The organism is Streptomyces sp. NPDC001222, assembly GCF_042896945.1.
GTDB lineage: Bacteria > Actinomycetota > Actinomycetes > Streptomycetales > Streptomycetaceae > Streptomyces > Streptomyces gibsoniae.
The window spans coordinates 1-57,671 of the sequence record NZ_JBIAXT010000025.1; the positions used below are offsets into that span (position 1 = coordinate 1).

The 57,671-nt window shown below is 66.9% G+C and carries 49 protein-coding genes and 4 pseudogenes (1 of these 53 running past the window's edge); 28 read left to right on the forward strand and 25 right to left on the reverse strand.

From position 1 onward, the window contains the following. Positions 1 to 2,512 precede the first annotated feature (2,512 nt). Genes ACFY2Z_RS28415 through ACFY2Z_RS28425 form a run of 3 tightly spaced genes read left to right on the forward strand, consistent with a single transcriptional unit; the run spans position 2,513 to position 3,200 of the window. Positions 2,513 to 2,782 (forward strand): hypothetical protein, encoded by a 270-nt coding sequence (locus tag ACFY2Z_RS28415; protein ID WP_390746935.1) that lies wholly within the window; start codon positions 2,513 to 2,515, stop codon positions 2,780 to 2,782. Continuing rightward, entirely contained in the window at positions 2,779 to 2,928 is a 150-nt protein-coding gene (locus ACFY2Z_RS28420; RefSeq protein WP_390746936.1) for a hypothetical protein, read from the forward strand. The genes ACFY2Z_RS28415 and ACFY2Z_RS28420 overlap by 4 nt, the downstream gene beginning before the upstream one ends. Then, on the forward strand, positions 2,925 to 3,200 hold the full coding sequence (locus ACFY2Z_RS28425; RefSeq protein ID WP_390746937.1) for a hypothetical protein: 276 nt from the start codon (positions 2,925 to 2,927) through the stop codon (positions 3,198 to 3,200). Before ACFY2Z_RS28420 ends, ACFY2Z_RS28425 begins: the two co-directional genes overlap by 4 nt. 48 nt (positions 3,201 to 3,248) lie before the next feature. Here ACFY2Z_RS28425 and ACFY2Z_RS28430 read toward each other — a convergent pair whose 3' ends face one another. After that, positions 3,249 to 3,437 (reverse strand): hypothetical protein, encoded by a 189-nt coding sequence (locus tag ACFY2Z_RS28430; RefSeq protein ID WP_390746938.1) that lies wholly within the window; start codon positions 3,435 to 3,437, stop codon positions 3,249 to 3,251. 414 nt (positions 3,438 to 3,851) lie between these two features. Between ACFY2Z_RS28430 and ACFY2Z_RS28435 the strand changes: the two are divergent. The 4 genes and pseudogenes from ACFY2Z_RS28435 to ACFY2Z_RS28450 form a co-directional block, all read left to right on the forward strand. Next, positions 3,852 to 4,181 (forward strand): annotated as a pseudogene (locus tag ACFY2Z_RS28435) (GH25 family lysozyme); the annotation flags it as partial. Positions 4,182 to 4,468: 287 nt separating this feature from the next. Next, entirely contained in the window at positions 4,469 to 5,032 is a 564-nt protein-coding gene (locus ACFY2Z_RS28440; protein WP_390747022.1) for a hypothetical protein, read from the forward strand. A 222-nt stretch (positions 5,033 to 5,254) separates the two neighbouring features. Further along, positions 5,255 to 5,548 (forward strand): hypothetical protein, encoded by a 294-nt coding sequence (locus ACFY2Z_RS28445; protein WP_390746939.1) that lies wholly within the window; start codon positions 5,255 to 5,257, stop codon positions 5,546 to 5,548. 233 nt (positions 5,549 to 5,781) lie between these two features. After that, positions 5,782 to 6,795 carry a hypothetical protein gene (locus ACFY2Z_RS28450; RefSeq protein ID WP_390746940.1) on the forward strand — a complete coding sequence of 338 codons (1,014 nt, stop codon included), beginning with the start codon at positions 5,782 to 5,784 and terminating at the stop codon, positions 6,793 to 6,795. 828 nt (positions 6,796 to 7,623) lie between these two features. Here ACFY2Z_RS28450 and ACFY2Z_RS28455 read toward each other — a convergent pair. Beyond that, entirely contained in the window at positions 7,624 to 7,824 is a 201-nt protein-coding gene (locus tag ACFY2Z_RS28455; RefSeq protein WP_390747023.1) for a hypothetical protein, read from the reverse strand. Between ACFY2Z_RS28455 and ACFY2Z_RS28460 the strand changes: the two genes are divergently transcribed. The 4 genes from ACFY2Z_RS28460 to ACFY2Z_RS28475 all read left to right on the forward strand — a co-directional run bounded on the left by ACFY2Z_RS28460 (position 7,778) and on the right by ACFY2Z_RS28475 (position 11,829). Next, positions 7,778 to 8,857 (forward strand): AAA family ATPase, encoded by a 1,080-nt coding sequence (locus tag ACFY2Z_RS28460; protein WP_390747021.1) that lies wholly within the window; start codon positions 7,778 to 7,780, stop codon positions 8,855 to 8,857. The two genes, ACFY2Z_RS28455 and ACFY2Z_RS28460, sit on opposite strands and share 47 nt — an antisense overlap. An 86-nt stretch (positions 8,858 to 8,943) precedes the next feature. Beyond that, a complete protein-coding gene (locus ACFY2Z_RS28465) occupies positions 8,944 to 10,770 on the forward strand; it encodes a hypothetical protein (protein ID WP_390746941.1) in 1,827 nt (608 codons plus the stop codon). An 82-nt stretch (positions 10,771 to 10,852) separates the two neighbouring features. Beyond that, entirely contained in the window at positions 10,853 to 11,329 is a 477-nt protein-coding gene (locus ACFY2Z_RS28470; protein WP_390746942.1) for a hypothetical protein, read from the forward strand. Positions 11,330 to 11,367: 38 nt separating this feature from the next. Beyond that, positions 11,368 to 11,829 carry a hypothetical protein gene (locus ACFY2Z_RS28475; protein ID WP_390746943.1) on the forward strand — a complete coding sequence of 154 codons (462 nt, stop codon included), beginning with the start codon at positions 11,368 to 11,370 and terminating at the stop codon, positions 11,827 to 11,829. A 103-nt stretch (positions 11,830 to 11,932) separates the two neighbouring features. Here the strand turns inward: ACFY2Z_RS28475 and ACFY2Z_RS28480 are convergent, their stop codons facing one another. Then, on the reverse strand, positions 11,933 to 12,286 hold the full coding sequence (locus ACFY2Z_RS28480; protein WP_390746944.1) for a hypothetical protein: 354 nt from the start codon (positions 12,284 to 12,286) through the stop codon (positions 11,933 to 11,935). A gap of 523 nt (positions 12,287 to 12,809) precedes the next feature. Between ACFY2Z_RS28480 and ACFY2Z_RS28485 the strand changes: the two genes are divergently transcribed. After that, a complete protein-coding gene (locus ACFY2Z_RS28485) occupies positions 12,810 to 13,424 on the forward strand; it encodes a hypothetical protein (protein WP_390746945.1) in 615 nt (204 codons plus the stop codon). 431 nt (positions 13,425 to 13,855) lie between these two features. Continuing rightward, on the forward strand, positions 13,856 to 14,017 hold the full coding sequence (locus tag ACFY2Z_RS28490; RefSeq protein ID WP_390746946.1) for a hypothetical protein: 162 nt from the start codon (positions 13,856 to 13,858) through the stop codon (positions 14,015 to 14,017). Between the two features lie 157 nt (positions 14,018 to 14,174). Here the strand turns inward: ACFY2Z_RS28490 and ACFY2Z_RS28495 are convergent, their stop codons facing one another. From ACFY2Z_RS28495 to ACFY2Z_RS28540, 10 genes are all read right to left on the reverse strand, one after another. Then, on the reverse strand, positions 14,175 to 14,537 hold the full coding sequence (locus tag ACFY2Z_RS28495) for a hypothetical protein (RefSeq protein ID WP_390746947.1): 363 nt from the start codon (positions 14,535 to 14,537) through the stop codon (positions 14,175 to 14,177). Between the two features lie 718 nt (positions 14,538 to 15,255). Next, a complete protein-coding gene (locus tag ACFY2Z_RS28500) occupies positions 15,256 to 16,137 on the reverse strand; it encodes an extensin (RefSeq protein ID WP_390746948.1) in 882 nt (293 codons plus the stop codon). Beyond that, the gene (locus ACFY2Z_RS28505; protein WP_390746949.1) at positions 16,134 to 17,075 is read right to left on the reverse strand and encodes an NlpC/P60 family protein; all 942 of its coding nucleotides are present in this window, start codon (positions 17,073 to 17,075) and stop codon (positions 16,134 to 16,136) included. Before ACFY2Z_RS28505 ends, ACFY2Z_RS28500 begins: the two co-directional genes overlap by 4 nt. Next, positions 17,072 to 18,061 (reverse strand): replication-relaxation family protein, encoded by a 990-nt coding sequence (locus tag ACFY2Z_RS28510; RefSeq protein WP_390746950.1) that lies wholly within the window; start codon positions 18,059 to 18,061, stop codon positions 17,072 to 17,074. Before ACFY2Z_RS28510 ends, ACFY2Z_RS28505 begins: the two co-directional genes overlap by 4 nt. 41 nt (positions 18,062 to 18,102) lie before the next feature. Then, positions 18,103 to 20,280, reverse strand: a complete 2,178-nt coding sequence (locus ACFY2Z_RS28515; RefSeq protein WP_390746951.1) for a type IV secretory system conjugative DNA transfer family protein — start codon at positions 20,278 to 20,280, stop codon at positions 18,103 to 18,105. 224 nt (positions 20,281 to 20,504) lie between these two features. After that, entirely contained in the window at positions 20,505 to 22,364 is a 1,860-nt protein-coding gene (locus ACFY2Z_RS28520; RefSeq protein ID WP_390746952.1) for a VirB4 family type IV secretion system protein, read from the reverse strand. Continuing rightward, positions 22,361 to 23,311, reverse strand: coding sequence for a PrgI family protein (locus tag ACFY2Z_RS28525; protein ID WP_390746953.1), 951 nt, complete (start codon positions 23,309 to 23,311; stop codon positions 22,361 to 22,363). Before ACFY2Z_RS28525 ends, ACFY2Z_RS28520 begins: the two co-directional genes overlap by 4 nt. A gap of 6 nt (positions 23,312 to 23,317) precedes the next feature. Then, positions 23,318 to 24,904, reverse strand: a complete 1,587-nt coding sequence (locus ACFY2Z_RS28530; RefSeq protein WP_390746954.1) for a hypothetical protein — start codon at positions 24,902 to 24,904, stop codon at positions 23,318 to 23,320. Between the two features lie 356 nt (positions 24,905 to 25,260). Further along, positions 25,261 to 25,644 carry a hypothetical protein gene (locus ACFY2Z_RS28535; protein ID WP_390746955.1) on the reverse strand — a complete coding sequence of 128 codons (384 nt, stop codon included), beginning with the start codon at positions 25,642 to 25,644 and terminating at the stop codon, positions 25,261 to 25,263. A 342-nt stretch (positions 25,645 to 25,986) separates the two neighbouring features. Continuing rightward, on the reverse strand, positions 25,987 to 26,766 hold the full coding sequence (locus tag ACFY2Z_RS28540; protein ID WP_390746956.1) for a hypothetical protein: 780 nt from the start codon (positions 26,764 to 26,766) through the stop codon (positions 25,987 to 25,989). Between the two features lie 469 nt (positions 26,767 to 27,235). Between ACFY2Z_RS28540 and ACFY2Z_RS28545 the strand changes: the two genes are divergently transcribed. The 3 genes from ACFY2Z_RS28545 to ACFY2Z_RS28555 all read left to right on the forward strand — a co-directional run bounded on the left by ACFY2Z_RS28545 (position 27,236) and on the right by ACFY2Z_RS28555 (position 30,251). After that, entirely contained in the window at positions 27,236 to 27,892 is a 657-nt protein-coding gene (locus ACFY2Z_RS28545; RefSeq protein ID WP_390746957.1) for a hypothetical protein, read from the forward strand. A gap of 22 nt (positions 27,893 to 27,914) precedes the next feature. Then, the gene (locus ACFY2Z_RS28550; protein ID WP_390746958.1) at positions 27,915 to 28,856 is read left to right on the forward strand and encodes a TRM11 family SAM-dependent methyltransferase; all 942 of its coding nucleotides are present in this window, start codon (positions 27,915 to 27,917) and stop codon (positions 28,854 to 28,856) included. Between the two features lie 126 nt (positions 28,857 to 28,982). Continuing rightward, entirely contained in the window at positions 28,983 to 30,251 is a 1,269-nt protein-coding gene (locus ACFY2Z_RS28555) for an IS256 family transposase (protein ID WP_388982141.1), read from the forward strand. A gap of 407 nt (positions 30,252 to 30,658) precedes the next feature. Here ACFY2Z_RS28555 and ACFY2Z_RS28560 read toward each other — a convergent pair whose 3' ends face one another. The 3 genes from ACFY2Z_RS28560 to ACFY2Z_RS28570 all read right to left on the reverse strand — a co-directional run bounded on the left by ACFY2Z_RS28560 (position 30,659) and on the right by ACFY2Z_RS28570 (position 33,261). After that, positions 30,659 to 31,354 carry a hypothetical protein gene (locus ACFY2Z_RS28560; protein ID WP_390746959.1) on the reverse strand — a complete coding sequence of 232 codons (696 nt, stop codon included), beginning with the start codon at positions 31,352 to 31,354 and terminating at the stop codon, positions 30,659 to 30,661. A gap of 816 nt (positions 31,355 to 32,170) precedes the next feature. Then, entirely contained in the window at positions 32,171 to 32,692 is a 522-nt protein-coding gene (locus ACFY2Z_RS28565; protein WP_390746960.1) for a hypothetical protein, read from the reverse strand. Positions 32,693 to 32,781: 89 nt separating this feature from the next. Next, positions 32,782 to 33,261, reverse strand: a complete 480-nt coding sequence (locus tag ACFY2Z_RS28570; protein WP_390746961.1) for a NucA/NucB deoxyribonuclease domain-containing protein — start codon at positions 33,259 to 33,261, stop codon at positions 32,782 to 32,784. Between the two features lies 1 nt (position 33,262). Here ACFY2Z_RS28570 and ACFY2Z_RS28575 point away from each other — a divergent pair, with 1 nt between their 5' ends. The 3 genes and pseudogenes from ACFY2Z_RS28575 to ACFY2Z_RS28585 form a co-directional block, all read left to right on the forward strand. Further along, on the forward strand, positions 33,263 to 34,189 hold the full coding sequence (locus ACFY2Z_RS28575; RefSeq protein WP_390746962.1) for a hypothetical protein: 927 nt from the start codon (positions 33,263 to 33,265) through the stop codon (positions 34,187 to 34,189). A gap of 625 nt (positions 34,190 to 34,814) precedes the next feature. Next, positions 34,815 to 35,390 (forward strand): hypothetical protein, encoded by a 576-nt coding sequence (locus ACFY2Z_RS28580; protein ID WP_390746963.1) that lies wholly within the window; start codon positions 34,815 to 34,817, stop codon positions 35,388 to 35,390. A 385-nt stretch (positions 35,391 to 35,775) separates the two neighbouring features. Then, positions 35,776 to 35,952, forward strand: a pseudogene (locus tag ACFY2Z_RS28585) (ISAs1 family transposase); the annotation flags it as partial. A 305-nt stretch (positions 35,953 to 36,257) separates the two neighbouring features. Here ACFY2Z_RS28585 and ACFY2Z_RS28590 read toward each other — a convergent pair. The 5 genes from ACFY2Z_RS28590 to ACFY2Z_RS28610 all read right to left on the reverse strand — a co-directional run bounded on the left by ACFY2Z_RS28590 (position 36,258) and on the right by ACFY2Z_RS28610 (position 42,583). Continuing rightward, positions 36,258 to 37,526, reverse strand: a complete 1,269-nt coding sequence (locus ACFY2Z_RS28590; protein ID WP_390746964.1) for an ATP-grasp domain-containing protein — start codon at positions 37,524 to 37,526, stop codon at positions 36,258 to 36,260. Continuing rightward, a complete protein-coding gene (locus tag ACFY2Z_RS28595; RefSeq protein WP_390746965.1) occupies positions 37,523 to 38,815 on the reverse strand; it encodes an ATP-grasp domain-containing protein in 1,293 nt (430 codons plus the stop codon). Before ACFY2Z_RS28595 ends, ACFY2Z_RS28590 begins: the two co-directional genes overlap by 4 nt. A 33-nt stretch (positions 38,816 to 38,848) precedes the next feature. Next, positions 38,849 to 40,081, reverse strand: coding sequence for an MFS transporter (locus ACFY2Z_RS28600; protein ID WP_390746966.1), 1,233 nt, complete (start codon positions 40,079 to 40,081; stop codon positions 38,849 to 38,851). A gap of 124 nt (positions 40,082 to 40,205) precedes the next feature. Then, positions 40,206 to 40,928, reverse strand: a complete 723-nt coding sequence (locus ACFY2Z_RS28605; protein ID WP_390746967.1) for an O-methyltransferase — start codon at positions 40,926 to 40,928, stop codon at positions 40,206 to 40,208. A gap of 404 nt (positions 40,929 to 41,332) precedes the next feature. Further along, entirely contained in the window at positions 41,333 to 42,583 is a 1,251-nt protein-coding gene (locus ACFY2Z_RS28610; protein ID WP_390746968.1) for an acetyl-CoA carboxylase biotin carboxylase subunit family protein, read from the reverse strand. A gap of 964 nt (positions 42,584 to 43,547) precedes the next feature. Here ACFY2Z_RS28610 and ACFY2Z_RS28615 point away from each other — a divergent pair. From ACFY2Z_RS28615 to leuD, 9 genes are all read left to right on the forward strand, one after another. Next, the gene (locus tag ACFY2Z_RS28615; RefSeq protein WP_390746969.1) at positions 43,548 to 44,744 is read left to right on the forward strand and encodes a pyridoxal phosphate-dependent aminotransferase; all 1,197 of its coding nucleotides are present in this window, start codon (positions 43,548 to 43,550) and stop codon (positions 44,742 to 44,744) included. A 74-nt stretch (positions 44,745 to 44,818) separates the two neighbouring features. Then, positions 44,819 to 45,994 (forward strand): LeuA family protein, encoded by a 1,176-nt coding sequence (locus tag ACFY2Z_RS28620; RefSeq protein ID WP_390746970.1) that lies wholly within the window; start codon positions 44,819 to 44,821, stop codon positions 45,992 to 45,994. A gap of 13 nt (positions 45,995 to 46,007) precedes the next feature. Continuing rightward, the gene (pheA, locus tag ACFY2Z_RS28625) at positions 46,008 to 46,886 is read left to right on the forward strand and encodes a prephenate dehydratase (RefSeq protein WP_390746971.1); all 879 of its coding nucleotides are present in this window, start codon (positions 46,008 to 46,010) and stop codon (positions 46,884 to 46,886) included. A gap of 88 nt (positions 46,887 to 46,974) precedes the next feature. Continuing rightward, positions 46,975 to 48,915 (forward strand): FAD/NAD(P)-binding protein, encoded by a 1,941-nt coding sequence (locus tag ACFY2Z_RS28630; protein WP_390746972.1) that lies wholly within the window; start codon positions 46,975 to 46,977, stop codon positions 48,913 to 48,915. A 41-nt stretch (positions 48,916 to 48,956) separates the two neighbouring features. After that, entirely contained in the window at positions 48,957 to 50,171 is a 1,215-nt protein-coding gene (locus ACFY2Z_RS28635) for a cytochrome P450 (RefSeq protein WP_390746973.1), read from the forward strand. 57 nt (positions 50,172 to 50,228) lie between these two features. After that, on the forward strand, positions 50,229 to 51,290 hold the full coding sequence (locus tag ACFY2Z_RS28640) for an iron-containing alcohol dehydrogenase family protein (RefSeq protein WP_390746974.1): 1,062 nt from the start codon (positions 50,229 to 50,231) through the stop codon (positions 51,288 to 51,290). Positions 51,291 to 51,336: 46 nt separating this feature from the next. After that, positions 51,337 to 52,344, forward strand: coding sequence for a TauD/TfdA family dioxygenase (locus ACFY2Z_RS28645; protein ID WP_390746975.1), 1,008 nt, complete (start codon positions 51,337 to 51,339; stop codon positions 52,342 to 52,344). Between the two features lie 92 nt (positions 52,345 to 52,436). Beyond that, the gene (leuC, locus tag ACFY2Z_RS28650; protein ID WP_390746976.1) at positions 52,437 to 53,837 is read left to right on the forward strand and encodes a 3-isopropylmalate dehydratase large subunit; all 1,401 of its coding nucleotides are present in this window, start codon (positions 52,437 to 52,439) and stop codon (positions 53,835 to 53,837) included. 14 nt (positions 53,838 to 53,851) lie between these two features. After that, positions 53,852 to 54,454, forward strand: coding sequence for a 3-isopropylmalate dehydratase small subunit (leuD, locus tag ACFY2Z_RS28655; RefSeq protein ID WP_390746977.1), 603 nt, complete (start codon positions 53,852 to 53,854; stop codon positions 54,452 to 54,454). A 36-nt stretch (positions 54,455 to 54,490) separates the two neighbouring features. Here the strand turns inward: leuD and ACFY2Z_RS28660 are convergent. The 4 genes and pseudogenes from ACFY2Z_RS28660 to ACFY2Z_RS28675 all read right to left on the reverse strand — a co-directional run. Next, positions 54,491 to 55,755, reverse strand: a pseudogene (locus ACFY2Z_RS28660) (ISL3 family transposase). A 497-nt stretch (positions 55,756 to 56,252) separates the two neighbouring features. Continuing rightward, positions 56,253 to 56,624: pseudogene (locus ACFY2Z_RS28665) on the reverse strand (ISAzo13 family transposase); the annotation flags it as partial. A gap of 165 nt (positions 56,625 to 56,789) precedes the next feature. Beyond that, positions 56,790 to 57,326, reverse strand: coding sequence for a hypothetical protein (locus tag ACFY2Z_RS28670; protein ID WP_390746978.1), 537 nt, complete (start codon positions 57,324 to 57,326; stop codon positions 56,790 to 56,792). After that, positions 57,327 to 57,671: the 3' portion of a polymorphic toxin-type HINT domain-containing protein gene (locus tag ACFY2Z_RS28675; protein WP_390746979.1), read on the reverse strand. The gene runs 1,566 nt beyond the window's last position; 345 of the gene's 1,911 nt are visible here — the last part of the coding sequence; the start codon falls outside the window, past its right edge — the gene reads right to left on this strand; it ends in the stop codon at positions 57,327 to 57,329.

Consider the following 57,671-nt stretch of genomic DNA (forward strand, 5'->3'; position numbering starts at 1 on the left):
CTCAGAGCGGCCTTCCCGGCCTTGGTGTCACTCGTCACGTCAGTCATCAACTGTCGCTTCCAGCTCGGGAGTTACACCGCTCACCGTACAGACCCAACATGCGGATCGGTGAGCGTGGCTCCGTTCCGGCTCACGATCAGCCCGTCCCGTACGGGACCCTGCGGGGCGACAAGCGGCGCCGCCGAGACCAAGCGGTATGTCAGGCGACGCTTTGGATTGTTCGCGCGTAGTGTGGCCCAGGCGCTGACGGCCAGCCCAAGGGCGGCTATCGCGACACCCAAGGCCGTCCAGAACGTTCCACTCTCATACCACTGTCCCGCCATCGTCATGGCCGCCATTGAAGCGGATCAAGAGCCCACGAGCCCATGGAACCCGGACAATTGGTGTTGCCAGCACAATTTGCGAAGGCTCGTGTGCCGCTTCGGATCGACGCCCGTCGAGCACGGTGGTAGCCGAGGGAGCTCGCTGGGTCACGGTAGGCATAACCGTCTCAGCGTCTCAGCACCGCGACACGCTTGTCTCGCGGTAGGCTCTGTTCATCGTGAAGTTGGTCGACTAGTTGGCAATCTGTTGACCTTAACGCGAAGAGCGACCAGAGGCCCCGTCCTCCCGCCGGCTGGTACCCGGTGGGCCGAGAGAACGAGGCCCTGGTCGGTGGACACGTGGGCCTTGGCTGATCCTCAGTTGGGGCCTACGTGCTTCAGGCTCACGGACGGTGCTCGAAAAGCCACGCGAGCACGAGGAAGACCTCGCAGCTCGCGCTCACACGCTCCGGGGAGACGTGCGGCCGTACGCGTTCCTGCCACCGATCTTTCAGCCACTGAAGCGGCTTCAAGATCGGCTCCCCTTCCTGGTGCGGGGTAGCGCCCCGCGCCGCTGGGGTCGCAGTCCGCGCCCCAGCTGGTTGGTGCGGTCCGTGATCCCTGAAGGAGTAAGCAGGACAATACAGCGCTGCTGGGGGGTGCACGGGACCCCTCCACACAAAGTGTTCACGTAACGCCAATTCTCGCAGCTCAGCTGCTTTTTGATAGCGCTGATGCACCGAGGGAAGCGTGGCAGGGTGGACCGCCAGTGATGATGTCCAACCCGGCTGCGCCTGGTTCGTGGATGAGCCAACTACCGCATCGTCGACCTGTTTGCGGGCCCCGGCGGCGTCGGGCGGGGATGCGGCCAGCCGCAACGTGCTCGCGCCGCCGCTAACCATCACCGTTACCACCGCGACAGCGGTCGCCTGGTGCACCGAAAAGGCATCGCATGGACCATCCCAACCGGCGCCAGCGACGTGCCGTCTCGCGTGACGAGGCCCGCCGCACCGCACACCCCAACCCCACGCCGGGCAAGAACCGCGCACAGCGCCGAGCGCTCCGGTACCGCCCGAGCGCCGAGATCACCTACCACCGCAGCCAGGCGCGCGCCGCCCGCCGGAGGGCCCTGGACAAGGCCCTGCGGCAGGAGTGGGCCAAGGCCGGCCACGCCGGGCAGTACCCCTCCGGCCAGAGGCGCATCAACCACAAGCGCAGCGTCCGCGAGCGGGAGTTTTGGAACTGGGCTACACCTTGGGGACTTTGCGGACCTGAAGTCGTGAAGCGCCTAAGAATGCGGCGCCCCCGAACTATTAGTCCGAGGGCTTCGCATCGTCAGGAAAACTCGCGCCAGCGCTTTTCCTGCTGTTCCATCAACATGCGCGAGTAGCTTGGGTTCTTGCCCAGAGCGCGGTTGAGCTGGGCTGCCGTCGTGGGTGTTCCCTCTAGAATTGCCACGCACAGGCCAGGTAGCGTGGGATCTTCGGCGCGGCTTGTGGTGGTCGGCGGATAGAGGATGCACAGACGGTCGGGGCAGAAGACGCTCCCCGATGCCCTTCGGCTGCTCGTTATGTAGTACAGGAGGCTCCCGCATACCGAGCAACGCCGCTCATACCGCTCCATACGCCTGCGACAAGTGATCTTGAAGGGCGCCAATCAGCGCCCTGATGACACGGGGGTCATCAGGAAACGGACAGCCGAGGTGGTACTTCATCTGCTTGCTCCAGTTGGACAGCTCCAGCATGGGAGCGACTCCCGGCAGTGCCCGTGAGCGAAGCTTGAGTTGGAGATCGGTGTTGATCCCGATAGACCCCAGCTCTACGTCTGTTGACCTGACCTCCGACATGCATATGAGTGTCGATGCAATGACACATGTAGGTCAACTCTGCTCGCGGAGTTCGGTGACCATGGCCATCAGGGGGACGAGGCCTCGCTCCATCTCCGCCAGGGCCTGCGGGGCACACGCACGTACGTAAGCGGAACAGAGCGGCTGATGGCAATCAGCCTGGTGATCGACTCCGGGGACACGATAGGGCACGGCTCTGACAGTCTTCCCGGCTTCGGAATCCCAACTCGGCAGGGACGCTTCGGTAATGGCGGTGAAGCCATGAGCAAGGGCTGTTCAGCGTCGGTGTGGACGGGGAGGGTCGATGTCGCACTGCCCCCCCACGAGGGCGTGGAGATTTTGGACGAGGACTGGTGGTACTGCCGTGACTGTGGCGACGCCGGGCCCTACCTATTCCCTATCCGCCGCGCCGAGCGTCTGCCGGTGCGCGGCCGAGAGCCACGGCGAGGACTACGGCGAGGTCCTGACCAGGCGCGACAAGAGGCGGTACTACTGCCCCGACTGCGGCAACGTCCTCACCGTCTACACCAAGCGCGCACCCGAGCTGGTCCCCGTCCACTACCGCTGGGGCGGCACCGCGGCCGTGAAGTGCGGGGCCTCTCAACGCTCCGAGGAGCTGGAGCCGGCACCGTGAAGCTCGTCTGCGCCAAGCACCCGAACACCGAGGTGACCCTCAAGCCGACCGCCGATGGCCGCTGGGACATCTCCGGCCTGGCCTGCCCGTGCATCGCAGAGCGGGTCGCCAAGCACATCCGCCAGGCCACCAAGGACCCGCCATGAGCAAACGCCACACCCGCACGGTTGGGCGCTTCGACGACGAGCACTTCTGCCGCTGCGGCGACTCCTGCTGCGTGGATGAGTTCACCGGCCTGTGCCTGTGCCGGCGCTGCGCCTGCCACCGAAACCGCAAGGTCGGCTCCGCCGTGCCCAACAGCACGACCTACAAGGGGACCTACAGCCGCTCCTACGAGGTAGGCGTCGACCCGCTGGGCATGAGCCTGCCGCCCAGGACGGTCGAGGACATGCCAGCTCGCGGCGAGTTCGTCGACTGAGGCGCGAGGGAGGCCCCGGCGCGAGACGCTACGCCGGGGCCTTCACTGTCACGCCGAGTCGAGCGCCGACAGGATGCCCAGCCCGAGCGTCATCGAGGCGGCGAAAGCCGCTCCTGCGTAGAGGATGGCGGCGGCCAGGGGCTTCGCCTGCATGCGCGTGAGGATGCCTGCCGTGACCGCGACGAGCACGGACACCAGGCCGCATATGACGACCAGCAGAACCTTGACGATGCTCATCGACTATGCGACTCCGGCCAGGTGGAGAGTCGGACGGTCCTCGTTCATAATGTGGGTACTCCAATCTTCTGCGATTGGACGTGAGGCCACCCGCTGTGTTTGAAGGCGCACGGGTGGCCTTGTCCGTTGATGCCGTCTTGCGTCGAGCTGATTGTGACCTAGCTGTCAGTCCATCAGCAAACCGGAACAGGGCCTTCCACCAAGGATTGTTGGAGTACGGGCCCAAAAAATTTTGGATCCATAGGCTCACTGCGCGCAGAGCCCGCTAAAACCTTCAGTTCGAAGGTTCGCGGCGCCTCGGGGTCGACTCCGTTCACAGAATCACTGTGTGCTGAGCCCGCTCAAGCCTTCAGTTCGAAGGTTCGCCGCGCCTCCCGCCGACTCCGTCCGTGCCCATCTGTCCCCCGGAGGTGTGTGCTTCGCGGCATCGACGTCAGCTCCTACCAGTCGGCCACGCCGGACCTGTCGGCGCTCTCCTTCCTCTTCATCAAGATCCCCAAGGGCCAGAGCTATGTGAACCCCAAGTGGTCCTCCCAGTACGCCGCCGGGAAGCTGGGCGGCCTGGTGCTGGGCAAGTACCACTACCCGACGATCACAGCCGACCCGGTGGCGGATGCCGACTACTTCCTGGCCCACGCCAACGTCCAGCCCCACGACGTCCTGATCCTCGACTGGGTGTGGTACGGGCAGTCCGGGTGGACCAACGCCATGGCCAAAACCTACAAGGCCCGCTGGCTCGCTCACGTGAAGGCCGCCCACCCAGACAACGGGGTCATTCTCTGGGGCGAGCCGGCCCAGCCCATGGTCTACTGCCGGTTCGCCATCACCGACCGGGCGGGTGCACCCGAGGCCATCGACGCCGCCGCAATCCTTGCCCAGCTGCGCAACGGCGAGCGCCGGCCGCGGACCGCCTTCACCGGCGAGACCACGCTGTGCGTCTCCTGGAACGACTGGCAGGTGGCCAAGGCCGAGGGCGGCGGCACCGCAGGGCTCGCCGAGCGCCCGAGATCGACGGCGATAGGCGCGCCCAGGTGCGCAATGCCGTCACCTTCGTCCTGGATGGCCTCGACCGCCTCGCCCCGCTCTTCCGGGACGTCACCGTGCTGGTGGTCGGCGGCAACCACGGCGAGAATCGCATCGGGGGCAGCCACACCACCCGCTCGGACAACGACGACTGCGCCGTCTTTGAGCACGCCGCGCGCGCCGCCGAGCGCGACCGGCGCCTGGCGCACGTCCGCTTCTCCATCGCCGACGCCGAGCCGGCCAAGACGCTCGACGTCCACGGCTGGATCCTCGGCACCACCCACGGGCACGTCTTCGCCCGTGGCTCCGGCTCGACCGGGCAGAAGGCATACCGCTGGTACTCCGGCCAGGCGACCGACCACCTCCCGGCAGGCGACTGCGACCTGGTGCTCACCCACCACTACCACCACTTCGCCGCCCGCGACTGGGACGGCTGCTTCTGGGTGCAGACCCCCGCAATGGACGGCGGGTCGCCGCACTTCACCGACGAGACCGGCCAAGGCGCAGACCCCGGGATGCTCTCGTGGGTCATGAGCCCGGAGATGCGGGCCGTGGACGTTCAGATCGTGTGATCAGTGATCACGGGATCGATCTGATCTGCACGGCTTTACAGACGGTCACATGATCTGCACACTTCGGGCATGACAAGTGGTAGACGGGCGTTCCTCGGGGCCCCGTTCCTCATCATCGGCCTGCTCACCGGGTGCAGCGAGAAGACGGGTAAGGAGCACTCGCTGCCCAACGCTCAGCCTTCACCACACGCATCAGCGACGGCGAGCAGCCCAGCAAGACTCATGCTGACAGAGAGCTCAACCTGCGCCGATTACCTGCGCGTCAGCCAGGACGATCGAGCACGCTTCATCGAGCACGAGATGCAGGTTCATCAGCCGCAGACGAACGCTCCCGTTACATTGTCCTCGGAGTTCGCTCCGGGTGGTACGCCAACAGTCGTGAGCGGCAACGCGATGATGAACGAAATGGGCGCCGCGTATCTCGGACCGATTCTTGACAGCGAGTGCCCTCACAAGCTCTCAACGAAGATAGTTGTTGTCCTGGCTCCGGCCTGGACGGCAAGCCCGAGTTCTTGAGGTCGGTGGAGACCATGAACCATGGAAGACGGTCCCACCTTTTGCTCGCGGCCATCGCAGTCCTGGCGCTGGGCGGGTGCAGCAGCTCTCCACGCATATTGGGAGAGCGGTCCTCCAGCTCGAAGGCCCCCGTAAACGTTCCGGGGACGGTCGGATACCTGTACAGCAGCTCCAGCGGGATCAACTTCTTTCAGTGGCAGACCAACGCGTCGGGCACGATCCAGGGAACCCAGATGTCCGCGAGCCTCTCCGGGGATGTGCCCAGTGAGCAGATCTCGACCAACCGGTCCGACATCAGCGGGCAGATCAATGGCTCGTTCGTCACGCTCAACATTGGCTTCCACACCGACCAGGGGGTCCTCAGCGCGGGGACGCTAACTCTCAACGTGGTCCAGCAGGACGGCAGCATCCAGCCCATCGTCTACCGCCGGGCATCCGACGCGGACTACAACGCGGCCCTGGCCAAGCTCAACTCCGCTGTGCAGCAGACGAATAACCAGCAGAGCCAGGCCGACAACCGGGCTGCCGCCGAGCAGCAGGTCGCCAAGGACTATCAGGCCATCGGCAGCGATGAGACGAACGTGAAGAGCGACCTATCGAGTCTCAAGGACACGGTCTCCAGCACAGCGACAGACGTAGGTACCGTCCACAGTGACGAGCGGAACGTGCTGAGCGAATCCGGGAACGGCACAGACAACGGCACTGTTTGCGGTGACGCTGCCTCCGTGAGTGGTGACGCGGCCTCGGTGAGTGGTGACGCATCCTCGCTCAGCGGTGACCTCTCCTCCTTCACCAGCGACCTCACCTCGCTGGACAGGGACGCGCGCTCACTGAGCACCGATCTCGCCGCTCTATTGAACATCGAGCCGGGCTATACGGGAGGAGCGAACGAGCCGTCGCCAAGTACGGCGCGCGAGGCGGTGTCGGGAGCGGGCTTGGCTGCGTCTGCCGACATCCAGAGCGCAAACGGTGACATTGATAAGGAGAACTCCTACGTGTCCACCGCCTACGGGTACGCCGCGGACGCGCAGAAAGCCGGCAGCTGTGGTGAGCCGCCCAGCCCCCCGTCACCCATCTCTCACGTCCCTGCATCCGGGACCAGCAATCCTGACCCGCAATCTGGCTTCCTCCAGCCGGTGAGCAAGAAACCGCCCGGGCGTCGGGGGAAACGCTCGGGCAGGCCGCTACGGGACCTGAGTGCACCGACCGACCCCCTCCGGGGGCCGGTTCACACAAGCTTCTCCTGACGGCTCCGCGAAGCCAGTAGGTACGGTGCCGCGCGGCGTCGTCCAGACAACGGCTATCACACTCAGGAACCAAACCCGGGCAGCGCGGTAATCCCACAGCTCACAGGGTCTCTGGAGACTCATTTCGGGCGAGCGTGGCTCGATGGCGTCCGCCCCGTCGCATCCGGTGTCGTATCCGCCGTCGCTTCCGTGTACGCCCTTGGATACGACACCCGGACCAGGCCCCTCCCCACAGGTCGGGCGGCCTGCTAGCCAGCAGCGGGCGAGGGCGACTGTATATCGGTGCAGCAACGCATCCCGATCTACCACCAGCCGGGCCAGCCCCGCACACCCCGGCGTGTATCCCGGCGCCCGCCACTCTCCATCCTGCTGCATGTTCCCGCTCAGTGATTCCTTTTTCTCCCAACAGCCCAGGCATGCGAGCCGGCGCGGCGTTCACCGTGCAAGGCGGCGGCACCCAGGCGCAGCCGATGGTGCCGCCGCGCCGAGGGTCGCGCCATCGCGCGCGTACTGGATTCCCTGAAATTTCCGCGCGGTAGACAGCTTGCAATCGGTCGTGTGGGCCGACCGCCACGACGCCTAGCGTCGCGCCTCCGAGAATTCACCTGAAAACGAATCGTGAATTCACGAGAATTCCAGCATTTCCAAGCCGGAATACGACTTCAAGTGGTGTGTGAGTCGAGCTATATTTGAATTGTTCCCGGGAGGGGTCGGGAATGGGAAACCCCTGACGGACTCCGTTTGAAAACGGATGACGGGTGGAGTGCGCCCAAAAGAGGCCTGGGGTTTTCTCAATTCGGAATATGGCTATGCCTGCAGAGAAGGGCTTCACGAGATGACCGCTACCGCCGCACCGACGCCCCCGCCGTCCGGGACCACCACGCAGGCACCCGTATCCGGTACGCCGAACACCTCGGCGGCGCCTGTGAGTTCACCGCCCGGCCCCGGTGGGAAGGCGCGCCCGGGCGAGTTGCGGGCGATGATCGCGCAGGTGTTGGCGGCGAATGCGGCGGCGATGTTCACCGTCACGGAGCTGGCGAGGATGCTGGGGCATTCCGGCGGGGCCGTAGGGAATGCCTGCGAGACCCTGGCACGGCGGGGCGAGGCGGAACGTGTCGGTTCCAAACCACGTATGTACCGGGCGACACCGGCCACAACGACCGCAGCCCAGCGTGCCTCTGCAGGCCCGCCCGCCCCGAGTCCCAGGCCGACGGTGCCGCACCAGTCCGCCGGGCCAGCGGCTTCGGCTGCCCCGCCGGGCGGGCGGCCGGAGCCGATCTCCCGCCCGAACGGGCAGCGCTACCACCCCAGGGCGTTGGCGCAGTTGCCGGATGTGGAGGCGCTGCGGCGGCTACGCCAGGCGCAGGTTCCGGTGTTGCTGTACGGGCCGCCGGGGACAGGGAAGACCTCACTGATCGAGGCTGCCTTCCCGGACCTGATCACGGTGGCCGGGGACGGCGACACCACGGTCGGCGACCTGATCGGCGAGTACACCCAGGACGCGAACGGCGGATATGAGTTCGTCTACGGGCCGCTGGTGACCGCCATGCAGGAAGGCCGCGCCCTGCTCCTGGACGACGCCACCCTGATCTCGCCGAAGGTGCTGGCGGCCCTGTATCCGGCGATGGACGGGCGCAGGCAGATCCAGGTCAAGGCACACAAGGGCGAGACGATCATTGCCGCCGACGGCTTCTACGTGATCGCCGGACACAACCCGGGCGTGCACGGCGCGGTCCTCACCGAGGCCCTCGCCTCACGGTTCAGCGTGCAGATCCAGGTCGGCTCCGATTACGACCTGGCCGCCTCGCTGCAGATCAACCGCACGGCGGTGCGCATCGCCCGCAATCTCGCCACCCTTCAGCAGGCAGGCGACGTCGGATGGGCTCCGCAACTAAGGGAGTTGATCGCCTTTCAGAAGATCGCCGACGTGCTCGGCACCGAGGCCGCTTTCGCCAACCTGGTCGGCATCGCCCCCCTGGAAGACCGCGACACGGTCGCCGAGATCGTCACCAAGGCCATCGGCCGCCCGGTCACCGCACTCGCCCTAGGCCGCCAACTCTGACCCCGCTCCGGCCCGGCCAACCACCGGGCCGGGCCCCGGCCCGCCACCCGCACCCACCGACCCTTCTGGAAGGGACCGCATCTGCCATGCCCGCTCCCACCCACGTGTTGCCCACCCCGCCCGCCCAGACCGAGACCGAACAGGCTCTGGCCCGCTGGGAGGACGACGGCGGCCCCCTCTACGAGCCCCGGCCCGGCCTGCAGGCCGGGCACTGGCTGCGGATCGCCGCCGCCCTGACCGAACGCCTCCCTGAACTCGCGGGACGCGAGGATGTGATCGTCACCTGCGATGAGCAGACCCGCTCCGGGGCCCCGGCCGCCTTCTTCCCCACCCAGGCCGCCCTGGAAATCGACCGGGCACTCTTCGCCCCGCTCCATCCGGCCATCATCGACCCCACCCGAACCGGAGACGAGCACAACTACCCCGTCGCCTGGGGCGCGTTCACCCACGAAGCTGCGCACGCCGCCCACAGCCGGTGGACCACCCCGCCCCCGCTACGCGGAACCGCTCTGGATGCGGCGGCCCAGATGCTGGAGGAATCTCGGGCCGAACACGCCCACCTCGCCCGCCGCCCCGACGACCGCACGTTCCTGCGGTCCGCCGTCCACACCCTGGTCCTCGCGGACTTCACCACCCACACGCCGGGCGATGCGTGGCGGGCCGGGCTGGCCGCCGCCTTGATCCTCGCCCGCCGCGACGCCGGAATCCTCGACCCAGACGAAGCCCAGCCTGTAGAACACGCCGTCACCAGCATCCTCGGCCCCGACCTGCTGAACACTCTCGCGGCGATCTGGACGGCCGCGCACACCACCGCCGACGAGGACACCCAGGCGATGCTGGCCCACGCCGAGGCATGGTGCCAGGCCCTCGGCGCAGCCCCCCACCAGCCGGAACCGACCCCGGACGCGCGCTGCGGGCACAACGGGGAACTGGCCGAGGCGGTCGGCAAGGTCGCTGCCCAGGTGACCGTGAACGAGGCCACCCAGCGCGCGGCCCAGGCCCGCATCACAGCGACCCGCGCCGCCCGGGCCCGGGCGAAGGCCGCCCAGGCCGCCCAGGGACGCAAGGCGGCCGAGATCGCCGAGAAGGTCTTCGTCCCCGGGGCACGCCCCTTCACCCCTGACAGCCAGCGCGAGCGGGCCCGGGGCCGCCGCGCCCCCTCCCCGGTGACCGGGACCAGGCCTCCCACCCCCTCGGAGAAGGCGGCGGCCGGACAGCTCGCACGGGCCCTGCGTGCCGCCGCCTACCGCGAACGCACGGTCACCGTCACCGCCTCGGCGGTCCCGCCCGGACGCCTGAGCATGCGCGGTGCACTGGCGCGGGACGCGCAGAAGGCGGCGGGGGCGATGCCCACGGCGCAGCCCTGGATCCGCACCCAGCGCCGCCAAGGCCCCACCCCGCCGCTGCGGGTCGGCATCGCGGTGGACGTCTCCGGCTCCATGCGCGCCGCCGCCCACCCGATCGCCTCGGCCGCCTGGATCCTCGCCAAGGCCGCCGCCCTGACCGACCCGGACTCGCGTACCGCAACCATCGCCTACCGCCGCTCCATCACCGCGATCACCGCCCCCGGGCGGGCCCCGACGCGGGTGACCGAGTTCGACGCGGACGGCGGCGGCCACAGCCTCGCCGAGGCCACCGACGCCCTCACCGCCGGACTCGACCTCACCGCACCCGGTGCGGGCCGCCTGCTGGTGATCGCCTCCGACGGCTACTACCTCCCCCAGGAAGCCGCCTCCGCTACTGAGCGCATCACAGCCCTACGGGCGGCGGGGTGCGCGGTGCTGTGGCTCGCCTTCGACCCCGACCCACACCCCCTGCCCGGCACCACCCTCCTCCAGCTCACCGACCCGGCCCAGGCCGCCGCCGCGATCGGCAAGGCCGCCACCGCCGCCCTCGCGGCCACCAACCCCTGACACCCCGCTGCCGCCCCGGCACCGCCCGGGGCGGCACCCCCAACCGACCGCTGACCCACCTGCCGTAAGGAGTCCGCTCGCCATGACGTCTCTCGCCGAACGTGCCCACGCCGCCGCCGCATTCATCCGCCACAACAACGTCGTCAGCCTGCACGGCCCCTACCGGGGCGAGGAACACGCCCGCACCGCCGTACGGCTCGCCGCCGCCCTCGGCCTCAGCCTGGACCAGATCACCACCGCCTCCGACTGGCTGCGCCGCCGCACCACCCCCGGCGAGCCCATCCTGGCCACCGCCACTTGTCCCGACACCGGCGAGACCTACACCTTCCTCGCCCGATCCCCGATCTACGACGACGACCCGTTCGAACTCCTCGGCCCCTGCCCCGAATGCGGCGCAACCGTGCCCCTCGCCGAGATCAGGCACCTGGCCGACCTCGGCACCCACCTCGCCCATCCGCCGCTCAAGCCCGAGGAGCTCATGCACACCGACAGGCTGCCGGAGACCTTCACCCGCGACGAAGGCCACACCTGCATCTGCTCCTACGGCGAAAACCTCTGACCCCCACCCCCCACCACCCGGGAAGGAACCCTGCCGCCATGACCCACCGCATCAGCCGCCGCCTCGGCACCCCCGCCCGAGCCAACACTCCCGCCGCTGCGCCCGGTGTCGACCGCCCGGCCCGGCGCCTGCCGGGGGACGAGGCCCTCCGCGTGACCTTCGGCGAGGACGGCCCCCAGCTCCTTGACCGACAGAGCCGGGAACGGGGAACCGCGCTGGGAGAGCTGGCCGACCTGGTCCTCAAGACCGCCCGCGAAGCCGACCGGCTGCACGGCAAACTCCACCGCCACGCCGCCCACGTGCGCGCCCGCCTCGACGACGCGCTCGACCCCCACCTGGATCCGGTCTTCGTCCCGGTCACTGGCTTGCTCACCAGCACCGGCCACACCACCGACCTGCACGCGGCCCGCTTCGCCCAGCAGATGAGCCAGCTCGCCCTCGTCTTGGAGAGCTACCAGGCCGCCGTACGACGTATCAGGCGCGTAACCAGCCGTAGTTGACCCATACGGGCGTCCACGACCGGGCCCCAGAACTCTGCCCCTCTACCCCACACGCGGCGGGCCGGACACATGGAACCGGCTCGCCCCTCTCCGGAAGGACGTTTCACCCATGGCCGTGCCCGCAGCCGCACCGCACCATCAGCTCGTGCACAAGGTGCTCCAGCACGCGCATGCTCTCCTCGTAGTCGCCGGCCAGGACGAAGAAGCCCTGCCGCCTGCTGCACTTTTGGCCCGTGCGGCAGAGCGGGTGCCGGTCGAGGAGCGTGCCGAACCGGATCAACCTGCGCTCGCCTGGGTCGTAGCCGAGGCCGCCGTACAGATCCTGGCCTGCGCCCGCGCCCCCATCCGGGCACAGGACCCGCACCTGGCGAACTGCCTCCAGGCCCTCGATCAGCTGCCCCGTACGGCTCGAGCCGGCCTGCTCGCGCGGGCCGTGAGGCGCACCGTCCCCGACCACGATGGCACTACGTTGCCCACGCTCAGCGTCCCCGCCCTCGATGGGAGCCCGGCCTCCCGGCACCGTGCGGCAGGGCGTTGTCCGTGCCCGTGCAACACCCGCGGCTTCTGCGGCGGTTGCGGGCACGCAGGTTGCGGAGGACGGCGATGAACCGGCCCACCGGGCAGGGCGACGCCGAAGTAGCGATGCAGCATGCCGTCGACGATGACGGGGTCGAGGCCGAGAACAGCGAACCATACGACGAGGTCGCCAACCCCCGTACGAGCACCGTCCGGCTCTGCGCCAGGCTCCGCGCCACGTGCATCTTCCACAGACCCGCTTTCGCGCGAGCACGAAACCCTGCGGCTCCTGGCATGACCGCGTCAGCCAATATGGGTCCGGCCTGGGCTCACGACCGACACTCCGTCACACTCAGGGAAGTTTGCGACCCGTGGGGCACCTGGTGCCGGGCCGGCGCCCGGGAGTGATGGCTCAGGCGGGTCGCCGATACTCGAGCAGCTGATCGAACGAGAGGGGGCCGGGGATGAAGGAGCTGCAGGACGGAATAACCCATCTACTGCCTGAGGTGGTCAAGGCGGAGATCGAACCAGAAAGCTGCCCGACTTGGTTGCGGCGGCCGGGACGGATCGAATGCGCCGGTATGTGGCAGACGGTTTCGGCGATCTACGGCGCGCTCACTGGGCTGGTGCTGCCTGAGCAGGCTCCTTCTCGTGAGCGGCGGAGTCTAGATGTCCTGCTGACTTACGAGGACGGGCGGCGGCAGATCTTGGAGGTAGACGAGAGGCAGCACTTCACCGCGGCCCGTGCGCTCACCCTGGAGTCCTACCCGGCCGACGTGGAGCTCGGCTTTGATGCTGGTCAATGGTTGGCCCGTTCTCGGGCCTTGGCCGGGCGCGAACCTGGTGGCGGCTTCGGTAAGCCGAAGCCGCCGTTGTTCCCCGGACAGGGCGGCCGCCATCGCCAGCGCGCCTTTAGAGACGCGCTGGCGGACCTGCTGCCACCCGTGCACGGCTGGCTCCCGACCATCCGGATCAGCGATACGGAAGTCATCACCATCACCTGCGCACCGGATCCCGTCTCGTCCCTCTGGGTACTACTCGGTGAACGCGGCGTACCAGCCTCTCATTTCCGTCTTTGAGGGTTATGCCGAGGGCCGTGCCTGCTCGAAGTCGACCGGACGTCCGTTGCCTGATAGGGCACCCGGTTAGGCACGCGCCGACCAGCACGGCATCCAACGTCGGGTGCTTAGCCTGAGGCGTTGTCGCTGACCCGGCGCGGGCAGTACCGTCATGGAACGCGGATAGCCACGCGTTCATCCGACCTTGGTGCCGCGAGTAGCCGTGGAGGTGGCGGTGCCTGCTTCTGTGACAGAGACGAGAGGTCCCCCCAGAGCCTCACGTTCCTCCTCGTCCCGCGGCACTCGGCTAGCCGCAGGAGAACGGTGCGTGGCAGCCTCCTGGGCGAGCAACCCCAAAGAGAGCCAGTGGAAGGCCGAGTGGCCCGCCGGTGCATCCCCCGTCGCCGGCGAGCCACCAATCAACCACTGACCCTCATCCTGGAAGGCTCGACATGGAAGCTGCCGGGTGGGTGACGGCCACCTTGGCCGGCATCGCGGGAGGCATCTCCGTCCTCGGATACCTCTTCGATCAGGTGCCACCGCTGTCGCAGAAGGCGATCAGGGCCGTCCGCTCTCTCCGCGCCCTTCGCGAGGAAGTAAAGCGAAGCAAGTGACGAACCGGCGTCGTACCGGCCTCGTGCCGGTGCGGCGCCGGTCGTACGAAGGGGAATGCTTGCTGGACAACGTGGTCCTCCACGCCGTCTGCGGCTTACCTCAACTGATGCAGGGCACAAGCGCACCACGGTAGGCGTGGTCGACCGCTACGCGAGGTCAGCGATGGATCTCCGCGCACGGTGTGTCGTCCGCCTGGTTGAACTGAATGCACAACCACGTTCCGTTCTGGAAGCGTCGTCCCTTCAGGTTCCAGTTCACGCTGGAGAACTCCGTCATTCCCGCGGTGATGGGAGTCGCGTCCTTCCAGCCGGTGATGTCGGTCCTCTCGCCTCTGTAAACCGTGTAGAGCAGGGCCCGGACACCGGTGCCGTGACCGTCCATCCAGCCGCCCGCCTGCTTCACCGACAAGCCCTTCCCTGTGACGCTCAGCCCTACTTTGCCCTTCTGGATGGTCGCGTCTGCGTGCGCGGGGGCAGCCGTGCAGGCCAAAGAGAGAAACACTACGGCGAGGGTCGTCATGGGTTTCATGGTTCGTCCAAGTGAAGGCGTCATGTGGGCAGTTAGGGAGTCCGGCATCGGCCCCAGGGAGGACCTATTGGACATCCGGGGTAACGAGTAGGATGCGCGTGAAGCCTCCCATTGTCACTCGAATCAGTGGAAGGTCATCTTAGGATGGGCAAAACAGTGCGAGAGGTGCCAGGCTCGCGGCCTTCGTCAGCCTCGGAGCTGAACCAGCAGGAAGTGAGCGCCTGTTGCCTCGCCGCCGCGTTTCACTGTTTGCCTTGGTACTGCTAGCCGCACCGCCGCTGGCGCGGTCGGCTCCCGCAGGGGGCGCCGTGCCGTTACGGGCCGCCAGGGCGCCGGTGGCTGCCAAGGAGGAGTTCTGCCGGATCATCGGCTCATCGGCGACGGTGCGTGCCGTCTCGATGCCAAACCAAGGGCGGGAGCAACGCCGCTCGACACCACCTATAAGGGAGACACTTGCATCGCGCACGGCTGGGCCGAGGGCGATGGAACGTAGGCCAAAGTCACGATCAAGCGCACCGGCGTCACTGGCTATGTGCAATCGTCGCGGGTTGCCTGGGGCAAGGAGAGCTTAGTGCGTACCAGCAGGTGACCGGCCCACCAAAGCTGCCCCCTCGTGCACCATGATCCGCCCGTGCCAGCCGTCACCGATCGAGCTGTGGGAGCTCGATCGGATCTGCGCAGTCTGCATCCAGCGGCAGGTCGGGGCGGTTCATTCGAGTGAGAGCGGCGGATCAGCCTGGCGGGCGAGGAGCTGATCGTGGATCTGGCGCGCGCGTCGGGGACCGATCCGCAGATCGGTACGAAGCTTCCAGACGCTCACCGGTTTCCCGGTCGAGGCACGTGCCGCTTCGTCCAGGGCGAGTGCGCGTGGCCACACGTCGGCGTCTGTCGCTCCGCTGCTGCCCGGTGGAGATCCAGGGGTGGGGGAAGGGCCGTGGAGCCTCCGGCCGCCCGTACGGGGTCCGGCGTGGTGGGTGCTGCCGGTCCTGGGGACGCCGGCCGCTGCGGGCTGATGGCCGGATCGGCTCTCGACCGCCCCGACACTGCGCGGGTCCAGGATGGTGGCGTTCGAGCCGGGCCGCTCTTCGGCCGATCCTATGGCCATGGTGGAGCGCCGACTTGATGGCTTCGGGTTGGGGGAGCGGGTTCGGTCCATCAGGTCGGTGATGCAGCGTCGGTAGGCGGCGATCGTTTCTGTCAGGCCGATCAGGAGCAGGGCAGGGGTCAGGTGCAGCAGCACCGCGGCCGGATCGGCGCTGCGAGGCCAACCGATCTGTCCGTCGGGCCACAAGCTCTCCCAGGAGTTCATGAGAGCGGCGGTGCAGCCGGCGCCCCAGCGCAGTGCGGCAGACCAGACCGGCGGGCTGATGCCCCAGGAGGCCAGGCGCGCGTCCACATACAAGACGCCGGCGAGTGCGATGCCGATCATGGGGTCGAGGAGGATCGCGATCGGCAGAGGGACGCTGCGGCTGGTGGCGAAGCGGGTGACGTTGACCGTGGTGAACACCAGAGCGAGAGCCCCGACCGTGCACAGGACCCAGGTCATGGACTTGAGCAGGCTGATGGCCTCCCGTGTGTCGATGTGCTTCACCGCGCACCACCACCTTCTGGAGCCGAGGGCCGTGTCGCGCCCTGAAACGACGAGGCGGTGGTGTTCGCAGGGCCTTCGCGCACGACGGCTCCGGGACGCGGGGCCTCGATGGCCTGGCCATCTCCGGTGTAGAGGGAGACGTGGGTGATGGCGTGGGGGCTGGTGCCGAAGAACAGTAGGTCGCCCGGCGCGAGTTGCATTCCTTTGGCGAGGTGCGGGCCGTGGTCGTATTGGGCTTGGGCGACGCGGGGGATGGTGACCCCGGCGGTGCGGTAGGCGGCATGGGTCAGGCCTGAGCAGTCGAAGCCACCGTCGGCGGGTCCGTTGCCGCCCCACACGTATGGGGTGCCGAGTTGGGCTCGAGCGAAGGCGACCGCTCCGGCTGCCGCGGCTGTTGGGGCACGGGCGGCGCCCGCGTATGTGTCGGCGATGCGGAGGACTTGGTTCACGTAGGCGTCGGAGTGGTTGTAGTGCCAGATGGCGCCCCGCAGGTTCTTCCCATGGCGGGCGCCGTTGGCGCAGAGCAGCCGGGCGGCGGCGTAGACGGCGTCGATCGGGTCCCAGGGGGTGGGCGGTGTCTTCCCGCCGGGCGGTACGGGATACGCGTACGACTGGAAGGTGGACGGCAGGAATTGCATCGGTCCCACTGCGCCGGCCGAGGAGGTCATGGTGGAGTGGCGGGCATGGTCGGTCTCGACCTTCCCGATCGCAGCGAGGATCGTCCAGGACAAGCCCGGGCACTCCGGTGCGGCCCTCTGGTAGAGCACGAGCATGGAGGCGGGGATGTCCGCCAATGCGTGTGTGCTCGGAGCGGCCGCCATGCTGCCACCTGACGACAGGCCGCCCAGCAGCGCCGCCAGGATGAGGGCGCCCAGCGGCGGCAGGGCGAGGACCGTGCACCCGATGCCACCGGCAGCCTTGGTGAACAGGGAGCTCACACGTCCGCCTCGGGCACCGGTGGGAGCGGGGGCACCGGGAGAGTGACGGCGGTGTCGGCGTCCGTCGGCTCGAGATCAGAGGGCGGACTGAGCTCGGTCCAGCGGTCGGCGAGCCGGATGAGGGTGGTGCGGCGGGTGTCCCCGCCATCGAGCGGGCTCCACCAAGGTCCCCAGGGGCTGGAGGTGGTGAAGTCCGCGGACGAGGTCGCGATGTACAGGCCTAGGTCGCGTGCGGGTGCGGCGAGGCGGCGGCGGATGGCTTGGTCGCGGGAGGCGGTGCGGGTGTGGATGAGCAGGGCCGGCTGGGCGTTCGCTGAGGTGGCGAAGGCGGCGTAGCCGGCGAGTTTGGCCTCGACACGCGCGAGGGGCTGGCTGCCGGTGTCGTATTCGAGGAAGAACGGCAGTAGCTGGTCGCCGTCGTGCCAGTGGGCGTAGGCGTCGGGGCGGATGATGTCGCCCCAGCGGCGGGCGCAGGAGCGCTCGGACAGCCACAGCGACAGGCCGGTTCCTGGGGTGGTGCGGCTGTGGGCGGCGAGGTGGGTGAGGAGTTCGTTGACGCCGAGGTCGTGGCCCAGGGAGGGGGAGTAGGCGATGCGGCCGGTGTGGGTGGGGCGCCAGCCGAGGTCGGCAAGGTCGCATCCGGCATGGGCCGCGAGGACGGCGGCTCCGGCGGGGCCGAGGGTGTAGTGCTCGGGGGCGGATCCGGTCTGGGTCAGGGGGCGGAAGGAGTCGAGGACGGCGTGCTGGTGCAGGGTGCGCAGGCGGCGCTGGGCGGAACGCGGCGAGGTGAAGGCGAGGCTGGCGATCTGGCGGGTGGTCAGGACGCGGTGTTCGTGGAGCATCCGTGCCAGCCACAGATCACGGGCGGTGAGGATGCGGGAGAGTGCGGCGACGTCGGTGTGCCGGGCGGGGCGCGGGCGGGTGGTGGCGGCGCGGGCGGTGTAGCGCGAGCCGGGGCCGACGGCGGGGCGAGGGAGTGCGGGCATGACAGGTCACCACCGGAAGGAGGATGAACACGGGGGGTGGTTCAGGGGTGGGTGGCCGGGCGGGGGCCGGTGCGGCCGCCGGCCGCCGCGCGCAGGTCTTTGGCCCGGCCGGGGACTGCAGGTGGGAGGGGCCGGGTGGTGAGGGTGAAGGCGGCGGATTCCGCGCCGCCGGTCAGCAGGTGCGCTGCGGCCTGGTAGGGGCCGAGGTGGGCGAGGTCGTGCGCGGCCAGGGTGGGGAGCGTGTGCCGTTCCAGGGCGCCCGCGTCTTCGGGGGAGGCGTTGAAGAAGATCTTGTTGCGGGCGTTGGCGGAGATGCCTTCGCGCAGGTCGCGGGGGAGCTGCGCGAGGTGCTGGTGGGCCAGCAGCATGGACAGGCGGTAGCCGCGGGCCTCGGCGAGCATGTCCTCCAGCGGATACGGCAGGGTCAGGAAATTGTGGGCCTCGTCGATGCTCAGGGTGGCGTCGATCCGGGCGTGCTCGGGTGTGCGGGCGCGGGCGGCTGCGGCCTGCCAGGTTCCGGCGACGATGAACGAGCCGAGCAGGCGGGCGGTCTCCTCGCCGAGGGCTCCTTTGGGGAGGCGGGCGAGCAGGATGCCGCCATCCAGCACGCTGGCGAGGTCGAAGGTGGAGGGGCCCGCGGCGATCGCGCGGCGGGCGAAGTCGCGCAGCAGGAAAGCCCGCAGCTTGTTCATCACGGGGCCGACGACGGCGGCGCGGGAGGGCTCGGACATCGACTCGTACCAGGCCCAGAAGCCCCGGAGCACCGGGTCCTTGAGGGCGGGGATGAGGCGCAGCCGGTAGGCGCTCTCGCCGAGCAGGCGGGGAACGTCGGCGAGGGTGACCAGCTGGTGGGTGCGGTCGCGATGTTTGAGGAGGGTCAGGCAGGCGGCGCGCATGACGTCGTCGGTGCGCGGGCCCCAGAAGGCGGTGAAGATGCGGCGGAAGATGCCGGTGATGTTGTCGACGACGACGTCGATGTCCGCACCGTCGAGCACGTTCAGGCAGGGCGGGGTATGCGGGTCGTCGGGGTCGATGAGGACGAGGCGGTCGGCGCAGGTGTCCGGGAGGCGGTCGAGTAGGTCGGTGACCAGGTCGCCTTTGGGGTCGATGACGATGACGCCGCGGTGGTTGCGGACGTCGTCCAGGACAAGGTTCGCGATCAGGGTGGACTTGCCGGAGCCGGTCGCGCCCATGACATGGAGGTGGTGGCGGGCGTCGGCGACTGCGAGCCCGACACCGCGGCGGGCGCCGGTGTCCGAGCGGCCCAGCGGCTTGACCCCGTTCCCGGGCGCGGGCTCGGGGACGGACGGTGGCGGAAGGATGGAGCGGGCTCCGGCTCGCTGGAGGCCCGGTGCGTCCGCATCGATGGGGAGGTTGGCGAGAGCGGCGAGTTCCGGCACCGACAGCAGCACCGGCCGACTCGGCGGGAACTGCCGGGCGTTCAGGTGCGGTTCAGGGCGGCGTGCCCGTATACGGGTGAGGTAGTTGCGGTCGGCGTACAGGCCGAACGCCGAGGCAAGTGCGTGAGCCCGGCCGCGCGCCACATCCTCGGCACGCTCCGCCTTCGCAGAGCAGGTGGCGGCGTAGGTAAGCATGCACTGCCACTGAGGTCCGGAAAGCTTGGTCGCCGACTGCCGTACCGCTGCGCCGTGTTCGGGATCCTGCTTTCCTGTGGCGGTCGGCTGTGCGCGATGCAGAAGGAAGGCGGCCAGGGCGGGGAGCCGAGCGGGTGTCCGGCCTGCTTTGAGGCGGCGTGCCTGGCGGCGGGCTCGGCGCAGCGCCCGGCCGGTGGCCGGGCGGGCGAGGATCTGGACACAGGCGGATTCGTCCTCGCTCATGCCGGTGGCGGCCTGCAGCAGTGCCCGGAGCGGGTCGCTGGTGTGGTCAGTGCGCAGCGGCAGGACGTCGGGGCGGGCCGTGCGCAGCCGCCCCGCGGTCACCACCTGCCCCATCGACAGCAGAGGGCTGGGTTCGGTGACGCGGGTCTGGGTGCCGGGCCAGGCGGCCTCCACCGCACGCCGCACCAGACCGGCTGGCACCGTGCCCGGCACCCAGATGCGGATGGCCAGTCCAGTGGGCGACCAGGTGTATTCGAAGGCCAGATGGGGCTGACCGGCGGTGATCCGCCGCCACCACGGGCGCAGCAGCCCGGACAGCTGAGCCCACAGTACTTCCCCGCCCTTGGCAGCGACCTGGGGTGGAGCCAGGAGCTCCACCACGCGGGCACCGTCGGCGAAGCGCTGCTGCCGTGAGCGCAGCAGGCGACGCCAGGCAGCATGCCCACACGCCGTGCAGACGAGGACCGCAGGGACCAAGACGGGGGCGGACGCGGCACACCATTCCACGGCCGCCGAAAGCGAGGTGATACCGAGTGATTCCGGGTGTCGGAGGAAGTTCACCAGCCATCCATGCGGCTGGACCGCGGCGAGATGGCGCTCCGCCGTCACAGCTCCCACCCCTCGTCTCGCACAGGTTCATGGATGCCAGGGCCATCGGAGTCGAGGTCGGCGTCCGGGTGCAGGGCGGCCGCGATCTCGCCGGGATCCGTGGTGACTACTTCGTGTTCGCCGGGGGCTGCGATGCTGATCAGCGCGACCTTGTGGCGGCGGTCGCCGGTCAGCAGCAGCGCCTCGCCGCGTGTAGCGGACACAAGGAACTCCCGCTCGCCGTGGCAGAGGTGGAAGTTTGCGCTGATGGTGTCGATCGCCTGCGGGGCCTGGCGCAGCAGGATCTGCGTGGCCGCGTTGGACACGATGGCCCGGCCCAGCGGGGAGGACAGGACATCGTCGGCGTCCTGGGTGATCACAGCCAGGCCGGTCCAGTACTTGCGGGCCGCCTTGGCCATACGGAACAGGAACCGGGCGCCGGCACCGTCGCGCATCAGCAGCCACGCCTCGTCGACCACCACCAGATGGCGGCCGGAGCCTTGGCGGGCGGTGACCTGCCTCCAGATCGCATCCAAGGCCAGCAGCATCGCCGGCGCTTTGACCTCCTCCGGCAACTGGCGTAGCGCGAAAACCACCAGGTGCCCGTCGGTGGCAACGGTGCTGTGGCTGTTGAACAGCCGGGCATGGGAGCCGGCCGTGTAGGGGACCAGCCGGTCGGCGAGCTGCGTTGCCGTCTCGCGTCCGTCCCCGGCCAGGACGGACGCCAGGTCGGCCAGTGTGGGCGGCGTGCGCTGCCAGGTACGCGCGTCACCGGTGATCCCGGCCTGCGCGTACGCGGCGAGGATGGCCCGGTCAAATACCGCCTTCTCGCCTGCGGTCAGTTCAGAGCCCAGCAGGACGGCCAGGAACGTGTGCAGGAACAGCACCCGTCGCGTCAGGACGTCCTCACCCCCGGGTGTCGCGGCTGGGAGGTCGAAGGGGTTGAGGCGCACGCCGTCGGCGCCGAGGGCGATGACGTGGCCGCCGACGGTTTCCGCGAGACGGACGTATTCGTCCTCGGGGTCGATCACGGAGGCGGTCACGCCGGTGAACAGCAGCCGGAGCAATTCGAGTTTGGCGAGGTAGGACTTGCCGGCACCGGAGCGGGCCAGGGTGATGGAGTTGTAGTTGTCCTGCGCGAAGCGGTCCCACAGCACCGGGGCGCCGGAGACCGCGTTCACCCCGTACAGCACCCCCGTCGCCGCGCCGCCCTCCCCGGCGGCGATGGGCAGGTCGGGGCTGGTGAAAGGGAAGCAGGCGGCGAGCGCGGCGGTGTCGAACGTGCGGCGGATCTTGAGCGTGTCGATGCCGACGGGGAGGGTGGCCAGCCAGCCCGGCAGAGCCCGGTAGGTGGTCGGGGTGACCGTCATCAGCAGCGACTCAGCGACCGCCCGGACGGCGGCGGCCTGCTCTGCCAGGCTCTCCTCATCCGGCGCATGCACGGTCAGGTAGAGAGCGACATGGAAGAGCTTTCCCTCCCCGCGGGCGATGCGGTACGCAAGCTCGGCGGCATCCGCCGCCGCGGCCTCGACCTCCGGGTCGTCCAGATGCCCCTTCTCAAAGCCGGTCCGACGCCCCGACTCAAGACGGGCGCGCTGCTTCTTCAGCCCCGCAGCGGCCACCGGGTTCGGTACGGGCTCGATGTGCAGGGCAACATCGAGGTGGCCGGGGAAGTTCAGCAGCGGGGCCAGCCAGCCGGGGGTGACCTCGGCCGGGTAGCCGGTGACGACCAGCGTGGTGGCCAGGTGGGCGCCGATGGCGAGGGTGCGGGCGTGCACCTCGATGGCCTCGGGGCCGGTCACGTGGAGCAGTTCGGCGGCGTCGATGCCCGCGGTCGGGGACGCGGGGCGGCGAGGACCGAAGCGGAGTCGGATCATGCGGGGTTGCCTTCTGGCTCTGTGGAGGACGGGGTGGGGGTGCCGGGGTTGCAGGCTGTACTGACCAGTTCGGCGCTCCGCTCGGCATCCAGGGGCGTGACGGTGACCTCGGCGGCGGCCAGGGCTCGGACGGCCTCGTCGAGGCGCTGCAGGGCCCGTCCCTCGCCCGTTCTCCGCCGTAGCATGTGCGGTGCGGCTTCCTCGCGGGCGACCAGCACGATCTGCCGGCCCAGCAGGTTGCCGCCGGTGGCGAGGTCGGTGAGGAAGTCGGCGTGCGCACGGGCGGCCCTCTCCAGCACCGGGTGCGGGAGCGCGGCTGCCTCCAGCTGGAGGGTGTCGGCGAGCGGAGCGAGATCGAGTCGGTGGCAGCGCACCAGCAGCTGGGTGGGGCCGGTCAGGGAGTTGAGCCAGCGTGCGAACGCCGTGGTCAGGGCCTGCTGTTCGGCTGCCGAGCGCAGTTCGAAGTTGACTGTGGAGCACGTCGCCAAGGCAGCTTGGCCGTCGCTTCCTAGGTCGAGTACGCCGCCTGCGGTGATGCCGTCGTACGGCATGTCCATCGCAGCAGGAGCGGGTCCAGCCGCTTTTGCCCAGTGGCCGGGGACGGCGGCGGGCAGCGGCGGGATGCCTTCGGGGGCATGCACGCGTCGCTTCGGAGCGCGTGCGTGCAGGAGGGCGGCGGCCAGGAACCGGTCCAGGCCGATGCCCTCCCTCTGTCCCAGCGCGAGCGCTGCCACTGCTCCGGCGATGGGGATCACCAGGGCCACGTAGGCGAGCGGCGCCATGAAGGAGCGGGTGGCCCACCAGCCGCCGTACAGCACCACTGCGGCGAGGGCGAGGATGGCGGTCTGTCGGGCGGTGAACGGGCCCAGGAGCCGGTCAGGGCGGGAGATGTCGGCAGGGATACGCGTGGCATAGGAGGAGTCCGACGACTCGTCGGTGGGGCTCATGCGGTGTTACCTCCGGGGCGGTTCCAGGGGGAGCCGTAGCTGCATGGGGCGCGGCGGCCGGGCACGGACGCGTGGCGCGGGCACGGGCAGGGCCAGCTGGCGCGCACGCAGGCCAGGGGCAGTGGGCGCCGGCGGGGTGGTCAGGGCGCGGGCGACCGGCGGCGGGCCGGGGGCGGCGCGTTCAGCACGGATCGGCAGCCACATCTGGGTGGGCTGAGGTGGGCGTGCCGGGGTGCGCTGGGCGGTGATGGGGAGAGTCAGTTGCCGGATGCGGCGGGCCCGGGCGGGATGGACCACAGCGTGAGGGCCTCTCGGCGTACGGACGGGGGAAGCAGCGATCGGGCTGCGACGCCGCACAGCGGGTCTGGCGGGTGGAGTGCCCGGGGTCTGAGGAGCACCGGCCGTACCCGGGGCGGTGTTCGCGCTGCTGAGGGTGCCTGCGCGGCGTCGACGGCGTGTGGCCGGACCGATAGGAGCGGGCTGCGCCGCGGATCCCGCCTGACTGGGAGAGTTCACGCCAGCACGACTGCGCGCCAGCCAGCCACTGCCCTGGCCGCGAAGCCCCCCACCACGGCCAGAGCCGGGCCCCGGCTGCCGGCCCCCGCCCCCTCGGCCGCCCCCAGGCCGGCCACCTCCGCCTCCCGGCCCACCACGCCTTGGTCCGAGTCCCCCTGCGCCACCTCCCCGGCCCGGGCGGCGCAGCAGGCCCACGCCGGGCAGGTAGTGGTCCATGAGTCGGTACAGGGCCAGGTGCTTGAGCATCCGCACCCCCGCTGGCGCGTGAGGATGGTGGACGGGGGTGCCGCGCAAGACGACCTGCAAAGTCCAGCCAGGAATCTTGAACAGCACCCAGAACAGGGCCACTCCGGCCAGCACCGTGCCCAGCTGATCAGACTTGGGAATGCCGAGCGTCGTGGCGCCGGGTGCAAAGAACAGCTTCAGGGCAAGGACGAACGTCATCGACTGGGCGACCTGGATGACCAGACACCCGGCAAGGGCCCGCCACCACAGGCGGGCGACCGGATCGGTCAGCGGATGCGCGTGACACGCCAGCATCAGGGGTGCGGCCACGGCCAGCAGCGCCATCACCGCGACGCGCACCAGGAAGCCGATCAGCACCGCGACCACCAGCGCGATCATCACCATCGCCAGCAGCAGCACGTACAGCTTCAGCCCGGCGGCGCCGAACAGGGCAAAGGGCAGAACGCGTTCGACCATGCCCTGCCCGGCGTCGGACAAATCGGTGGCCATGATCGCGTGCGTCAGGGCGTTGGACAGGCTGATCGCCTTGCCCATCACTGTCAGAGAGGTGGCTGCCGCGATCATGCCCAGCAGCAGGCGCGGAGTGATCTGCTTGAGGGCGTAGCGGGTCTGGACGGTCTCGTATCCCATGACCGTGATGCCGCCCGCGGTCACGAACAGCACGTAGACCCCGCCCGTGATCCCCAGCATGGCGGTCCACAGCCGCTTGATGTCCGCGTGCTGGGTGACGTCGGGGGTGGCCAGCAGGGTATCGGCGAGGAACTCGCGGACCGGCTTCATGATCTGCTCGATCAGCATGCCGAGGAACGAGGTGATCGCATTCACGATCATGCCGGGGATGTCGAGGAAGCCCCAGCCACTGGCCTTGTCGCATCCAACACCTGTGGCCTCACACGCCGAAGGACTGGGCCCCGGCGCCGGCTCAGGGGAGACCGGCCGTTCCGGTTCTGGTGTGGGGCCCGGAGCGGGCGTGGGGCCTGGCAGAGGTTGAGGCCTTGGCCCAGGCTCCGGTTCCCGGGAGGGGGCTGTGGGGCCGGGCGCGGGCTGCGGTTCCGGCTGAGGAGGATCCGGGGCCGTCGGGGCCAAGGCAGCCAGGGCGTGTGCGGAGGCCGGCTGGGCAAGCGGACCCAGCACGAGCGCGGCCAGGAACAGCAGCGGCAGGGCGCGATCCAGGCGCCGGGCGCGCGTCACTGCCCGCCCCCACCGTTGCCCGCACCGACGATGCCCTGCAGCACCGTCACGATCACCGGGGCCAGGATCGCCAGCCCGTAGCCGATGGCCGCGGCTTTCAATGCCCGCTTGGCGGCCTCTACTTCGCCGGGGTCGCTGCTGGCCATGAGGTAGCGCAGTCCGCCGAAAGTAAGGAAGAGGGTGGCGAGCGCGGCGAGGAGGCCGACGATCCAATTTCGCAGGTTCGTGATGACGGTGGGGATGTCCGCAACCGCCCACACGCACGGCGGGTCGGTCAGCAGGACCGAAGTGGTGAAGGCCGCGATGAATCCCAGCCGGGAGAACCAGCGGCCAAGCGGCCGCATCTTCGGCCGGTACGGGCGACGGAGTCTCGCGGGCATGGCAGCACACCTCCATCGGGCACACGAAGAGCAGGACAGGAAAGGGGCAGAAGCGGGATCACCTCAGAGGGCGCACGAGAAGCCTGCGTGGGGTGAGCAGAACCCTGGACCCGGGGCCGACCTCCTTGCGGGGGTGTGGTGGGTAGGGTTTCTCGGGTGTCAGCACGAGACGGTCGTGCTCACCCCACACTGTGCGGCTCCCCGGCCCGGGGGCATCGGCCGCTGCCCCGGACCAGAACTGCCAGCCCGGTACGAATCCGGGCTGGGCCGCTGTCACCGTGAATAGAGATGCCTGGGGCAGGAATTGTCATTCCGCCACCGAAGATCCCCCAGTCGGGCGCCTTACAGGTCCTCCAGCCGATGCCGCAGATGGGCGGCCAAGTGCTGTTCGGCGGCGCTGCGGTGCCGGTAGAGCTGACGCACACTCACCCCGCGCTCGGCCGCGAGGCGGCTCATGGGCTCGCCCTCCAGGCGTGTACGGGCGATCAGCCGTGCTTCGGCCACGTCGACCACACGGGCTTGCACGGCGCGAGCGAGCACCGTCAGCTCGTCCTCCGGCTCACCGTGCTCCACCCGCGGGGTGGAGCACAGGTGGTCCAGATGCGCTTCCGCCTGGCCGGTTTCCCGGCTGGCGCGGCGGTGTGCGGCGTACACCAGCCGGTGTACGGCCCGGTCGGCCGCGCTGAACAGCTCCCTGTCCAGCCGCTCGGCCCCCAACTCCACCGTGCGCAGGGCCGTGGCGACGGCGGCCAGGGCCTCCTGTTCGACCTCGGCGCGCTCCAGGTGGGCGGGTCGGGCCAGCCGGGCGAGCATCCGGCGCAGCACCGGCACGGTCATGGCCACGGCGACCACGTCCCACGGCTCGCCCAGGTCGCGGGCGCGTCGGATCACCTCACGCCAGGTCTGCTCGCGCAGTTCGGCGCGGGTGGAGGGGTGGGCGAGGTGCGTGCGGATCCGGTCGACCGGCCAGGCCGCACGGTCGGGTTCGTCGCACACCAGGTGCGCGGGGAAGGTGAGCGGCTCCACGCCCTGGGTCAGGGCGAGGAACGCCTGTTCCAGCTCCGCGAGCGGAGAACGAAGGCTGCTTTGCGGACGGGCGGCGGGGCGGTGGGCAATGTGCATGGCGCATCTCCCGTGACGGCGTTGACAACTTCCGCCGCCACCCCTCCCAGGCCTCCGGGTCACCGTCGGCCCAGCCGCACGCCAGTGCCGTGTCACCGCCGGTCGAATGGTCCGGCATGTGCGATGGCGCGGCCCTGGTCCTGTCTTGATGGCCTGGAGTGACGCCTCAGAGCGAGCACATTAAATCGAACACAGAAAATTTTTCGGCTTCGGTCCGAGCGCCCGTTGTGCGGCCGGTCCTACTGGTTCGGCAGTGGATCGCAGGTGGCACGCTGCTGGCTCGCATAGAGGACGACCTGCGCAAACGCGATACGCGGTAAGGAAGACCGCTGGCGCAGCAGCGTGCGCGAAGGGACCGCCCGGGAGATCGAACACGCACGAGGTGATGGCAAAGATCAGCCAGCCTGTCCCTATTACTCACGTCAGCACGAGCACGGCCCGACCCTCGCTCCCGGGCGCCGCTCAGCCCATGCCAAACTCCACTGCTCCCCGCCCCCGTACGACCCACTCACTGCCGACGACCATCTGGCTCCCCGACCCGGACGAGCCCAACGCCGCTCCCATCCCCGGCGCAGTACTGCCCGCCTGGGCCATCGACAAGATCCGCACCGAATTCGTCGGACGCCCCACCCACCGGCCCGCCCCGCTGCTCAAGATCGCGATCCGGGACACGGCCCCGGGCATGGACGCCCGGATCCCCACCACCCCCTTCACCGACCCGGCGGACGACGAGGACGGCACCAAGAGGCCGTCCATCCTTCTGGCCGAACTCCACCCCGCCACCCTCCCCACCCCCGCCGACGACCTGCCGTCCGACGAGAGCGGGATGCCCCGCGCGGCGGAGGACGGCTGGCCCGGCTTCTTCCACCGAGCCCACCGGCTCCTCCCCGCCGAAGGCCTTCTGCTGCTGGCCACCCGCCAGCGCCGGAAGGCAAAAGGCCTCACCGACCCGCTCGGGACCCTGATCGCTTCCGCCCGTACCGCAGGCTTCCGCTACCTCCAACACATCGTGGTCGTCTACGGCCACCCCGTCGGCGACCGCCTCGTACCCGCCCTTCCCCCAGACGCCTGCCGCGGCGTCGCGCACTGCGACCTGATCGCCCTGTCCGCGATCCGCCACGCATAAGCCAAGGCAGAGGAGAACGCCCGTGCCTTCCCCCCTCTCGGTGTGGAACACCGCCCCCACGTCCGCCCCCGCCCAGCGCAAGGGCCGCTACGTGCCTGGCTCCGCCGCCCATCCTGCCAAGATGCTCCCGCGCATCGCCGCCCACGCGATCGCCACCTACACCCGCCCCGGCGACCTCGTCCTCGACCCGATGTGCGGCATCGGCACCACCCTGGTCGAAGCCATCCACCTCGGCCGCAACGCCCTCGGCGTCGAATACGAACCCAAGTGGGCCGACCTCGCCCGCCTCAACACCGCCTCCGCCACCCACGAAGGCGGCACCGGTACCGGTGCCGTGCACTGCGGCGACGCCCGCAAACTCACCCAGCTCATCCCCACCGCGCTCCATGGCGAGGTGGATCTCGTGGTCACCTCACCGCCGTACGGGAACTCTGTACATGGACAGGTTCGCTCCACCCGTGAGACCGGCGAACGCGGCGTGGTCAAGAAGGACTACCGCTACAGCCATGACCCCTCCAACCTCGCCCACGTCTCCACCGACCGGCTCCTGGAAGCCTTCACCGAGATCCTCGCCCAGTGCCGACGCGTCCTGCGCCCCGGCGGCACCGTGGTCGTCACCACCCGCCCCTGGCGCGAACGCGGCGAACTCATCGACCTGCCCTCCGCCGTCCTCGCCGCCGGCCAAGCCGCCGGACTCACCCCCGCCGAGCGCTGCGTCGCCCTCCTCGCCGGCATCCGCGACAGCCGCCTCATCACCCGCCCGTCGTTCTTCCAGATGAAGAACGTCCGCGACGCACGCCACCAAGGCATCCCACTCGCGGTGATCCAGCACGAAGACGTGCTGATCTTCACCAGGCCCGCAACCCCCATGTGCCCCGCTGACCACGCGCGGCTGCCGAGCACACCACGGCGCGGGGCTCGGGGCGCCCCCACACGGGCCATCGGAAAGGCGGGAGTGTCATGAATTGGGTGGGAACTTCACCAGAAGGGACACCTGATGACGATCCAGAGGACTCACTCTCTCGAGACGGTGGGCGGCGTGTCGCTTGCGTCCGGTGAGGCGGCTGCAGACGGTGCAGGCGTGAAGAGGATGCCGGAGAGTGTGGACGGGCTGAGCCTGGACCTGCTGGACGCGCTGACGCTGCTGGCGCAGGACCAGGTCCGCGCTGGCGGGCTGAAGCTGGTGGGTGAGGGCGGGCTGCTGCCCGCGATCACGCAGCACCTGATGCAGGCCGCGCTGGAGACCGAGTTGGAGGAGCATCTGGCGGCCGAGGCGGAGCGGGTCGGCGGGCGGGGCTCGCGGTCGGGCGGCAACGGCCGTAACGGCTACCGGCAGAAGAAGGTGATGAGCGAGGTCGGGCCGATCGTGCTGCAGGTTCCGCGTGATCGGCGGGGCACCTTCCGGCCGAAGGTCCTGCCCAGGCATGCGCGGCGGACCGGCGCGCTGGACGAGATGGTCCTGTCGCTGACCGCGCGGGGCATGACCTCCGGCGAGATCGTCGCGCACCTGGACGAGGTCTATGGGATGAGCGCGTCCAAGGAGCTGATCTCCACGATCACCGACAAGGCCCTGGACTCGATGAACGAGTGGCGCACCCGTCCCCTCGACGCGGTCTACCCGGTGATCTTCATCGACGCGATCCACGTGAAGATCCGTGACGGGCAGGTCGCCAACAGACCGATCTACGTGGCCATCGCGGTCACCGCCGACGGCTACCGCGAGATCCTCGGCCTGTGGGCCGGCGACGGCGGCGAGGGCGCCAAATTCTGGCAGCAAGTCCTCACCGACCTGCGTAATCGCGGCGTGAAGGACGTCCTCATGCTGGTCTGTGACGGGCTGAGTGCGCTGCCTGACGCGGTGGGCAACGTGTGGCCGCAGACCGTCGTGCAGCGATGCGTCGTTCACCTGATCCGTCAGAGCCTGCGCTACTGCTCGCGGCGGAACTGGCCCGAGGTTGCCGCCGACCTCAAGCCCGTCTACACCGCTGTCAACGAGGCCCAGGCCCGCGAGCGGCTCGAGGAGTTCGACGCCAAGTGGGGCCACAAGTACGGCAGCATCGCCGCCGTCTGGGAGCGGGCCTGGAGCGAGTTCGTGCCCTTCCTCGCCTTCCCCGACGCGATCCGCGAGGTCGTCTACACGACCAACAGCATCGAGTCCCTCAACGCCCGCTACCGTCGCGCGGCCACCGCCTGCGGACATTTCCCCAACGAACAGGCAGCGCTCAAGAGGATCTACCTCGCCACCCTCGCCCTCGACCCCTCCGGCCGCGGCCGCAAGCGCTGGAACAACAAGTGGAAAGCCGCTCTCAACGAGTTCGACCAGCTCTTCGACGGCCGCCTTACCGCCGGACGGGTATAGGCCGACCGGACCAACCAAATACCACTAGGCTAAACGGCCTAAAAACACCTAAATCATGATAGACCCGGAAAGGCTGGCCGTTCTCGCACCTGCACGCGAGAAGGCGATCGGGGCATTCACTGATCACGTCCGTCGACTTCGACCTCAACCCCGGTCGCCCGCCCGCTGGCAAGTGGCGCGGTGGTGGCTCGCGGGTGGCTCGTACACCAGGTGGCCTGCACAAACGCCAATCGAATCGTCCCGGGACCGAGCGGTGCCGGGTTCTTTCGACCACAGCTCGTGGTGCGTGCACGGGGGGCGCCCGACCCTGGGCATGGTTTCGCGAAGATGGCCGATGGCGACGATGTTGGCAGCCGGGCCGGTTCCTCCCCTTGGCAGGAACGGGCCCGGCTCGCCTCGCTGGTGAACTATGCGGTTTGTTCCGGGATCGCCGCGCGGTAGGTGCGCGGGCGGTCGGTGACCTGCTCGGCGAGGCCCTGCTCGGCGAGGGTGGCGAGGGCGTTGGCGATGGCGCCGGAGGAGCGGTCGATCATGCGGCTGATGCGGGTGGCGGTGAAGGCTTCTCCGGGGCGGGCGTTGAGGTGCTCGATGACGAGTTGGCGGAGGCCTCCAGGGGCGAGGCGCTTGTTTCCGGCGGGCAGGGAGGTACTGGGGGCAGGGCTGGTCGGTTCGGTGGGTCCGGTGTGCTGGGCGGGAACGGGCTTGGACGCGGTAGGGGCAGCCTGTTCGGGCTGCGGGGCTTCAGAGTTGTTGTTGGGCTTGTCGTTGGCGGGCGCGTCCGGCTCTGTCTCGGGGTCGGTGGCAGGCTCGACCGGTTCCTCTGCCGCGGGGGCCTGGTAGGACGTCGCGATGGGGTCGGTGAGGGTGGCGCGCCAGAGGTCGGGGCGGCGGTTGGGGCCGTTCTGGATGCCGCGGTCGCGGTGGGCAAGGCCACGCTTCTCGAGGGCGACGAGGGCCTTGAAGGTGCTGGAGCGGGCAGCCGCGGCGGCTTGGGCGATGTCGTCGACGGTGGCCGGTTCGGTGAAAGCGATGAGTTGGGTGTAGACGTTGATGATGGCGGGGGGCAGGCCGGTCAGTTGATCGGCGATCATGGTTTCGGACATGAAGGGGCCTCGCTTCCCGAAGGTGTGTAAGGAGTGAGGTCCCCGGCCGGGGCGCGGTCCTGTGCAGGTCGCTGTTGTCGCCGGGCGCGTGCGCATCGCGTTGTTCCGGGCGGACAGGGCCGAACGACGTGCGGGAACGAGGGGGTCCGTGATCCCGCTCGGCGGATTCGGCCACGACCATGGACGCTCGGACGCGGCGTCCAGTCAAGCGCCGGTCAGCCGATCCGCGTCGGGCCGCGTCAGATCGGATCGTGGAGTCGCGCACGGTCAGTGTCGCACCGTCGGCGAGCGGCAGGGGTCGCCGTCCAGGGCGACCGGGCGCCAGCACGTCGCCCCCGAACCCGAGTTGGGCCGGTCGGTCGCCTGATCGGATCGAGAGGAGCAGCGGACCGAACGGCATGTAGAGGGTGGCGAGGTCAGCGGCCTCGCGAAGGCTCTGGTTCTCGGAGGCGCTCCGCTCGGTGGACCAGGCGAGTCCGTCTCCGTACTCGCCCTCGATGCCGTTGCTCTCGCGGTGGAGGGCAGCGAGGTCCATAGGCAGTGGATGGCCGAGGATCGCGGTGCAGCGGATCAGTGTCGACTCCGATGCAGGGGGCTGGAAGACAGTCGTGCCAGGCAGGGCCGCAACGACTTGGGTCCACACAGTGGATGCGACCTCCATGAGCCTGGTCTGGAAGGACTCGGCGTACAGACCCGTCGGCGCAGGCCGCGGGGTCCGCGCCTCGACCAGCGTGACTGATCAACGAGCGAACAGTACGGCCCCGGCCAAGCCAGCCACCTACCGCCCCCGGCAATGCGGGACAGCCCTTAGGCGCACTACTGCGGCTTGCGGAAGCCCCGAGCATCCTTCTTCAGCCAGCGCAGCCCGCCCTCCGGTGCCGGCCACATGTCGATGCGGTGCTGCTCTGTCAGCTCGTGTCCGTCCTCCGCGTACGCTACCGACAGAGAGTCGTCGGCGCCTTTCACCGACAGCCTTACTCGCCAGTTGCTCTCATCGCCGTAACCCGGCCACGGCAGATCGAACTCCTGCAGCTGCCCGTCCAGGTTGCTCAGCTGAACGTACGACTCCGCGTGAAGGTCGCCCTCCACGATCTCGTCCCAGCCCGCCTCGTCCAGCTCCGGTTCGCTCTCGTGGACCCGCACCAGGGCCGGAATGTCACCGTGCTGGACACCCGTCCTGATGACGAGCCCGGGATGCTCCTCGCTGGCTTCCAGCACCGCCGCCCGCCCGTTCTCCCGCTGCTGCCCCGCCCCCCTGGGAACCTCTCCCGGCTCGGGCTCGCTCCCCGTGATCCAGTAGTGCAGGTAGGCGGCGTGGAGTGTCATCTCTTGCTGCATCGCAGGCATCCCCGAATCGTCGGCAGGAGGTGTGACCAACGTACCGGCCCCCAAGCGGGTGCGTGGGGGCCGGCTTCAGCGTCGTCGGGTCAGCGGACGATCGCGACCTGGAACGGGTCCTTGTTCAAGATCCGGTTGACCGTGTAGAACCTGTTCAGGTCCCGCCCGGCGTCCGTGTTCTGCGTCTCGTTCACCATGCGGCGGCTGAACCTGCCCAGCAGCGCACCGCCCTGGTAGGTGCTCGCGAACGCGTACTCGTCACACGTCTTCCCGGCCGGACGCGGAAGGCTGTCCGGGCACGACGTGCGCCTGTTCCGCCGGATCTGCGTGTCGTCATACAGCCGCTGAAGCACCGTCCGGCCGCCGTACGCGCCGGGAAGCCCGGACGCCTGCGCGTCCTTGATGTGCTTCGCGACCTCCTTCACGTACCCGGACAGCGAGTACTGGATCACGTTCTTCGACTGCGGGAAGACGCACCCGTACGACCTCGGGTAGCCCTTCAGTGCGTTGTCGCAGCGCACCACCGGAGCCGGGAACGACACCGGGTTGCTCGGCGTCGCACCCGGCACCGTGAAGATCCACTTCGGTGTCGCTCCGCTCGCAAGGATCTTCCCCCTGCCGACCTTGCTTGTGAAGGTGAAGTTCGCCGACGCCTTCCCGCTCGCACCGAGCGGCTGCGACGGGATGTTCCCGCGCGTCGTCGCGTTGCTCGCGGAAGCACTGCCCGAGATCACCGCACCAGCGGCAGCGCCGGACACGCTGTTCCGCGTGAAGTGCAGGCTGTACGGGAACGCCTTCGACCCGGTGCGGGAGGTCACGTCACCGTGGACGGTGTACGTCATCTTCCCCAGCTCCCGGCCGGTTCGTGCATCGAGCACCCGGAAGGTGCCGGTGGCGTTCGCGCACGCGTGGAAGCGGCTGATCAGCCATGCGTTCCGCACGAGGGAACATGAGGTGTTTGCCTGCGGGCTGGCGCTGAAGCTGTTCACGACGGCGATGCGGTCACCGTTGGCGCGTGCCTTCGTGAGGGCCTGCTGTACGGCGTCGGCCTTGGCGCCCACGGGCTGCGTGACCGACGTTGCCACCGTGGTGGTGACGGGACTGCTGCTCTGCGGAACGGCGTTGGCCGATCCGGTCAGAGAGCCGGCCGCGGTGGCGGCGATGGCTGCTCCGGCGGCAGCGAGGCGAATGAGCCTGGAGCGCGTGCTGTGCGTTTTCTGCAAGGCTTGTTTCCCCCTCCGAAGCAATTCCCAGTCCGTCCTGATGAGGTCCGGTGCGGCTTCAGAACATGATCGAGGCTATGCGTCGGCGGATCGAACAAGGAACCGAATTACTGGCTTTGGCCTACTTTCATCGGTGTGGCCGGTTCCCCACCTTCGATCGGGCGCCCGCAGCGCCCGGGCGGTCAATGTGCTCACCTGGTATATCCAGCGCGGTCCTCGGGAGACTGCGAGCATTTTCGGGGAGATCTGTATCCAGGGCCGCGTGAACCTGTAGGACACGGCTGGGTCCCGCCCTGCCCCATTGCCGATTTCCCTGCGTCACCATCGACGCCGCGCCGCCCATCGCGTGGGTGGATCCCGTGCCTACTCATCCCCAGAGTTGCTTCCAGCCGGTGACGGCCTTGTCAGTCCTGCTGCCCGGCACCCGGCTTGTGACAACCCCATCGCGCCCTGGTGGCGCTAGTCGCCCAACGCGGCGCTTACTTCCGGTATTCACTGCCCGCGCACCCCGCTGCGCCGGTTCCAGGACCAGTGTGTCCACCATGACCCGCCACCAGCCCGTTTTTTGGGGAGCACGGTGCAGGCTGAGCTGCCCAGGGGTTCGTAGAGTCCGGCGATCTTGGTTCAGGCAGACTGCGGGATGGCTTTCTGTTGTCACCGCCAGTCGCGTTCGTACTCGGCGGGCGGCACGTAGTCGAGGGCGGAGCGGAGCTGCGGCGGCGCGGGTTCTGTGCGCCGGTGCTTGTAGGGGCTGCTGGCGTGTCGTATTGCCCCGATCCGGTCATACCGAGGGAAACGCCCTCCTGGGTGAGTGTCCTGCGGCATCCTCAGATCCGCGTACCAGCGCAAACACGCTGGTGAGTACTCGGTGGTGCAAGGGGCGGGGAGGGAGTGCAGTGATGGGGTGGACGACGGGGGAGTTCGGCACGTCTCACGAGGGCTGTGTGGGAGCTGTTCTCGATGACGGCAGTGAGCCGAAGCCTGCCTATCTGGACATTGGCAGTGGCAGCGCGGGGTTCTCGACGAGTGAGTGGTGGGCGTACATCGGACAGATGGGCCGACCGCGGGCTGCCGGGTACCGGAGTGCGTGCGCGTGCGGATGGCGCGGCGAGACCTACCCGATCGACTGGGAACAGGTCGACGACGACCACCTGGATGACTTGGACGTCTCCCGCCCGTACAACGACTGGCAGAACCACATCGACAGCGTGGAAGGCCAGGCGGCGCCAGTGCCGGCCGATGTCACCGCAGTCATGGACCAGCTCCAAGCGCACCTGGCTGCGCTGGCCCAGCAGGCCCTGATGGCCGCGCTGAGAGCGGCGGCCCAACTGGAGCGCCTGGCCTCGGCCGTCGGCCGGGAAGCCGCTCATGCCGTCGAGGACGAGGCGGTGCCCGCGGAGAAGATCGGCACGGCCCTCGGGTTGAGCCCGAGCAAGGCGCGCTCCCGTGTGATCAGCTACCTGCTCCGTAAGTGACAGCGACCGTCAGTACGTTCCGGGACTTTGGGAAGATCGCCCGTGCAATGCCGTATGCCTTCGAGGCTGGCCAGGCGCCAAGCCCGCGCGGGAGCCCAGGGTGCGGCGCCGTCCCCAACCGGGCCGTCCCCTTTTATGGGCGACCCCGCTGCAGTGCGGCGAGTCTCCTGTCGCATGTGCTTCCTGGATGCTGCGCTACGTGTCTACAGTCGAATACCCACCGGGCAGGTTCTTGACGAGGTGAATCCCGAATGTGGCGCGGACTCCGGTGATGATTCACGGGCGAGGACGTGGAGAGATCTTCGATGGTGGCCCTGCCCCGGTTGGTGAGGATTAGAAGGTGTTTGGTGGACATGCCAGCCGCCCCATCGCCGTAGCCTTTGGTGTCACCTTCAACGAGGACAAGTCCCAGGTCAGGACCCACAACGCGCCCGCCGTACTCGCTGCCCTCCGCGACCTGATCCGCAGCGCACTCAAGCTCGCCGGCTACATCAACACCGCCGCCGGACGCCGAGCCCACACCGAGCGCCCCCGCGTCCTCGCCCTCTACGGCATCACATGATCAAATCGGACGATCCAGGCACTCGCCGGGGCCCTGTGGTGAGGGGTTGCTGCCGACGCATGAGTTCACGTTCGACGCCGAGCCGAGGAGTCGTCCTCCCACGAATCTTGACGCGCTGATCGGCCGCAACGGTGTCGGAATCGCATCGCCGCAGACGCGACGGCGGCTCGCATCACGGTGGAGAGCGAAGCCGACGAGGACAACAGCTTCAACGGCTGTGTCATCGTGTCGGGCCCTGAGGACGTCTCAGCGTAGCTTGCTCCCGACATGACCGCGGCGCCATATCGGGAGCGAGTGATCGGAGCTCACGCAGTGATATCCACCGACGCCGTTGTCATCTGAAAGGCCAGGTGATTGACGCTGGCGCAGGCCCTCTCCATAGCCTCCTCCGGGGTGCTTCCCAGAGCACGAGCGAAAGCGAGGCGAGAAGCCGAACTATTGAGGCCGGTCACCACAGCACCGGGTCCCTGCATGACTACTACCTCCTGGACGCCTTCGATGCCCAGTGCCTTCTCATAACCCTCCACGGATGCAACTACGCCAGGAGAATGTGGAACCAGGTATCGAATGGCCGCATATCTTTCATCTGGTCTTGACCTGAGGGCGTCGGCCAGTTCCCCGTGCACGGATTCACCGAGACTTTGGCGGCCGGCCACTGTAGGCATATCGATACCCGTAACGTCGCGCACCATCTCAATAATGCGATCCCCCCCACAGCGTAGGTGTGTTTCCACGATTCTCACTGCCGAGTCCGTGAGGATCACTTCAGTATGGGTGGAACCGTTCGCAATCCCCAGCGCAGTCAACATCCGTCGGACTGTGCCCTCAATCCGGGCCGTGTCATCTGGAGTGAGGGGTGCGGGTACTACGTGACCGACCTCGACGAACGTGGCCGCATCAATGTGCTTTTCAGTAATGCTGACGACGAAATGCTGACCTGAATCACTCAAGCATTCAACGCTATACTCGCGGCCTGTGTGGAACTGCTCGATCAGAATATCAGGAACGTCCAGACCCGTGGCTCCGCTGATGCCCCGCTCGAATGCGTGGAGCAGGTTGCCCGGACCGTCGATACGCGTGATGCCTTTACTTGATATTCCGCGCGTCGGCTTACAGATCAATGGGTACCCGATACGCTCCGCCGCATCCTGCATGCTATCGAAGGAGGTGATGATTTCACTGCGAGTGTCGTCTACGCCAGCCTCTCGAAGGCGGGTTCGCATGGAATTCTTGTCGTTCACTACACGAGCGGTGTCCAAGGAGTAGGCACGCAGCCCCAGCGAATCGGCTATCAAAGCCGTTTCTGTGGCGCTGAACTCGGTGTAATTGACTATGGCGTCAATTACGTCCCGTGTGTTGATGAAATGAGCCGTCGAGATCCACTCCGCGCTGTCGACCGTCGCGGGAAGAACCACGACGCGTTCATAAGCGTCCAGATCAATGACCCTGTGGAACATGTCCTGACGAGTAATCAGGCTCATCCGAGTCTCTGGTCGGGCCAGGCGAAGCCCCACGGTGTCGTTACGGGAGCCGTTGATCACGAGCAGATGCTTACCTGTGCATTGCAGCTTCACGCTCCTGCCTCATTCCTGTCGGTGAGGATTTTAATCAAAGAGGCAGCGTGGTCGGCTGTGTGACCAGCTGCGGAGCTGTCGGGGGCGGTTGCTATGACGAAGCCCAGACGATCGCCGCTGTTTCGCAGTGTTCTTACACTGTCGCCCACCTCAGCGGTAAGGACGGCCTCCACTACTCCGGGTGTGGCTCGTGCTTCATCAAGGCCGCTCACGTTGGTGACGGTCCCCGGGGCCGCAGTCAGAAATGTGATGGCTGCGCCCTGCTTGGGTCGGATGGGAGCCGTTGCATCGGCACCTGCGAGGATCTTTCGTGCTGTGTCGATGAAGCTGAACCCGTACGCCAGGTTGATGAGGTCACAAAGATAATCGCCAGGAGCGCGCCCAGCACATTCGATCAGGACAGGACGACCGCCCTGTATGATCCACTCGGCGTGAAGTATCCCGGTGTCGAATCCGACGGCATCGACGAGAGCTTCCATCGACTCACGTAGCAACTGCTCGACGGTTGCTGCCAGTGGCGCCGGCAACACATGCCCTGTTTCCACGGGATGCGACCCGCCCGCTGTGATTTTTTGGGTGACATTAGAGAAGTTAATTCGCCCACTGACTACCAGTGCCTCCACGCTGACTTCAGGCCCATGGAGACGCTCCTCGATGAGGTAGCGGTGATGCCATGCGCGGTCGGACACCTGCCGGGGTTCTTCGGCTGTGACCAGTTGTGTCCAGGCGTACTCTGCCTCTTCTGCTGAGTCAATGACCGTGACTCCGAGACTAGCCTGGCGGTTGGCGGGCTTGAGAACAGCCCTGCCGTCCGAGCGGCTGAGGAACGCCTCCACGTCTTCGAACTTGTGAACCTCTAGGAACATGGGAGCCGCCATGCCTGCCTTCGAGGTAACCTCGCGCAGCAAAAGCTTGTCCGAGAGAATCCTTGCAGATTCGATCCCTGCTCCCGGCAGACCCAAGCGGGCTGCGACGATCGCTGCTGGCGTCACACCATATTCCTGGCCCGGAAGGACAGCACTGAATGGAGCCCGTGCGTGGGCCGCCAGTACTTCAGGCAGAAAGTGCTCGGACTGCTGGTAAGGGGCGAGAATGACCTCGGATATGCACTCGGTGACCTCTCGGACCGCCGCAAGCCCCTTCCTCTGGTAGACGTTAGGTTCTTCCAGAACGGTCAGCGAAGCGCGGGGCATAATTGCGTTCAGCTCGGCGATAAGAGGCCTATTGAAGCCCACCATCAGAAGCCGATGCCCATGGTCAGAGTAGGAGGTGCGCGAGGTTACGTTCATTACTTCCTCATCTGAGTCACTAGTGTGCTGTTTCTAGACGCCGGCCGCGATCGGGCTTTCCTGCCTCTGTGTGGCCCACCGCACGGCCGGCCCCATTATTAGCCCGGTCGCGAGGAACATAACTCCAAGAACCATCCAGCCCGGAGCTCCATAATCGACCACGAGTGGAATCAGAACGGCGGGGGCAACCATTTGCGAGAACGACATGCCCGTGTTAAAGAAACCCTGATACTGGCCGTGCTTGTCTGGAGGCGCCAACTCGTAGCTTAGGAATGATGACGCGGCCGACTGCACCATCTCGGCGTAGGCATGAACCGCGGCCGCCGCAACGAGAGCGAGCACCGCAGTGGTTGCCGTGCCCCACGAAGAAGCCGCGAAACACGAACATGCGATAAGGAGCAATATTCCGGACCATCGCCAGTGACTAACCGCTTTTAGAACCGAGTCGATACGGTGGGCAACTTTCACCTGGAAGAAGACCACGGTGACAGTGTTGAAAAGCACCAGGATCGCGACCATGGAAATCGGAGCTCTCGTGTGATGGACTATCCACAGAGGCAATGCGATCTCAATTATCTGGAAGTGCAGCATCATTGCCATGTTAATCACGGTGACCAAAGAGTAAGGGTGGTCTCGGAGCACAACCAACTTAGGAGGCGCCGTCGCCGAGCCCGCTCTAGAGTTGCGTGACGAGGTCTTGGGCAGTCGCATGATGATGATGGGACACAGCGCGAGACAGAGCGCATTGAATGCCATGACAAACAGATATGCTGAGGGGGAATCGATAGCCAGCGCGATACCCGCCACACCGGTTCCGAGTCCCATCCCGACATTGCCGATGGATCTCAGATAAGCCCTGGTCTTTACCGCCTCGTTCCCCCTGATGACATCGGCCAACGCGGCCTGGCGAGCCGCACTGCCACCACCCTGGAACAGGGAGATGAGGCATGCAGATGTCAGGAATAGGATAAACGAGTGGACAAACAGGTACCCCGTACTAGCCACAGCCGCCAGGCTGAGCAGGGCGGCCGCCGTCTCGCGAGGCCCTTTCCGATCTGCGAGATACCCGAAAGGAACACCAGAGAACAGGCCGCAAACGGCTGCGGCGGTGAGCCCAGTTCCGAGTTCAGTGAGGGAAAGTCCAACAACCCGAGTGAAGTAGATGGCTGAGCACGCGACAAAGGAACCTCGACCGGTGGCGTTGGCCAGCGAGACGAGGGCTAGGATACGGGCATTTCGCGAATCCGGAAAAGAAATTTTCATCATGTGCGACGGAAGTTTCCAAGTGGGTGTGGCAGGATCAGGTGGTCTGCTAACGTGCTGGGGTTCCCTCATACTGGGGCGGCCAGCCCCAGTACCAGAGAGAGGCTGGCCGCACGAATGCCTTTAACTAAAGGACGATGGCCATCGCGAAGCCGTCATAACCAGTAGCGCCCACGGTCTGTATGGCCGTCGCGTCTACTCGAGGGTCGTTCGCAAGCATTTCGATAAACTTGCGCACGCCGATGACCTTGGGGTTGTCGCTGTCCGTGTTAACGACTTCCCCCTCCCGGACAACATTGTCTCCGTAAATAAGCGTGCCGGGACGGGAAAGCTTGATTGCCCAGTCAAGGTACTCAGGATTGTTCGGCTTATCTGCGTCGATGAATATGATATCGAAGGGGCCCTCGCCTGCCGCAGCGATCTGAGGCAGTTGCTCGAGAGCCGGCCCCACCCTGAACTCCACAGTCTCCGACAGGCCCGCAGCCGCTACATTGGCACGTGCGACCTCCGCGAACTTAGGACTCAGTTCCAGGGACAACAAATGCCCACCCTCACGCAGGGCCCTGGCCAGCCAGATAGTGCTGTAGCCGGCCAGGGCGCCGATTTCAAGGATCTTCTGGGGTTGCATAAGCCGAGCAAGCAGATGAAGGAACTGCCCCTGGTTGGGAGTGACTCCTAGATTGTGGCTTTCTTCGTATGCCTTGTTCAGATGCGGGTCACGGGTGGGCACCATGGTGTCCCAAATGAATTGGTCCACTTCGACCCACCGGTCCTGTCCCGGAAAGAACGTATTCTGTGCCAGGACTTCCTTGGAAACCTCGGCGATGGTCGGCCACTCTTCACTGCTCATGCTTCCTCCGTACGTGATTTATTGTGCTGATGGGTCTGGCGGTTGAGAGGTCGAGTTCCTGTCCGCCATCGGACAGCTCGGCTTGAGACGTCGGCGCAGCGAACTGAGATCGAATCTCCACGCCATCGGCCATCTGTCTGCGAGAACCGACCAGTCGGCGGCACCGCCTTACATTCCACTTCGAAGATTCTCATGGCGACTTCCTGAAACCCCACGAGTCTGACTAGCCAGGTGCCGGGTGAACACGGCTTTGAGCGCCGGCGGGTCACCACTCCACAGATCCGGGACGCGCCATTTGCGACAGACAGCGCCCTCGCAATCGCCTCGTGTTGGCCAGCAATCAAACTTGAGTCATGGCAACCGCGGGCCACTTCTGGCTCATTTCAGCGCCCTTTAAAGGCTACTCAGCTGGACCACTTCGTGTTTTCATAGAACCACTGGGTGGCCTGCAGAAGATTCTGCTCAACGTCCGCTTCGTTTTCGCCGCTGACAATGATCGTAGCGATCTCTCCGTTGGTCCCGCGCATCGCTGAGTAGCGGCGCCCTGCCGGACTAGCTCGATAGTCAAGCACCCAATCGAAGGGGCATTCCTGCGGAATCACTTCGAGGAACCCCGGTTGAGGAGATATTACGACGTGCCCAACAAAACCACGCTGCAGCTCCTCGGCAACTGGCCACTGCGGGGTCCCACGGCCGCAAAAAGCCCGCACCGCGGCCATTTTGAAGTCGACGCCAAAGCCGAAACGGCTCTCTTCGTAGACCGACAGACCGCCGATGCGCGCACCCACCTCACCCATAACGAGCTGTCCGTCAGGGCGCTGAAAAATCTCGACGTAGAACATTCCGTCGGGGCCGAAGGGAAGCGCCGTCTCCAGCATCTTCCGAACGAAGGCAACGATCTCCTGCGAGAGGGCGCTCCTGGCATCCAGCAAAGTGCTTGCCATGTGCCGACCATGGAGGAAGTCGAGGTGGGTACCAATATAGCGGCCCACGTTCATGAAGTGACACTTACCGTCGGCATAGAAACCGTTAATGTGGTACTGCTCGCCGTGAATGAACTCCTCGAGCAAGAGTTCCGGCATCATGTCGACCGGAGAACCTGAGAAGCAGCCACCCTCCAGGACCCGGTCAAGCTCCTGCTCTGACCCAATCACGAAGGTATGCATCGACCCTGCACCACAGGAAGGCTTCAATACGACCGGGTAGCCGACCTCGTCAATAAAGTCCATGACCTCCAACGCGTTGGAAACCTTGCGATCGCGGGGCACCAAAATACCGCTCTCGGCAGCACGCTCTTTCATGAGGATCTTGTCCCGCATGTAGATGGCGTCCTTAGGCAGCAAGCCCGGAATTCCATGCCTTTCACGGAGTATGGCGGCCCGCATCACGTCAACTTCAGTCATGGCCACGATACGTGTAAACGACCCACCGCTGACCAATGCGTCGGCAGACTTCAATACCAGGTCGTTAACCGCATAGTTTGAGAACCCGTAAATATCCGCGAAAGCGTCGCCGTAGTTTTCTGCGAGCCAAACTGCGGTGTGATCTTGGTCGATTCCTGTGACAAGGGTCGCGGAACCCCCAGTGGCCTCCAACCACTCTTCAGGCGTGTTCCTCAGAAGCACCTTGAGATTGCAGAAGATGAGGTTCGACATACCATGTTTCCTGTTTGCGGGAGGGAGCTAGTAGTATTGAAATACTTCGCCACTAGGAGCATTTATTGTCGGCCTTCGCCAATGAATTAGTGGGCGAAGGCCGGCCTTTCGGGAGCAGTGACGGGCCCAAGTAACCGTTCACGCTGAGAGACCGATGCGCGGTATGACGGAGATCGTTCCGCAACCGACGGCTATGTGGGTTGCTTCGTCATAAAGGCGTGCTCCACTACAAGAAAGATCGGCGTCAGGGCGAGGGATTGCTGTTGGTCCCGATGAGGCGACAGCCCCACTGGACACGTCCAGCCCGCACGGGTCGACAAGCGCGTGAAGCCTCTGGTGGGTACTGGGTGATCTTGGTTGTGAACCCGTCTACCAGGTCACGCATCTGTCGAACCAACTGACCTTCTCACGCCGTAAGTTGGCAGAGGCTCGCTGCCTACCGTTCTTCGGTGACGCATAGATGGTTCCTCGTACGACGGCAGCTGATATTCCGTCTGGCGGTCGCCGGCGGCATCTGAATTCACGAGGTGCCGCCTTATTTATAACTGCGCTAAACGACGACATAAATTTGCTTTTGGAATTCTTTCCAAGATCGTTCCACACCCAAGGACTCAACGCAATAGGGTGTGACATACGTCACATCGTCGCCCAAGATATTGCAATGGAATCCTCCCTTGTTCGGCGCACTGCGGGTTGCCGGGCCTTTTGATTCCGCCCCATGGAAACCTAGTTACCGGGTCAACTGGAGGCAAAAATCAGCTTCACAATACGGACGTATGGTCGACAGGTAGGGTGAATGGAACCTTTCGATGAGGTTGACAGGCGGTTACGGGATGATCATGCTCGGAGCGTCATCCGGATGACAGATGCCCTGTGAATTAGTGCTCGCGCAATGGGGCGTTCCGGGTAAGGCCGAGACCCCTTGCTTTCTGTGGCGACCTCCTGCCACCTTTGTGTGAGAAATGTGAAAGGCATCACCGTGGAGCATCGCATTGCGCGAAGGGTTGCCAGTATTGAGCGATCCGCGACGATGGCGCTGGCCGATCGAGCTCGTTCACTAAAGGAAGGCGGACGAAAGGTCGTCAACCTCGCCGGCGGAGACCCGTACTTCGCGACACCAAAACACGTCGTGGACGCGGCCCAGGGCGCGCTCGAGGAAGGCTTCACGCACTACACGTCGAGCCGTGGACTGCCCGAGCTGCGTGCCGCTGTGGCGAATCGCCTCCAGCTCCGATCCGGGGTCACACGTGATCCCGAGCGCGAGATCGTGATCACGCCGTCGGCCAAGCATGCGGTCTTCGTGTCCCTCATGGCGGTGCTCGATCCCGGCGACGAGGTCCTGATTCCCACCCCTAGTTGGGTTAGCTACGGGCAGATGGTGCGCCTCGCCGGAGCTGAACCCGTTTCCGTACCGCTGTGCGCCGATGACGGGTTCACGCTCTCTCGGGAACTCCTGGAAGCAAAACTGACGCGGAAAACGAAAGCGATCGTGCTCAACTCGCCGACCAATCCGACTGGTAGGGTTCTACGCGCATCCGAACTGCGTGATGTCGCCGATTTCTCGGCGGCTCACGATCTGGTCGTCGTCTCCGACGAGATATACGAAGACATTGTCTTCGACGAAAACAGACACTGCTCACCTTCTGAATTTCCGGAATGTGCGGAACGAACACTGGCCGTCAGTGGCTTCTCTAAGAGCTATGCCATGACCGGCTGGCGGCTCGGATATGTTTCCGGGCCGCAGAAACTGATGAATGCTGTACTCAAAGTACAGGAGCACTCGGTCGGAGAAGCGGGATCCTTCATTCAGCGCGGAGGTGTGGCCGCACTGACGGGCGACCAGTCACCGGTGCGGCGCATGGTAGAGCAGTACAATCGCCACCGGGAATGGGCGCACGCCGCTTTGTGTCAGGTACCCGGGATCGAATGCGCTCTGCCCGATGGGGCTTTCTATATTTTTCCCGACGTTTCCGGGCTTGGATTTCTGGATTCTGACGCCTGCGCCCAATGGCTCATCGAGAAAGCCAGTGTCATCGTCACCCCCGGTTCGGCCTTCGGGCCTGGCGGCGAGGGGCACATCCGTCTGTCACTGGCGGCGTCCACAGCCACGGTGGAAGCCGGAATCAGCCAGCTGTGCGACGTCCTTTCCACGCTCGACTGAAACACCTGACTCCGTATCCACTTGCTTGCACGGGAGGAATCATGCAGCACCAGTCGACGTCCAAGAGGGTTCGCGTGTTCGACACGACCCTGCGCGACGGGGAGCAGGCCCCGGCAAACGGCATGACACCGGACCAGAAGTTGGAGATGGCCCTGCGCATCGAGGCGCTGGGGGCTGACTGCGTGGAGGCGGGCTTCCCCGCTTCCTCCCCCAGCGACTTCGAGGCAACGCGCAAGATCTCGCGTGCCCTCACCAATTGTCGGTTCGCCACGTTCTCCAGGACTCGTCGCGAGGACATTGACCTTGCGGTTGAGGCCGGGGGCACCGATAACCACGAGGTGCAGATGGTGGCGACCGGCAGTGACATTCACCTGAGGTACAAGCGCGGCATCAGCCGCGCCGAGGCTGTCGCGGAAGTATCCACGGCGGTCGCGCACGCGGCCGCACTCGGCATCACCCACATCTCCGTCGGGATCGAGGACGCCAGCCGCAGCGACGACCAACTCCTCAAGGAACTCACGGAGACGGCTGTCTCGTCCGGTGCGACCTGCATCATCCTGGCGGACACCACCGGCTGCATGGTCCCGAACGAGTACGGCGAACTCATCGGCAAGATCCGCAGCTGGGTACCCGACACCACGCGTGTCTCCACCCACTGCCACGACGACTTTGGTCTCTCCCTCGCTAACGCCCTGGCCGGACTCGAGGCCGGCGCGGACGAAGTGCAGGTCACGCTCGGAGGAATCGGCGAGCGCGCGGGCAACACTCCTCTGGAGGAACTCGCGGCTGTACTTTCCTACAAGAGTGATTTCTACGGTGCGCACACCGACATCCGCCTGGACGGCATGTACGAGGCCTACACCGCGCTGAGGGAGATGATCGCCCTGGCGGAACCCCGGAACAAGCCCATCTTCGGAACCTACGCTTTCGGCACGGTCGCGGGCATCCATCAGCAGGGAATCCTCAGCAACCCTGCGACCTACGAGTACGTGGAGCCGGCCGTGTTCGGTCGGGAGCGATCGCTCCTGATCGGCCGCCACTCCGGCCGCAGCATTCTGCGCCACCTGCTGGAGGGCTTGGACGCGCGTCTCACCGAGACCGAAATCGATGACCTTTACCGCAGGCACATCGCGGAGCGTCGTGGCAGTGACTGCGAGGACTTGGGGGTTCTGCGCCAGCGGCTCGCCCTTGAGCTCGGCCGTCGCGAGGTGCCCCTGGCGCCCGGACTCAGGCCTGAATTCGCTGGGTGACGGGCGCCGACACATGAAGTACACCTATCTGGGCCCACCCGGAACCTTCACGGAGGCAGCGCTGCTGAGCCTGCCGAACGCCCCGGGGATACAGACGATGCCCCGCGCTACCGTGCCAGCCGCGCTGTCAGCCGTACGCTCCGGCGAGAGCGACTACGCGGTAGTCCCTCTGGAGAACTCCGTCAAAGGCGTCGTGCCGGCCACCCTGGAGGAGCTCGTCACCGGTGACGGCCCCCTGCGTATAGACGCCGAGGTGCACCTGCCCGTGACCTTTCACCTCATGGCGCACCCGCAGCACACCCGCGAAGGCATCACCACCGTGTTAAGCCACCCGCACGCGCACGCCCAGTGCCGCAAGTGGCTAGACCTGCACATGCCTGATGTCGACACCATCTTCTCGACCTCCACCGCTGCCGCGGCGCGGACGGTCGCCGAAGGCCGTGACCAAGACGTGGCGGCCATCGCGTCGAGTGCTGCGGCGCAGTCCTACGGTCTGAAAGTGCTCGCCTCTGACATCGGCGAACATGCCCACGCCGTCACCCGTTTCATCGTCGTCACGGGCGGAGGGACACCCCGCGTCCGCACGGGAGACGACCGCACCACGCTGGTGGTGTCGGCCGAGGGTCTGGCCGCTGGAGTCCTCGTCGAGATCCTCCAGCAGTTCTCCTCGCGAGGAGTCAGCCTCACCGGCATCCAGTCCTGGCCCACCGGTTCGGAGTTGGGCAGCTACTACTTCTTCCTCGACTTGGAGGGACACATCCAGGATCCAGCGGTGACGGACGCCATCGCGGCGGTCAGGCGCCGGGCAACGGCCGTGCACTTACTCGGTAGTTATCCACGGCACCATGCCGGCCGACCCGGGAGCCTGCGGCCGCAGATGGCCGCCCTCTGAGCCGTCGGCCCCGCCCCCGGTGCCACTGATCAGGGCATCGAGAACTCCTCTGCACGAACACCGACACAGAACTGGCGACACCGCACCGATGCACACATCACTGGCTCCGCACCACACGCTGTCGAGCGACGATCCGTGGACCGTCGCCGTCATCGGCAGCGGCCCGCGCGGCATCAGTGTCCTGGAACGCATGGCGCTCCGCCTGGCCCAGTCCCCGCCGTCGGTTCCGGTGGCCATTCATCTCATCGACGCGATCGAAGTGGGCTGTGGGCGTATCTGGCGCACTGACCAGCCCGTGCACCTGCTGATGAACACGGTGGCGGACGAGATCTCCATGTTCTCCGGCCCGCCGGAGCCGGGGGAAGGGAGCAGGCCCGGGGCGGGACCCTCGCTCGCGCAGTGGTGGCAGCAGCACGCGACGGGCTTTCAGGGTCCCAATTCCTATGCTCCGCGGGCCTTGTACGGACGCTACCTCCACTTCGTGCTCGAGAGCATTGAGGCCTCACTGCCAGAGCAGGTCACGCTGGTACGGCGACAGCAGAGGGTCATTCGCTTGCGCGGCGACGGCGCCGGGGGATACCAGCTCGAGCTGGGGGACGGATCCGGTATGGCCGCGCACCGCGTGGTCCTCACCACGGGGCACGCCCAGCCGCGTCTGACTGGGCAGTCCCTGGACTTCCGGAGGTTCGCCTCTCGGCGCCCGCATCTGAGGTACGTGTCGGCCGGTCCGGCGGCCGAGATGCGCCTGGACAAGCTGCCGGGTGGCTCTCCGGTGGGCGTGATCGGGCTGGGGCTGACCTTCTATGACGTAATGGCCGCCCTGACGGTGGGCCGGGGTGGGCAATTCAAAGAGACAGCCGACGGAGAGCTGCGCTATGAGGCTTCCGGGGACGAACCACGCCTGTTCGCCGGGTCACGCAGCGGCATGCTAATGCCGGGCCGAGGGGTGAATCACAAGCCACTGGACGAGGTGTACGCCCCCGCCGTCTTCACCGAGCAGCGCGTCGAGCTGCTGAAGGCGGGACCGAGGCTGGACTTCGTCCGCGACGTCTTTCCCTGGCTGCGCGCGGAGATGGACCTCGTCTCCACCCTCGCGCACAACCGACTGAGTGCGTGTTCGGCGCAGCGAGAGCACTTCGTCCATGCGGTGGCCCTCGCGGCGCGTCGGGCGTGCCCCGACATCGCTGTACTGGCAAACCGGCACGGGCTGATTCCCATGGCTGCCCCCGACCTCGACGCGCTGGCCCTGCCCTTCGGACGGCGTGCCTTCGCCGGCCCGGATCACTTTCACCGCGCGCTCCGAGAGGTGGTGGAAGCAGACCTTCGTGAAGCCGACCTGGGCAATGTCGCCTCCCCTCGCAAGGCGGCTCTGGATGTGCTGCGGGACGTACGCTGGCTCATCTGTAAGCTCGTCGATTTCGCCGCGCTCACCCCCTCCTCCCACGAGCAGGACTTTCTGGGCTGGTATGCACAGCGGAGCGCCTTTCTCGTATCCGGCCCGCCACGCATCCGGCTGCGCCAGGCACTCGCACTGATCGACAGCGGTGTGCTGACTGTGCTCGGGCCGGACACCCGCTTCGCTGTGGACGAGACGCGTGACTGCTTCGTCGGACACTCGGGTTCCGTTGAAGGCTCGAGCGTGCTCCTGGAGTCGGTGATCGATGCCCGTGTGCCGCCCACCGATGTGCGCCTGGACGATTCACCGATGATGGCGGACCTCTACGCCCGCGGCGTCGTTCAGCCCTACCGCAACGTCTGGGATCCGTCCCACGGCCCGGAAGAAGGATTCGAGACCGGGGGTGTGGCGGTCACGCACACGCCTTACCACCCCTTGCCGGCCACGGGGGAGGCGGACCGGGGGATCTGCGTCTTGGGTATTCCCACGGAGCACACCCGCTGGTTCATGACTGTGGGCGGGCGTCGCCCCGGTTTCTGGTCGCAGTTCGACCAGGACGCGGACGACGTCGCGATGAGCGTCCTCGTCGGCGCCCGCGTCCCCGATCCAGTGTCGGCGCACGCCGGGCAGTGACCAGAGGACCTCGCTGCGCGGGGACGACGAGAGAAGGATGGATGAGCATCAACACCTCGCAGGAACAGACGTTTCCGCCTGTGCGGACCTGCCCTTTCAGCCCTCCCGAGGAGTACGCGCGGATGCGTCGGGAGGAGCCTGTACGGCAGGTCACGCTCTGGAGCGGGCAGCGGATCTGGGCAGTGAGCCGGTACCAGGACGTGCGTACGGTCCTCACCGATGAACGTTTCAGCGCGGACATCACGCGCGAGGGCTTTCCCCTCATGCGTCCCTCGGTCGGGCTCGCCTTCCGCTCCGTCGGGCGCCGGAACTTCATGCGCATGGACGGCTCTGAGCACAGCAGGCTACGCAAGATGGTCGCCCAGGACTTCACCGCAAAGGCGGTCGAGCGCTGGCGGCCCGAGATCGAGACGCTGGCCGACGGCATCATCGACCGGCTCCTGACCTCAGGGAAGCCCTTCGACCTGGTCGGTGAGATCGCAGAGGAGATACCCACCCGGGTCATCTGCTGGATGCTCGGCATCCCAGAGCAGGACCGCGCCTACTTCCGTGACCTCACCCAGCGGTACATGTCGACGCAGTCGACACCCGAGGAGACCAGGCACGTCGTCGAGAGCCTGATTGCCTACCTGGACCGTCTCATCGACGCCAAGTGCGAGAGGCCCGAGGACGACATGCTCAGTCGGCTCGTCCATGAGCACCTGCTCCCGGGCGACCTCGATCGCGAGGACCTCAACGCGACCGCGCGGCTGATACTCGTGGCTGGTCACGAGAGCAGCGTGAGCATGATCAGTATGGGCACACTGGCTCTTCTGCAAAACCCCGGGAAGTGGGAGGCCCTTCGTTCCGACCCGAGTCAGCTGGCCGTCGCGGTCGAGGAGCTCCTGCGGTATCTGACTGTCGTGCACCAGACCGCTGTGCGCGTGACTGCGGAAGACGTCGAGATAGGCGGAGTGGTGATACCGGCGGGGCAGGGGGTGATCGCCCTGACTTCGTCCGCCGATCGTGACGCGGACTTCTTCGCCGACCCGGACACCATCGACTGGGCACGCGGAAAGCTCCGTCAGCACTTCGCGTTCGGCTACGGACCGCACCACTGTCTGGGGCATCTGCTGGCCAAGGTCGAGCTCCAGGTGGTCTTCGCCGCCCTGCTGCGGAGGATGCCGACTCTGCGACTGGCTGTGCCCTTCGAAGACCTCGAGTTCAAAGATGACCAGTCGATCACCGGGGTCACCCGACTGCCCGTCATCTGGTGACCGACTGAGCCCACCGTGCGACTAGCCCTGGCGCTCCGCAAGAGAGAAGAAACATCAATGCCAGTCATCGCCCGCATGATTCCCTCGCCCGTCGCAGTGATCGTCCAACACGGCGCACTAGACAGCCTTCCAGGCATCCTGTCCGACCACCGCATCTCGACCATGGGGCAGGTGGCCGTCGTCGTCAGTGCCGGATTCGGCGGGGCCCTCCGAGCCCGAGTCGCTCCCCTGCTGCCCGACGCGGAGTGGTACACCGTGGCAGACGGCACTCTTGCCTCGGCTGTGCGCCTGAGTAATGAGCTGAGGAGGGGGCGTTACGACGCCGTCGTCGGGCTGGGGGGTGGCAAGGTCATCGACGCGGCCAAGTACGCTGCCGGGCGGATCGGGCTGCCGACCGTCGCCTGTGCCACCAACCTCGCTCATGACGGCATCTGTTCACCGGTGTCTATCCTCGATGACGAGTCCGGCCGTCAGTCCGTCGGTGTGTCCTGTCCGATCGTCGCTGTCGTCGACCTGGATGTAATCCATGAGGCGCCGTCTCGCTACGTGGCCTCCGGTGTGGGCGAACTGCTCTCCAACCTGTCGGCGGTGGCCGACTGGGAGCTTTCGCACGCCGAGACCGGTGAGGAGATCGACGGTCTCGCCACGGCCATGGCCCGCGGCGCGGGACACGCGATATTGCGGCACACTGGCAACGTCCATGAGCCCGGCTTCGCAGCACAGCTTGCCGAATCTCTCGTCATCTCGGGCATCTCCATGAACATTGCCGGCAGCACGCGGCCGGCCAGCGGTGCGTGCCACGAGATCTCCCATGCCCTCGACACCCTCTACCCGACCCGTCGCGTCCAGCATGGAGAGCAAGTCGGTCTTGGGGCCGCATTCGCCTCCTACCTCAGGGGAGACAAAGACCTCGCGGGTGAACTCGTGTGCACGCTCAGGCGCCACGGCCTGCCCGCGACTGCGGCCCAAGCCGGCTTCTCCTCCGCGGAGTTTGCGCGAGCGGCCCACTACGCGCCGCGAACCCGTCCGGGCCGGTTCACGATCCTTGAGCACCTTGACCTCAGTGAGGCGGACCTGCGGCTGGCCTACGGCGAGTACCTCGCGTATGTCGACGTCTGATCGGTCCCATCACAAACCCATCACTCACCGAAGGAGAGCACACACTGTGCAACCCACCTACGTCCTCACCGACTCCGAACGCGATGAACTCTTCGGCGCACTTCAGACGGTCACCGAGAACCCCTACGCGGATTACAGCGCCTTCTCCAAGGCGGTCGCGGTCCTGCGCGAGGGGCCGCTGGTGCCCTCCGCCTTTGTGAACGCCTGTCACAGCATCCGAAACGAGCGGGAGAACGGTGTTTCGGATGCCCATGTCCTGCGCAACTGTCCGCTGGACGTCGATATCCCCGTGCTGGACCACGACAACCCTCTCGCCGACAAGTACGCGAAGAAGAACACCTTCATCGGGGAGTCGCTGATGGAGCTCTTCGCCCAGCTCACCGGCACCCCCCTACTCGCCTACGCCTCCCGGTTCAACGGCGACTTTTTCACCGACGTGGTCGCCATCAACCGCTACAGCGGCAAGCAGACGGGCTTCAGCGACGGCGAGCTCGTGTACCACAACGACAGGACCGCCCACCGCGTCCGCGCCGACTTCATCACCCTCCTCGGAATGCGCTGCCCGAGTGAGGAACTGGTGTACACGGGATTCGTCGAAGGCCGGGCACTGCTGGCGCACCTGAGTGCGGAAATGCAGCAGGTCCTGCGGAATCCCTGGTTCGTCACTCCGTTCGACGTCTTCTCCAAGGACAACAACAACAGCCTGACCGTCTCGGAGACGCATCCGATCCTGGAGAACGACCACAGCTTCCGATACCTGGACAGCCACACCACCGTCGCGCCGGACAGCCCGGTGGAGGCGAAGGACGCGCTGCTCGCCCTCAAGAATGCGCTCGCCCGCGCGGAAAAGAAGCGGCACCGCATCCTCCTCGGTGACCTCTTCTCCTTCGCCAACCAGGACGGCCTGCACAACCGCGAGAAGATCGACGTGCAGGACGCGCAGCGCGCCAAGAGCCGCTGGCTGCTGAAGACGTACGCGTTCCGCGACGAGAGCAAGGCCCAGCCTCACGAGATGACTTGGGTCGACGGAGTTCGCGGACTCGTCGCCGACTAGGAAGCGCACCAGGACAGACACGCGCGGACACCGTGCAGAGTGGCCGAACGTGCCCCTGTACCCGCGCCGAGCACACACTCGAAGGAACCTCTATGGGCCAGACCCTTGCCCAAAAAATCTGGGACACGCACGTCGTACGGTCTGTCGACGAGCACACGGACCTCCTGTACGTCGATATGCAGCTGCTGCATGAGGTCAACACGCCGCAGGCCTTCGACGATCTGCGTGCCGCCGGCCGGACCGTGCGCCGGCCCGAACTCAACTTGGGGACCGAAGACCACAACACTCCCACTGTTGCCATCGACAAGGTGATCCAAGACCCGGCGGGACGGCGGCAGACCACCCTGATGCGCAGCAACTGCGAGCAGTTCGACATCCCGCTGCTCCGGCTCGGCGACTCCAGCCAGGGGATCGTCCACGTGATCGGCCCTGAACTCGGATTGAGCCGCCCAGGCATGACCGTCGTCTGTTGCGACTCCCACACCACCACCCTGGGCGCATTCGGCGCCCTGGCGTTCGGTATCGGCACCGCGCAGGTCGAGCATGTGCTCGCCACTCAGACGCTTTTGGAACAGCGTCCCGGGGACATGCTCGTGACCATTACCGGCCAACTGAAGCCGGGCGTGACCGCCAAAGACCTCGTCCTGGCCCTCATCGCGCAGATCGGCACGGGGGGCGGACAGGGGCACATCATCGAGTACCAGGGCGAGGCGCTGCGCCACCTGTCCATGGAATCCCGGATGACCTTGTGCAACATGTCCGTCGAGGCGGGGTCGAAGGCCGGGCTCGTCGCCCCGGACGACGTGACGTTCGACTATCTGGCGGCCTGTCCTGGCATGCCGACGGGCGCCGACTGGGATCACGAACTCGCCTACTGGCGCACCCTCCGCTCCGACGACGACGCGATCTTCGACCGGCACGTCACTATCGACGCCAGCTCCGTGGCCCCCCAGGTCTCCTGGGGCACGAACCCGGCGCAGTGCGTCCCCATGGACGGTCGTGTTCCAAGCCCTGCGGACTTCCACGACGCGGCCGACCGAGTCGCAGCCGAACGTGCTCTCCGTTACATGGACCTCACCCCGGGCACAGCGATGCGGGACATATCCGTGGACACCGTGTTCATCGGTTCCTGCACCAATGGGCGCATCGAAGACCTGCGGTCCGCTGCAGACGTACTGCGCGACAACCAGGTCCACCCGGGGGTACACCTGCTCATCGTGCCTGGCTCGGCCCGGGTCCGCGCGCAGGCCGAAGCCGAGGGATTGGACGAGGTATTCCGCCGCGCGGGAGCGGACTTCCGGCCGGCGGCCGGCTGTTCACTGTGCGCCGCGCTCAACGAGGACCGGCTGCGTCCGGGGCAGCGCGCCGCTTCCACAAGCAACCGCAACTTCGAGGGACGCCAAGGGAAGGGGTCGCGTACCCATCTCGTCTCACCCGCCGTCGCAGCCGCCACCGCTGTCGCAGGACACCTCGCGCAGCCTGCCGATCTCTGAGCACGAGGACCGCCATGGACGCCTTCATCACGCACACCGGCACCGGCATGCCGTTGCGCCGCAGCAACATCGATACCGACCAGATCATCCCGGCACGCTACGTGCCGTACTTCAGCTGGCACGGCCACACAAACGCGCTCTTCGCCGACTGGCGCGACGATCCCTCGTTCGTCCTCAACCTCCCGCAGTACCAGGGCGCGACCGTCCTGGTCTCCGGGACCGACTTCGGCACCGGATCCTCGCGCGAGTCTGCCGTCTGGGCTCTGCAGCGGGCAGGGTTCGCCGCGGTGATAGCCCCTCGATTCGGTGACATTTTCTCCGGCAACGCCCTGATGAGAGGTCTCGTCACGGCGACTGTTCCCGAGGACGTGATCGAGTGCCTGTGGGAGCGGATCGAGCAGGATCCCTCCACGCCTGTCACCGTCGACGTCCAGCGCCTGGAAGTGCGGTGTGCCGGCATCACACAGCCCTTCGCACTCGACCCCGGCGCCCGACGCCGTCTGCTCTCCGGCCAGGACACAGTGGCCGAGACCCTCAAGTACGCCGACGACATCGAGGCCTACGAACGGCTCCGGCGCCCTTTGCTGCCAGTGACCCACTCCAAGAGACCACAGTGACCAGGCCAAAGTGGGCTCTCCTGCCGTATGTGTGGGTCATGCTGGGGCGGGTTGGCGTCCGGGGAGCTGGGGGCGGGGGCCGGCGAGGGTGGGCATGACGAGGGCGATGACGGCGTCGGCGGAGTGGAAGCCGAAGCCTCTGCGGATGATCAGACGGGTTTTGGTGTGGTGGACTCGATCAGTCCGTTGCTCATGCCGGTGGTCAGCGCGGAGCGGATTGCCTGGTAGTGGCGTCGGATACGGCGTTGGAGGTCGACGAAGACGCCGATGCGGCAGCGGCGGGCCCAGCCGATCCACCGGTCCAGTGCCCGCAGGGCGGCGGCGGGGCGGGACTTGGCCAGGGTGAACACGGCCCGCAGGGCCTCCTTCAGGCGCCAGGCGCGGTGCAGGCGGGGATCGGTGGCGGCGATCCAGGTGAGTTTCGCGGCCTGCCGGTCGGTGAGGTCGGCTTCGTTCTTCCACAGGGCGAAGCGGGAGTCCTTCAATGCCCGGGCCCGCTCGTGGTCCTGGGCCTGGCGGCGGGCGCGGTTCCAGCTCGAGCGGCGTTCGGCATCCAGGGCCTCGGTGGCCCAGGCGATGACGTGGAAGGGGTCCATGACGCGCAGGGCATGCGTGGCCCGGTGTTGAAGGACGTCGGCGATCCATGCGGCGCCGTCGGCGCTGATGTGCGTCAAGCGGGCGGCGCGGTCGGCGCCGAGTTGGTCGAAGAAGCGGTGCAGGACGTCCTTGCCGTGCCCGTCGGCCATCCACACCACCCTCGCGGTGTCGTGGTCCACGACGACCGTCATGTACTTCTGTCCGCGGCGGTGGCTGATCTCGTCGATGCCGATCCGCCGCAGCCCCGACAGCCGGTCGACCAGCCGGTCGCGGTCGGCGACGTACCGCTCGACGATCGCGCCGATGGTCCGCCAGGAAGTACGCATCAGCTGCGCGGCCGCGCTCTTGGAGCACTCAGCAGCCATCCATGCCGCCTGGGCGTCGAAGGCGTGGGTATGCCCGGCGCCGTGACGGGCCCAGGGCACCGCGGCGACGGTCGTCCCGTGCTCCCTGCAGGCCACCCGCGGCGCCGCCGCCTCCAGGAACACCCGCAGCACCCCGTGGTCGAGGTCCCGCCACCGGCGCCGCCCCCGCCCCGCGTCGTACCAGGGCGCCGGACGCCGGCAGATCCCACACCGCTGCCGACGGCGCGCATCGGGCCGTACCGACACGATCACGCACTGTTCGTTTTCATCGATCCGGACGCCCTCGACCACCGTATGTTCGGCCGTCAGCGTCCGCTTCCATATCCTGAAGAGGGACACGCCGTTTTCCTGCTTGATCCAACTTGAGCCTAGACACCTCAAGGACCACAGGAGGCGGCGTGTTTCCTGTATCGGGGCAGTTCAGGGCGCCCACACATACGGCAGGAGAGCCCCAAAGTGCGGAAACCGACCGGCGCCCGCAGCCGTCGGGGACCGGACTGGCTGGCCATCTCAAGGCAGTGCTCCCCCTCGTCTTCGCGAAGGTGTGGGAGCGATTGCCAGGGCGTTTTCCTCGTGGGTCTTCCTCGTGTCTCTCGGCGGTCGACCGTCGAGGCCGAGGAAGCGTCATGGATGCTCGCAGATATGGCCGTTGGCGTCCCCGGTGCCGGCTGGTCGGCGGAGTGGTCTCACATCCACCCATTCGACGTCTGGCCGCACGGGCCGACGTCATGAGCGTGGTGCGGGGATCCGGGTTGCTCAGTCAGGTCATCGAGCGCGGCCAACGGGCCGTCTCATGGTGGGCCTTAACCCAAGACCGGGTAGTTAGGGCTTGCCGATCAATAACTCGCCGTCTTGATCTCTGATGTGGGGATGCCGAGGTGTGCGGCGTAGTCGGTGAGGTCGTCGAGGGTGGCCAGCTGTGTTTCAGCGGGTTCGATGGTGTGCCCAACGTCGCGCAGGAAGCGGCGAGTTTGGCTGATGGCCCGGTTGAGGGTCACGGGTGTCACGGTGAAGAGGGGAGCGATGACGACCTAGGGGAGCTTGAACCGCTGCTAGAGGATGGTGGCCAGGAGCCGGTCGACGAGGGTGAGGCCGGGACGTCGGCCGGTGTAGAGGCCAGCGGCGGGGGTCTTCTGCCGGTCACCGCTGCGTCGTCGACGGCGATGGCGTCGCTGCGCAGCAGCTGCCGGTGCGACGGCGCGAAGCTGACCACCGGAACAGACGTCCCCCTCGTACGAAATCCGGCCTTCTCTGTGTTCTTCCTGTCCTCGGGGTCTTCGGGTCACTGGGCCAGTCCGGCTTCGGCATGTCCGGAGCGCGGCCGGACAGTGATGTCCGCCGCGCCCCGGGACCGAGCCGGAGCCGGGCTCTGGTCAGTTCTCTGTGGACCACCAAGCCGGGGACAGGCTGATGGACCACACGTCTCCCACCTGCCGGTGGGTGGGGTCGTCCGGGTCAGCGGTGCCGTGACCGTATGGGTCGGCATCGGCGATGACGAAGATTCTGGCGCCGGACTCGGACACCCGGTACCGGCGAGTGTGCGTGTCGCTCTCGTCGTCGTCCGGTTCGATCGTATGGCCCAGGCCGGTGATGACGGCGGCCAACTCGTCGAAGCGTGCTCGACCTGCGAACTCGCCGTATGCGTTGCGAAGAGGCGTCGGCACTGTGGACGTGTCGCCCAGGTTCAGACGGTGCACCTGCACGCTGATGCCGAAGCACGACCAGGAGCCCTCGTTCTCGTCGAAGGAAAGCTCGACGAGCCCGTAGTCCCGACGCATACGCCCGTGCGACGTGTCATCGAGGTAGTCGGCCCCCAGCTTCTCTTCCCACTGGGCCGGGGTCATGCCAACGCGTGCTCCCAGCACGTCACCACGGGTGGCGACGTGGGCGTAGAAATCCAGGTCGGGCATCTACATCTTCTCCATTGCCTCGATCAGGGACTGCAGCTCGGCTGTCCGGTCGTTGCTGAAGCGCCATTGAGGGTTGCGGCCTTCCTTCATGGCCTTGGCGCTGGATTCGAAGACCTTCTTGGCGGCCTTGGTGACCCTGATCATGTCTGCGCGCAGCTTCTCATTCGACTTGATCGACGCGACGACGGCGTCCACCTGCTTCTGTGTGGCAGTGCCGTTCTTGAGACGGATGGCCTCGCCTCTGATGCCCCCCTTCCCGTCCGGACGAAGGGCTACCTCCATGCCGTCCTTCATGTTGACGTGGGCACCTTTCGTCACCCAGTCCTGGTCCACCTGTCCCACATG

Bases quoted from the DNA above. Each gene is read 5' to 3' on its own strand.
- ACFY2Z_RS28425 (WP_390746937.1), top strand. From the start codon at position 2,925: ATGAGCAAACGCCACACCCGCACGGTTGGGCGCTTCGACGACGAGCAC.
- ACFY2Z_RS28430 (WP_390746938.1), bottom strand. From the start codon at position 3,437: ATGAGCATCGTCAAGGTTCTGCTGGTCGTCATATGCGGCCTGGTGTCC.
- ACFY2Z_RS28445 (WP_390746939.1), top strand. From the start codon at position 5,255: ATGCTGACAGAGAGCTCAACCTGCGCCGATTACCTGCGCGTCAGCCAG.
- ACFY2Z_RS28450 (WP_390746940.1), top strand. From the start codon at position 5,782: ATGTCCGCGAGCCTCTCCGGGGATGTGCCCAGTGAGCAGATCTCGACC.
- ACFY2Z_RS28465 (WP_390746941.1), top strand. From the start codon at position 8,944: ATGCCCGCTCCCACCCACGTGTTGCCCACCCCGCCCGCCCAGACCGAG.
- ACFY2Z_RS28470 (WP_390746942.1), top strand. From the start codon at position 10,853: ATGACGTCTCTCGCCGAACGTGCCCACGCCGCCGCCGCATTCATCCGC.
- ACFY2Z_RS28475 (WP_390746943.1), top strand. From the start codon at position 11,368: ATGACCCACCGCATCAGCCGCCGCCTCGGCACCCCCGCCCGAGCCAAC.
- ACFY2Z_RS28485 (WP_390746945.1), top strand. From the start codon at position 12,810: ATGAAGGAGCTGCAGGACGGAATAACCCATCTACTGCCTGAGGTGGTC.
- ACFY2Z_RS28490 (WP_390746946.1), top strand. From the start codon at position 13,856: ATGGAAGCTGCCGGGTGGGTGACGGCCACCTTGGCCGGCATCGCGGGA.
- ACFY2Z_RS28495 (WP_390746947.1), bottom strand. From the start codon at position 14,537: ATGACGACCCTCGCCGTAGTGTTTCTCTCTTTGGCCTGCACGGCTGCC.
- ACFY2Z_RS28510 (WP_390746950.1), bottom strand. From the start codon at position 18,061: ATGCCCGCACTCCCTCGCCCCGCCGTCGGCCCCGGCTCGCGCTACACC.
- ACFY2Z_RS28520 (WP_390746952.1), bottom strand. From the start codon at position 22,364: ATGATCCGACTCCGCTTCGGTCCTCGCCGCCCCGCGTCCCCGACCGCG.
- ACFY2Z_RS28525 (WP_390746953.1), bottom strand. From the start codon at position 23,311: ATGAGCCCCACCGACGAGTCGTCGGACTCCTCCTATGCCACGCGTATC.
- ACFY2Z_RS28530 (WP_390746954.1), bottom strand. From the start codon at position 24,904: ATGATCGTGAATGCGATCACCTCGTTCCTCGGCATGCTGATCGAGCAG.
- ACFY2Z_RS28535 (WP_390746955.1), bottom strand. From the start codon at position 25,644: ATGCCCGCGAGACTCCGTCGCCCGTACCGGCCGAAGATGCGGCCGCTT.
- ACFY2Z_RS28540 (WP_390746956.1), bottom strand. From the start codon at position 26,766: ATGCACATTGCCCACCGCCCCGCCGCCCGTCCGCAAAGCAGCCTTCGT.
- ACFY2Z_RS28545 (WP_390746957.1), top strand. From the start codon at position 27,236: ATGCCAAACTCCACTGCTCCCCGCCCCCGTACGACCCACTCACTGCCG.
- ACFY2Z_RS28555 (WP_388982141.1), top strand. From the start codon at position 28,983: ATGCCGGAGAGTGTGGACGGGCTGAGCCTGGACCTGCTGGACGCGCTG.
- ACFY2Z_RS28560 (WP_390746959.1), bottom strand. From the start codon at position 31,354: ATGTCCGAAACCATGATCGCCGATCAACTGACCGGCCTGCCCCCCGCC.
- ACFY2Z_RS28565 (WP_390746960.1), bottom strand. From the start codon at position 32,692: ATGCAGCAAGAGATGACACTCCACGCCGCCTACCTGCACTACTGGATC.
- ACFY2Z_RS28580 (WP_390746963.1), top strand. From the start codon at position 34,815: ATGGGGTGGACGACGGGGGAGTTCGGCACGTCTCACGAGGGCTGTGTG.
- ACFY2Z_RS28595 (WP_390746965.1), bottom strand. From the start codon at position 38,815: ATGAACGTAACCTCGCGCACCTCCTACTCTGACCATGGGCATCGGCTT.
- ACFY2Z_RS28600 (WP_390746966.1), bottom strand. From the start codon at position 40,081: ATGATGAAAATTTCTTTTCCGGATTCGCGAAATGCCCGTATCCTAGCC.
- ACFY2Z_RS28605 (WP_390746967.1), bottom strand. From the start codon at position 40,928: ATGAGCAGTGAAGAGTGGCCGACCATCGCCGAGGTTTCCAAGGAAGTC.
- ACFY2Z_RS28610 (WP_390746968.1), bottom strand. From the start codon at position 42,583: ATGTCGAACCTCATCTTCTGCAATCTCAAGGTGCTTCTGAGGAACACG.
- pheA (WP_390746971.1), top strand. From the start codon at position 46,008: ATGAAGTACACCTATCTGGGCCCACCCGGAACCTTCACGGAGGCAGCG.
- ACFY2Z_RS28630 (WP_390746972.1), top strand. From the start codon at position 46,975: ATGCACACATCACTGGCTCCGCACCACACGCTGTCGAGCGACGATCCG.
- ACFY2Z_RS28635 (WP_390746973.1), top strand. From the start codon at position 48,957: ATGAGCATCAACACCTCGCAGGAACAGACGTTTCCGCCTGTGCGGACC.
- ACFY2Z_RS28640 (WP_390746974.1), top strand. From the start codon at position 50,229: ATGCCAGTCATCGCCCGCATGATTCCCTCGCCCGTCGCAGTGATCGTC.
- leuC (WP_390746976.1), top strand. From the start codon at position 52,437: ATGGGCCAGACCCTTGCCCAAAAAATCTGGGACACGCACGTCGTACGG.
- leuD (WP_390746977.1), top strand. From the start codon at position 53,852: ATGGACGCCTTCATCACGCACACCGGCACCGGCATGCCGTTGCGCCGC.
- ACFY2Z_RS28670 (WP_390746978.1), bottom strand. From the start codon at position 57,326: ATGCCCGACCTGGATTTCTACGCCCACGTCGCCACCCGTGGTGACGTG.